The sequence below is a fragment of the Nocardioides sp. GCM10028917 genome, assembly GCF_042666175.1.
Classification (GTDB): Bacteria; Actinomycetota; Actinomycetes; order Propionibacteriales; family Nocardioidaceae; genus Nocardioides.
Window position 1 is genome coordinate 111,178 of record NZ_JBHTFL010000006.1, and the last position, 57,671, is coordinate 168,848.

Consider the following 57,671-nt stretch of genomic DNA (forward strand, 5'->3'; position numbering starts at 1 on the left):
GGTCAAGGGCGGCAAGCCGTTCAAGGTCGTCACCGAGCTGGTTCCCGGCGGCACCCGCGCGCAGCACTGCGGCGGCCGTGACATCGGCATCGAGAACTTCACGCTCGGCACCAACACGGTGAAGTCGTACGTCCACACGCTCCCCAACAGCTCCTACCGCGGCTTCCTCGGCCGCCACCTGCGCAACGACCGCTGGCACACGTACGCCGTCGAGGTCGCCAAGGACCACGTCTCCTGGTTCGTCGACGCCCACGTCATCCACACCGAGCGCCGCACCGAGGCGCTCGACCCCGTGCCGCGGCAGCTGAAGTTCGAGCTGCGCGCGAAGAAGGGCACGACGATGGACCCGGCCCGGATGCAGATGGACTGGATGCGCTACTGGTCGATGCGCGCCCCCAACGAGAAGTCCATCAAGGCTCCCCAGCTCGAGCTCAGCACGTTCAACGGCGCCTGCTGACCGGCCCCACCCGGAGCAACCACACGAGGCAACCCACGCGCGGCGGCCGTGGCCGGGGCGACACGCCCGGCCCGGGCGCCGTTCGTCTCCCGAGGCCCACAGTGGCTAGCGTCGACTGCTCGTTCGCGCGCTTCCCTCCCGCGGGCCTCGAACCCTCGGGCGCAGCGGACGTGACGAGGAGCGACCCCGTGCCCCCACACCCCCGACCAGCCGAACCGTTCCGCCGGCTCGCGCGGTGCGCCGCGGGCCTCGTGCTCGCCGCGACCACGCTGACGAGCCTGGCCACCCCCGCCCACGCCGACCACGAGCGGCTCCCGTCCGGCCGCACGCTGGTGTCGTACGTCGTCGAGCCGGGAGACACCGTCTCGGGTCTCGCGGTGGAGCTCCACGCGTGGACGGCCGAGATCGTCTCGCACAACCATCTCGGCAGGAACGGCGCGCTGCAGGTCGGCCAGCGGATCGAGATCCCGGTCGTCGGCAAGGTCGGCGGCAGCACGCAGACGGCCATGTGGCAGCACCCGGACGGGGACCGCGAGAAGGTCCGCCGCGTGGTCGCCGGCGCTGCGCGCAACCACGGCGTCGACCCGCAGCTCGCGCTCGCCGTGTCGTGGCAGGAGTCCGGGTGGCAGATGGGCCTCGTCTCGCACGCCGACGCCGTCGGTGCCATGCAGGTGCTGCCCTCGACGGGACGCTGGATGGAGCACTACGCAGGGCGTCCGCTCGAGCTGGAGAAGCTCGGCGACAACGCCACGGCCGGCGTGCTGCTGCTCAAGGTGCTCTCGCGCCACACCCACCGTCGTACGCACAAGATCGGCGCGTACTACCAGGGCCTCGGCGCGGTGCGGCGGCACGGCTTGTACGACGAGACCCGGACGTACGTCGCCAACGTCGAGGCGATCAAGCGCCGGCTCGAGGCCGGTCGGCCACCGTCCTGAGGCCTGCATGCCGCTCTCGGTCCCGGCCGCGCCCGCGTCGGGCGCCACGCCGGAGCCGCGCCTGAGCGTGGGCGCAGGCGCTGCTTCCGTACGATGGGCGGGCCGGATCCTTCCCCGTCACGCCTCCGGTCCGGCATGGAGGTCGATCAGTGGAGCCACTCGAGCACGCCCGCGCAACCGCGCCCGGCGCCGCTGGCGACCCCCTGGTCGGACGGCTGCTGGACGGCCGCTACCGCATCCTCGCCCGGGTGGCTCGCGGTGGCATGGCCAGTGTCTACGAAGCCACCGACACCCGGCTCGACCGCACCGTTGCGGTCAAGGTGATGCACCCCGGCCTCGGCGACGACCAGGAGTTCGCCCAGCGCTTCGTGCGTGAGGCGCGCGCCGCCGCCCGCCTCAACCACCCTCACGTCGTGGGGGTCTACGACCAGGGCGACGACACCTCCGACGGCACCGACACGATCTTCCTGGTGATGGAGTACGTCCCGGGCCACACCCTCCGCGACGTCCTGCGCAAGGAGGCGCCGATGCCGCCCGCGCGGGCGCTGGCCCTGCTCGAGCCGGTCGTCTCCGCGCTCGCCGCCGCGCACCGGGCCGGGCTCGTCCACCGCGACGTGAAGCCGGAGAACGTCCTCATCGCCGACGAGGCGCACGGTGGCACCGTCAAGGTCGCCGACTTCGGCCTCGCGAAGGCGGTCAGCGCCGACACCCAGCACACCGCGACCGGGGGCGTGCTCATCGGCACCGTCTCCTACCTCGCACCGGAGCTGGTCATCGACGGCCGCTCCGACGCCCGGGCCGACGTCTACGCGGTGGGCGTGGTGCTCTACGAGCTGCTGACCGGCAGGAAGCCCCACGAGGGCGAGTCGCCGATCCAGGTGGCCTACCGCCACGTCCACCACGACGTGCCGATGCCGTCGCTGGTCGAGCCCGGCATCCCCGACTACGTCGACGCCTTGGTGGCGCGCGCGACCTCCCGCGACCGCGACCAGCGCCCGGCCGACGCCACCGTGCTGCTGCACCACCTCCACCGGGTCGAGCAGGCGCTGCGGGAGGGCCTGCACTCCGACCCGGAGCTGGCCACCGACCTGCTCCCCCGGCGCGCGGTCGAGGCGGTCGACGGGTCACCCTCCGCCGACGACACCACCCCCGAGCCCTTCGACGCCGGCGCGCTCGCGCTGCTGACCGCGGTCGACCCGCGCGACTCGGGCCTCGTGGACGACGGCACCCCCGACCGCACGACGGCCCTCGAGCGGCACCCCGCTCCTCCGGTCGGACCGGCCGGGACCGACGAGCCGGCCGGTGGCCCTGTCACCGAGCCGATGCGCACCGCGACCCCTCCCACGGGAGCCGCGACCACCACCCTCCCGGCCGCGCGGACCACCGCGCGACCGGCCCCCGGTCGTGCCCCGACCCGGGTCGCACCGGTCGAGACGACCGCGCGCCGCAGGTCGAGGAAGGGCCCGCTGCTCCTCCTGCTGTCGCTGCTGCTGGTCGGTGGCGTCGCTGCCGGTGCGTGGTGGTTCGGCTGGGAGCGGTACACCACCACCCCCGGCGTGCTGGGCCTCGACGAGGCCGCCGCCACCGTCGAGCTGGAGGACGCCGGCCTCCGGGCCGAGGCGGGCGAGCCGGCGTACAGCGAGAACGTCACCGCCGGGCTGGTCATCGCCACCGACCCGGGACCGGGCGGCAAGGCGCTGGACGGTGGCACCGTGACCCTGACCCTGTCGCTGGGCCCGGAGCGCTACGACGTGCCCGACCTCGCCGGGCAGACCGAGGACCAGGCCCAGGACGCGCTCGCCGCGACCAACCTCTCCTTCGGCGCGAGCAAGGGGCGCTGGAGCGAGACGGTGCCCGAGGGACAGGTCATCCGGACGTCACCGAAGGCCGGCACCACCCTCAAGCCCGGCGCCGACGTGGACCTCGTGCTCAGCCGCGGCCGCAAGCCGATCGAGGTGAAGGACTGGACGGGCAGGTCGTTCGACGACGCCTCGGCCGCCCTCGAGAAGCGCGGGCTGCAGGTCAGCGTCGCCGGCGAGGAGTACAGCGACACCGTCGCGGAGGGCGACGTCATCTCGCAGGACCCGCCTACTGCCAGCCTCTACCGCGGCGACACGGTGTCGTTCGTGGTCTCCCTCGGCCCCGAGCTGGTCGAGGTGCCGCGGGTGCAGGCCATGGGCGTCGAGGCCGCGACCGAGCTGCTCGAGGGCCTCGGCTTCGAGGTCGAGACCAAGGAGTCGGACACCTACCTCGGGCTCGGCTTCGTCGCCAGCTCCGACCCCGGGTCCGGCGAGGAGGTCCCGAAGGGCTCCACGATCACGCTGTTCCTCGTCTGACCACCTAGATTTCGTCCGTGCACGCCGAGCAGACCCGTCGTACGTCCCTGCTCGCGGCGGCCGCCCTGCTCGCCCTGGCCGCGTGCTGGGGCTCGACGTTCTTCCTGATCAAGGACCTCCTCGTCCGGGTCCCGACGCTCGACTTCCTGGCGCTGCGGTTCGCGATCGCCTCGCTCGCCCTGCTGGTGGTCGCGCCGAAGGCGCTCAGCCGGCTCTCCCCCGTCGTCCGCCGCCACGCGGCGGTCCTCGGCCTGCTCTACGGCGTCGCCCAGATCCTCCAGACCGCCGGCCTGGCGCACACCCCCGCGAGCATCAGCGGGTTCGTCACGGGCCTGTACGTCGTGTGCACCCCGCTGCTGGCCGCCGCGATCCTCGGCACCCGGATCCCGCCGATCACCTGGGCGGCCGTCGTGCTCGCGACCGTCGGGCTCGGTGTGCTCGCGCTCAACGGGCTCAGCATCGGCTACGGCGAGCTGATCACCCTGGCGTCGGCGGTGCTCTACGCGCTGCACATCGTCGGGCTCGGCGCGTGGTCGACCGCCCAGGACGCCGTCGGCATGACGATCCTCCAGGTCATGGTGATCGCGGTGGTCTGCACGGCCGCGACGGCCCACGACGGGATCGTGCTGCCCGACCGGGCCGCCGACTGGTGGTCGGTGCTCTACATGGCGGTGGTGGTCGGCGCGCTCGGCCTGCTTGGCCAGACGTGGGCGCAGGCACACCTCCCGCCGACGCGCAGCGCCATCATCATGAGCATGGAGCCGGTGTTCGCCGCGTTCTTCGCGGTCTGGCTCGGCGGCGAGGACCTCACGACCCGGCTGCTGCTGGGCGGGTCGATGGTCCTGCTCGCGATGCTGACCGTCGAGCTCGCCCCGCGCCGGGTGGTGGAGGGCGAGGTCCCGCACATCGCCGTGTAGGACCCCGTCCCACGGGTGGGACCCCGCATGGGTCCGTCCCCCTATCGTGGGGCCCGTGGACACGTGCGTGGCGTGCGGCGCCGAGCTGGGGGTGGGGCGGTTCTGCCTCAACTGTGGGCACCGCATCGGTGCGCCCGCTCCGGTCCGCCTCGACCCGGCACCGGCCGCGTCGCCGACGGTGACCGCGACTGCTCCTGCTCCTGCTCCTGCTCGCGAGCGTCCGGCTCCGGCCGACGAGGTGCCGCCGGCGTCATCCGGCTCCACCGCCGCACCCGCTGACGACTCCCCTGGCTACTCCCCTGGCTACTCCACTGACGACTCCGCCGACTCGACCGTCGACGACGGCCCCGGGCCGTGCACGGACAGCCCCCCGGCCGCCGTCGTCCCGCCCGTCCAGGCGGCCGACCCCACGCCGGTCCCACCGACCAGCCCGCCCGGCGTCGTACCTGACGAGGCGGATCCGCCCTCACTGCGTCCGACGTGGGACCCTCACGAGGACCTGCTGCCCTACGAGGAGGTCGACGACGTCGAGGGCGACCTCCCGGTGCACGGCCTGGCGTGGCTCGGGTGGGTCCTGGGCGCCGCGCTGCTGGTGGGGCTGGCCTTCCTGCTCCTGCAGGTCTTCGACACGGACGGCGACGAGGTCGCCACCGATCCCGCCGACGGCGCGACGGGCACCTCGCAGGCGCCGGACCCCGACGCCGGGCAGGGCGACGGCAGCACGGAGCCGACGGACGACGGCGAGGCACCGGCCGGTGTCGGGAAGGCGCTCGACCTGGCCCGCGGCGCGACGTTCGAGGTGCCCGCCACGGCGCCGCCGACCACCGACTTCGACGGCAACCTGGTGGCCTACGAGGCGAGCCAGATGGGGGACGGCAACCCGGCCACGGCGTGGCGCACGGCCGGCGACGCGACCGGCGAGACCATCACGGTCACGCTGACCGAGCCCGGCGTCGTCACCCGGGTCGGACTGATCAACGGCTATGCCAAGCAGGTCGCCGGCGTCGACTGGTACCCCAACAACCGGCGCATCGTCGCCGTCACCTGGGGCTTCGACGACGGCTCGTCGATCGAGCAGACCTTCGCCGAGCAACCGGCCGTGCAGCGCCTCAAGGTCCCGCCGGTGGAGACCGCGACGGTCACCATCACGATCACCGGCGTGACGCCGCCCGGCGCCGGCAGCCTCGGTCGCGACTACACCGCGATCAGCGAGGTGAGCGTCACCGGGCGGCGAGCCGGCTGAGCACCACGGCCGCACGCTCGGCGTCCGGGCGAGAGACGTCGAGGTGGGTCACCAGGCGTACGGTGCGAGGTCCCACGGCGGCGATGCGCACGCCCTCGGCCGCAGCACGCTCGACGAACGACGCGGCGTCCTGGCGCTCGACGACGACGATGTTGGTGTCGATGCCCTCCGGGTCGAGCCCCAGCGCCTCGCCGAGCAGCCGGGCGTTGGCGTGGTCGTCGGCCAGCCGCTCGACGTGGTGGTCGAGGGCGTACGCACCAGCCGCCGCGAGCACGCCGACCTGACGCATCCCGCCGCCCATCCGCTTGCGCCGCACCCGGGCCTCGGCGATCGCGTCCGCCGAGCCGACCATCAGCGACCCGATCGGCGCGCCGAGGCCCTTGGACAGGCACACCGCGAGCACGTCGGTGACGCGGCCGTAGTCCGCCAGCGGCGTCCCGGTGGCGACGTGCGCGTTCCACAGCCGCGCGCCGTCGAGGTGGACCTTGGTCTGCTGGGACTCGGCCCACGCCCGCAGCGCCCGCAGGTCCTCGATCGGCAGCACCGCCCCGCCCGCGAAGTTGTGGGTGTTCTCCACCGACACCGCGGCCGTGCGCACGAAGAACGGACCCATGTCAGGGGCGTGCATCGCCTCGATCGCCGGCAGGTCCACCTGGCCGCGCGCCTTCGTCCAGGTGCGCATCGTGAGACCGGTGATGGCACCGTGGGCGCCGAGCTCGGCGCGGGCGATGTGGGCCGACGACTCGCACAGCACCTCCTCGCCGGGCGCCACCACGCTCGCCACCGCGAGCACGTTGGCCATCGAGCCGGTCGGGGTGAACAGCGCGGACTCGTGACCGAACATCCCCGCGACCCGCTCCTCCAACGCCGCGACCGTGGGGTCCTCGCCGTAGACGTCGTCGCCCACCTCCGCGCGGGCCATCGCCTCGCGCATCGCGTCGGTCGGGCGGGTCAGGGTGTCGGAGCGCAGGTCGATCACGGCGCCATCCCATCACGGCCGTCCGCGCGCTCCGTCCAGCGGTGCGTGAGACACGTTCTGACGCCGCAGAACCTGCGTCACGCACCGCTCGTACGCCGACAGCCCGGCCGCCGGTGCGTGAGACACGTTCTGCGGGCGCAAGACCTGCGTCACGCACCGCCCGTACGACGCGGGCGAGAGGCGAAGAGGGCGCTCAGGCCTTGCGCAGCATCTCCGCCACGAGGAAGGAGAGCTCGAGGGACTGGACCCGGTTGAGGCGGGGGTCGCAGACCGACTCGTAGCGGTGGGCCAGGCCCACCTCGTCGATCTCCTCGCCGCCGCCGACGCACTCGGTGACGTCGTCGCCGGTGAGCTCGACGTGGACGCCACCGGGCCAGGTGCCGAGGCTGCGGTGCACGTCGAAGAAGCCCTGCACCTCGTCGATGACGTCGTCGAACCGGCGGGTCTTGTAGCCCGAGGACGCCTCGAAGGTGTTGCCGTGCATCGGGTCGCAGACCCACGCGACGTTGAGGCCCTCGGCGGTGACCTTCTCCACGAGGGCGGGCAGCCCGTCACGGATCTTGCCGGCGCCGAAGCGGGTGATGAAGGTGAGCCGGCCCGGCGTGTTGTCGGGGTTGAGGCGCGCGGCGTAGGCGAGCGCGTCGTCCGGCGTCGTGGTGGGGCCGAGCTTGATGCCGATCGGGTTCTTGATCTTCGACAGCAGCTCGATGTGGGGGCCGTCGAGCTGGCGCGTGCGCTCACCGATCCACACGAAGTGCGCGGACACGTTGTAGGGCTGGTCGGTGCGCGAGTCGATGCGGGTCAGCGCCTGCTCGTACTCCAGCAGCAGCGCCTCGTGGCTGGAGTGGAAGTCGACGCGGTGGAACTCGTCCGGGTCGGCGCCGATCGCCTTCATGAAGGTGAGCGCGCGCTCGATCTCGTCGGCCACCGCCTCGTAGCGCTGCCCGAACGGCGACGTCTGCACGAAGTCGGTGTTCCAGGTGTGGACCTGGCGGAGGTCGGCGTAGCCACCGGTGACGAACGCGCGGACCAGGTTGAGCGTGGCGGCCGAGGAGTTGTAGACGTCCACGAGCCGCTGCGGGTCCGGGATGCGCGCCTCGGGCGTGAAGTCGTAGCCGTTGACCGCGTCGCCGCGGTAGGCCGGGAGAGTCACGCCATCGCGGGTCTCGAGATCACTGCTGCGCGGCTTGGCGTACTGGCCGGCGAGGCGGCCCAGCTTCACGACGGGGACCGAGGCGGCGTACGTCAGGACGACCGCCATCTGCAGCAGCACGCGCAGCTTGTTGCGGACGTTGTCGGCGGTGACGCCGGCGAAGGTCTCGGCGCAGTCGCCGCCTTGGAGCAGGAAGGCCTCGCCGCGCGTCACCGCGGCGATCTTGGCGGTCAGGTCGTCGCACTCACCCGCGAAGACGAGCGGCGGCACGGTCCGCAGTCGGGCCACGGCAGCGTCGACGGCCCCGGGGTCGGGATAGGTCGGCTGCTGCTTCGGCCCGAGGGCGTGGAGCTGCTCGAGGGTGGGGATCGCGGTCACTCGACAAGGGTACGGCGCGCGCGCCGCCTCGCCCGAACCGTGACCGACCCCTGAACGCGTGACGCCGCGCACGCCGGGCGGGGGTCCTCAGCCGCGCGGTGCGAGCACGCCCGCGGCGTCGTCGACGCGCATTCCTCCCGAACGGGTGCGGCTGGCGACGAGGGTGCCGGTGACGACGGACGCGTCGGGGTAGCTGATGTGACCGGGCGCGCCCTGGCGCGACGTGGTCCACAGCCGGTCGCCGAACCCGATCTCCCCGCGGAACTGGTGGTTCTCCAGCACCAACCTGTCCGCGGTCGCCTGACCCACGACGTACGACGCCTCGCCGCGGTAGAACAGCGACCCGTGCGACACCTCGAGGATGCCGTCGCGCGTGCGGACGGTCTGGTCGTGGACCTCACCGCTGAGGTACACGTCGACACCGCCGTCGACCATCGTGCGCCAGAGCTCGGACGCACGGCCCTTCTCGTAGACCAGGTGGGTCGAGTTGCGGACCCGCACCGCGCCCGGCATCGGGGTGTGGCCCTGGACCATCACCCACGGCACGTCGTCCTTGCGGGCGCTGCGCAGCACGCCGCGCAGCCAGCGCAGCTGCGCCTCGTCGACGGAGATGTGGACGTTGCCCCCACGGCGCTCGAAGACGTCGAGCGTCACGAGGAGGACGTCGGGATCGAGCCGCACCGCGTAGGCCGTGCGCCTCGCCGGCCCCCGCTGCGGGCGGTCGGCGAACCGAGGTCGGCCGTCGCTGCCGGACAGCGCGTGGTCGGCGAAGATGCGCTTGAACTGGGGGATGTGACGTCGCTTGAAGTCGACCCACGCGTCGCGTCGCCCGACCCGCCACGGGTCGTCGCCCATCTCGTGGTCCCCGACGGCCGGGTACGTCGTCAGGTCGCGGTCGGCGAACCTCTCGAGCCAGGCCGGGTAGTAGACGTCGGCGGCTCGGCGCCAGGCCCGCAGGCGCTGGGCCTGCGTCCGCACGGGACCGAACACACCCGTCCTCGAGTCGTCGCGGCCCCAGCGGCCCTCGACGAGGTCGCCGGGGACGAGCACGTCACGCGTGTCGTGGGAGGCCATCTCGTCGATCACCCGGTCGAGAGCGGACTCGTAGGACGCGTTCGTCGAGTTGGCGATCTCTCCCGTGGCCTTGACGACGTGGGTGCGACGGCCGTCGGCCGTGAGGTCTGCGACGTCCTGGTTGAGGAAGTCAGGGGCCGAGACGAACCGGTAGGCCCCGGCGAGCTGGGGCGCGGGCGGCACCGAAGGCCGCTCGCGCGGGCCGCGCGCGGTAGCCGGCGCGAGCAGGTCGCCGGTCGGCTCGAACGGCGACACGACGCTCGTGGGCGCGGGATCGTCCACGGCCGGCGCCGCGCTCGCGGGAGGCGCGGGCGGCGTGCCCGTCGAGCACCCGAGCGCACCTGCCACCAGCACGGCCAGCACCGGGGCCACACGTCGTCGAGTCACTCGGCCAACCGTAGACGGCGGGCCCGTCGGTGACACGCAGCACCCGCTGGTCAGCGTGCGTCGTCCTCCATGTGCTCGATGTCGCGGAAGCCGGTCTTCTTGGCACGCACGCCCCGGTTGGTCAGCCACGTCAGCACCCAGAGCACCAGGCCGACGGCCATCATCAGGCCGGCGATCCGGTACTGCTCGTTGTCCGCGCGCGCCCACGGACCCGCCAGGAAGGCGCAGGTCAGCGCGCCGATCACCGGGAGGATCGTCGGCGCCCGGAAGTGGTCGTGCTCGACGGGCTGCTTGCGCAGCACGAGGAGCGCGATGTTGACGACGGTGAACACGCACAGGAGGAGGAGCGCGGTGGTGCCGCCGAGCAGGGTGATCTGGGCGAGCCCGTCCTCCGACGCGCTGGCCCGGACGACGTAGATGATCAGGCCGAAGGACAGCAACGTCGTGAAGATGATCGCCACCCACGGCGTACGCCGGGTGGCGTGCACCTTTCCGAGCGAGCGGGGCAGCACGTCCTGGTTGGCCATCCCGTAGAGCAGGCGGCTGGCCATCAGCATGTTGATGAGCGCCGAGTTGGCGACTGCGAACATGCCGATGAAGGGGAAGATCTTGTCGAAGGGCAGGTCGGGTGCGCCGGCGGCCACGACCTGGTTGAGAGCCGGCCCGAGGTCGGCGTTGGTGAGGTCACCGACCGGGACGAGCGCCACCGCCGTGATGGAGACCAGCAGGTAGATCACCCCGGTGATGCCGAGGCCGGTCAGCATCATCTTCGGGAAGTCGCGGATCGGGTCCTGACACTCCTCGGCCATGTTGACCGAGTCCTCGAAGCCGACCATCGCGAAGAACGCCAGTGACGTCGCGGCCGTGATGGCAAGGAACGTGCTCTTGTCGCTGGGGCTCTCGAAGACCATGACCCGCGAGAAGTCGGCGTTGCCCTGGGTGACTGCGTACATGCCGATGAAGATGATGAGCAGGAGACCGGACAGCTCGACGAGGGTGAGCACGACGTTGGCCTTGACGCTCTCCCCGACACCGCGGAAGTTGACCGCTGCCACGAGGGCCATGAATCCCAGGGCGAGCAGCATGATGCCGATGCCCCCGGCCGGGAGGTCGAGCGAGAACCCGGCGTTGACGAAGCCGGCGAAGGCGTTGGAGGCGGTCGAGGCCGAGGTGATGCCGGAGCTCATGACGGCGAAGGCGACCAGGAACGTGACGAAGTGGATGCCGAACGCCTTGTGGGTGTAGAGCGCGGCCCCGGCGGCCTGGGGGTACTTGGTGACCAGCTCGAGGTAGGAGAACGCCGTGATGGTCGCGACGGCGAACGCCGCCAGGAACGGTGCCCATGCTGCGCCCCCGACCTCGCCGGCGACGCTGCCGGTCAGGGCGTACACACCCGTGCCCAGGATGTCGCCCACGATGAACAGCAGCAGGAGCCTGGGGCCGATGACCCGCTTCAGCTCGGTGTGCTGCGGACCGTTGACGTCGTGCTGCCTGGCTTCCGTCGCGCTCATGGTGACTCCCCTCATCGGCCCGTGCAGCGCACGGCGTCCTCTCAACAATGGACTCGGCGCCGGGGCGTGGCAACCACCACCGCACCCTGACGACGCGTGTCGTGCGGGGTCACCGGTCGGCCCGTCGGGCACTCCGGGGGCCGGAGGGACGCCCTTCCGGCCTTAGAACGTTCCAACTACCCTGCTCCCCATGCCGAAGCGTGTTGCGATCCTGACAGCGGGCGGATACGCCCCGTGCCTCTCGTCCGCGGTGGGCGCCCTCATCGAGACGTACGACGCCATCGACCCCGACATCGAGCTGATCGCCTACCGGCACGGCTACCACGGTCTGCTGACCGGCAACAGCATCACCATCGGGCCCGAGGAGCGTGCCGGCGCCGCGTTGCTCCACCGCTACGGCGGCAGCCCGATCGGCAACAGCCGGGTCAAGCTGACCAACGACGACGACTGCCGCCGTCGAGGCCTGATCGGCCGGGGTGACACCGCGCTCGAGGTCGCCGCGGCGGGTCTGCAGGCCGACCGGGTGGACATCCTGCACACCATCGGTGGCGACGACACCAACACGGCGGCGGCCGACCTGGCGGCCTACCTCGCGACCCAGGGCTCCCAGCTCACGGTCGTCGGGCTCCCCAAGACCATCGACAACGACATCGTGCCGATCCGGCAGAGCCTCGGCGCGCTGACCGCGGCCGAGCAGGCCTCCCGGTTCGCCCGGAACGTGCTCGCCGAGCACGGCTCCAACCCTCGGATGCTCATCGTCCACGAGGTGATGGGGCGGGCCAGCGGCTGGCTGACCGCCGCGGCCGCGCGCGACTACATGGTGTGGCACGCCGAGCAGGAGTGGCTTCCCGGCATCGGCCTCGACGGGCGGAGGTGGGCGATCCACGCGGTGTACGTGCCCGAGCTGGCGATCGACCTCGCCGCGGAGGCGGACCGCCTGCGCGAGGTCATGGACGAGATCGGCTGCGTCAACATCTTCCTGGCCGAGGGGGCCGGCGTCGACGACATCGTGTCCCACCTCGAGGCGTTGGGCGAGACCGTGCAACGCGACCCGTTCGGGCACGTCCAGATCGACACCATCAACCCCGGCCGCTACTTCGCCGACCGGTTCTCCGAGGCGATCGGCGCCGAGAAGAAGATGGTGCAGAAGTCCGGCTACTTCTCGCGGTCGGCGCCTGCCAACGCCACCGACCTCGCCCTCATCCGCGAGATGGCCGAGCTCGCCGTCGCGTGCGCCCTCGACGGCACACCGGGCGTGATCGGCCACGACGAGGACCGCGACGGCGAGCTGCGCGCGATCGAGTTCGAGCGGATCGCCGGGCACAAGCCGTTCGACGCCCAGCAGGCGTGGTTCACCGACCTGCTCGCCGACATCGGTCAGGCCTGACCCGGCCGCTGCCACCGGTGGCGGCACATCGCAGTCCCCAGCTCTTCGCACTGCAACCTGCCGCCACTCTCAGGCGGGATCGGCCGCCGCCTCCTCCTGGGCGCGGTTGGTCACGCGCCGGCCCGCCGCCGGCAGGACCTGCGGCAGCCGCTGGAGGTACGCCGCGCTGGCGAGCGCGACCAACGCCAGGACCCACCACAGCGTGGTCTGGCCGTGGGCAAGCAGCCAGGTGAACGCCACCGGCGTCACCGCTCCCCCAAGACCCCAGCTGAGCTGGAAGAGGCCGAGGTAGCGGCCCCGGAGGTGGTCGGGCGCGGCCTCGGCCGCGGTCGCGCTGAAGACCGGGCCGCCCGTGAGCTCGCCGCCGGTGTAGATCGCCGCTCCGACCAGCATCACCACGATCGCCAGCCAGACCGGGAGCCAGCCGGCGACGACGAACAGGGCGTAGGCGGCGACGAAGGTCAGCTGCGCCAGGCCCATCATGCGTGCGCGCACGCGCCCGGTCATGCGGCGGACGACGAGGCCCTGGCCGAGACCCACCAGCGCCGTGTTGAGCGTGAAGATCGCCCCCACCACCCACCCCGGCAGGTCGATCGTCTCGGCGACGTAGACCGGCAGAGCGAAGTTGAGCACCATCATCCCGGCCACGAAGCCGAGCTGCCCGAGCACGAGCCGCAGGTAGGCGGTGTCGCGCAGCACCACTCCCCAACCCTCGGCGGGGGCGTCCGCGGGATGCACCACGCGGTGGTCGGGCACGTCGAGCAGCAGCACGAAGGCGATCACGAAGGTGACCGCGTTGACCACCACCACCGACTGGTAGGCGACGTCGGTGCCCACCTGCAGCGCGAGGCCGGCGAGCACCCCACCGATCGAGTAGCCGAGGTTGCGCACGGCCTGGAGGAAGCCGAACCACATCTCCCGCTCCCCCGGGGCCGAGATCGCGGTGACGACGTTGCCGAAGGAGCCCCAGAAGGCCTGGCGGCCGAGGTTGAGCAGCGCCGTCCACAGCGCGACGGCGAGCAGCGAGTCGGCCCACAGGTAGGCCACCATGCCGGCCGCCTGGACGAGGTTGCCGATCAGCATCATCTTCCTCGGCCCGAACCGGTCGACGAGGCTGCCGATGACGAACGCACCGGGCATCGTCAGCACGGCGGACAGCGACAGCGCGGACCCGACCTGCACCAGGGACAGGTCGGTCATCGCGAGGAAGTAGAGCAGCGTGATCGGCATGAACAGCCCGCTGCCGACGGTGTCGGCGACGATCGCCGCGACGAAGCGGCGGTGCTCCCCCACGCGGGGGAATCCGAGACGGCTCAGCACGGGCTCACCCTAGATCGGAGGTCCGACGCCTCGCCCCGCGACCTGCCTCCTCCACAGCGGCAGCTCGTACCTCACTGCCACTATGTTCGGCACATGACCTTCTCGATCGTGGCCCGGTCCGACGACGGTGAGTCGTGGGGCGTCGCCGTGGCCTCCAAGTTCCTGGCCGTCGGGTCCGCCGTGCCGGCCGCGGCGGCCGGGGTCGGCGCCATCGCCACGCAGGCCGACGCCAACCTCGCGTTCAAGTACCTCGGGCTGGCGCACCTCGACGACGGCGCGACCGCGCAGGTCGCCCTCGACCGGCTGGTCGAGGACGACGAGGGACGCGAGCACCGGCAGGTGGGCGTCGTCGACTCCGACGGCAACGCCGCGACGTGGACCGGCTCGGAGTGCTTCGCCTGGGCCGGCGGCACAACCGGGCGCAGCGGCGAGCGCGGCGGGTACGCGATCCAGGGCAACATCCTCACCGGTCCCGAGGTGGTGGAGGCGATGGAGCGGGCCTGGATCGCGGCCGAGGCGCAGCCCGTCGAGCGACGCCTGCTCGCGGCGTTGGCCGCCGGCGACGACGCGGGAGGCGACAGCCGCGGCCGCCAGTCGGCGGCACTGCTCGTCGTGCGCGACGGGGCCGGCTACGGCGGGCACGACGACGTCGCCGTCGACCTGCGCGTCGACGACCACGCCGACCCGGTCACCGAGCTCGCCCGGCTCGTCGACCTCAACGAGCTCTACCTGACGGCGTCGACCCCCGACGAGCAGGTGCCGGTCGACGACGCGCTGATGATCGAGCTCGAGTCGCTGGCCAAGGCCGAGGGCAAGGACAGCTTCCACATGTGGGTCGGCTCGGAGAACTACGAGATGCGCGTCGACTCCGGCGCGCGGCCGGCGTGGATCGACCGGCGCATCCTCGAGATCATCCGCGGCTCCGGTGGCGGCTCGCGGTGAGCATCCTCGCGATCGACGCCGGCACCACCGGCGTGACGGCCGTCGTCGTCACCCCCGACGGCCGCATCCAGGCCAAGGGCTACCAGGAGTTCCCTCAGCACTTCCCGCAGCCCGGGTGGGTCGAGCACTCCGCCGAGGAGATCTGGCAGGCCACCCTGGAGGCGACGCGCGAGGTCCTGACCAAGGTCGACCAGTCCGCGCTGACGGCGGTCGGAATCACCAACCAGCGCGAGACCGTCGTGCTGTGGGACCGCGAGACGCTCGGCTCGCCCCGCCGCGCCATCGTGTGGCAGGACCGTCGTACGGCCGACATCTGCGACCGGATGCGCGCCGACGGCGACGAGGACCGCGTCGCCGAGCTCACCGGGCTGCGCCTCGACCCCTACTTCTCGGGCACCAAGCTGACGTGGCTGGCCGAGAACGAGCCGCACACGTGGGCGCTGGTGGAGTCGGGGCGGTACGCCGTCGGCACGGTGGACTCGTACCTCATCGCCCGGATGACGCGCGGCACCTGGCACGTCACCGACGTCTCCAACGCCTGCCGCACCCTGCTGCTCGACCTCGAGTCGGGCGAGTGGTCCGACGAGCTGTGCGAGCTCTTCGGCGTGCCCCGCGACGCCCTCCCCGACCTGGTCCCCAACTGGGGTGAGATCGCGCCGACCGACCCGACGGTCTTCCTCGGGCTCTCCCTGCCGATCGCGGGCGTCGCGGGCGACCAGCAGTCCGCGCTCTTCGGGCAGACGTGCTTCGAGGAGGGCGAGTCCAAGTGCACCTACGGCACGGGCTCGTTCATCCTCACCAACACGGGCAGCCGGGTGGTGCGCAGCGACGCCGGCCTGTTGTCGACGGCCGCGTGGCGCTCCCCCGACGGCCAGCTCACGTACGCCCTCGAGGGCGCCATCTTCGTGACCGGAGCGGCGGTGCAGTGGCTGCGCGACGGGCTGCAGATCGTCGGGAACGCCGCGGAGACGGCGGCGATCGCCGCGACCGTCGACGACACCGACGGCGTGGTCTTCGTCCCCGCGCTGACGGGGCTCGGCGCGCCCCACTGGGACCCCCACGCCCGCGGCACCATCCTCGGCATCACCCGCGGCACCACCCGCGCCCACCTCGTGCGCGCCACGCTCGAGGGGATCGCCTTCGAGGTCCGCGACGTGCTCGAGACGCTGCCGGAGCTCACCACGCTCCGCGTCGACGGCGGGGCGGCGGAGAACGACTTCCTCTGCCAGCTCCAGGCCGACCAGGTCGGTCGCGCGGTGGAGCGCCCGGAGATCGTCGAGACGACGGCGCTCGGCGCCGCGTTCCTCGCCGGGCTGGGCACGGGCGTGTGGGGGTCGACGGACGACCTGCGGGACACCTGGGCGCTCGACCGGCGCTTCGAGCCCGGTGGCGACCGCGCGGCGCTCGACGCGTCGTACGCCCGCTGGACCGACGCGGTGGAGCGGTCGAAGGGCTGGGCGGGCTGATCGCCGCTGGTCGAAGAGGGCGCCCCGGCGCCTGTCACGAGACCGACCGCTACAGCCTGTCGCGCGCCTCGCGTGCCGCGTCGACCTCCGACTGAGCCTCGTCGACGGCCTCCTCGGCCTCGGCCTGGGCGGCCTCGGCCTCGGCGAGCTCATCATCGACCTCCTCGAGCGTGTCCTCGAGGGCCGCGATCCGGCTGCGGAGCTCGTCGATCTCGGACTGGACCTGCAGGGTCCGCGCCTGCAGCTTCTCCACCGCCCGGCGCGCGGCCCGGTGCTCCTTCTCGTGGTCCTTGAGTGCGGCACGGGCGTCAGCGAGGCGCTCGTCGGCGGCCGCCCGGGCCTTCACGTCGGCGTCGGGATCGGGTACGACGTGGAGCTGGGGCCGCTGGGTCGGGTCGGGCCCCGGGGCAGGCCGGGCCTTCGCGCTGAACCCGAGCGCCTCGGGCACCGCCACGGCGCCGCTGAGGTCGAGGTCGCCGAGCCCCGTCGCGGACAACGACGTCACCAGCAACCCACTGCGCACGGCACGCGCGGCGTCCGGCTCCAGCATGGCCGCGGTGAGGGTCGCCTCCACCTGCTCGGCGACGGACTCGGTCGTCCGGACCCCCTCCTCGCGCGCCATCCGCCGCGCGGCAGTGGTCACCGTCGCGGTCAGCTGGCGGCGCTGCTTGGTGAACTCCCGCAGCTGGGTGGCATCGAGGTTCTCCTGCGCCTCCCGCAGGGCCTCACCCACGGCCAGCACCTGATCCACCTGGTCGGGGTCGCGTCGCACCAGCAGGTTGACCACCCACGCAGCGGCGGAGGCCTTGCGCAGCCCCTTGATCGAGGCGGCGAGGGCCTTGTCTGCCTTGTGCTCCTTGACCAGCGCGTCGCGGGCAGGCGTGAAGTCCGCGAGGGGCAGGGCGTAGAGGTCGTCGGCGATCTCCAGCAGCGGGTCGGCGTCCGGCATGCCCCGATCCTAGGGAGCGGTGTACTCGACCTCCGTCGGGTGCGGCGTCCAGGGGCACTCCTGGGTGTCACCGCTCGGGGTCCAGCCCATCGCCTCGTAGAGCCGGCGCGCCCGCTCGTTGGCCTCCAGCACCCACAGCCGTCGCGCTCCCGCCGCCTCGGCCCGGAGGAACGCCTCGCGCCCCAGGCCGGCGCTCCAGTGGTCGGGGCGGACGGCCAGGTGGCGCAGCGTGGCGCCGTCGTGGGCGGCGAGGACCACCATCCCCTGATCGTCCTCGACGACCTCGACCGTCACGTCCGGGTCGTCGAGGAGCAGCGCCCACCGCGCCAGCACGTCGTCGTCGGGGTAGGGCAGCTCGCCGAACACGTGCGCGAGCCCGGTCTGGCTCGCGATGCGCTCCAGGTCGCGCAGCGCGACGGCGTCCTCCGCCGTCGCACGACGCCAGGTCCTCGTCCCTCGGTCGCTCATCGGCGGTCGGCCTCGACGGTCCTGTCCACGTCCACGTCCACACCGCCGCCGTCCGTCCTGCGCGTCACCCCGGTCTCCACGACCCAACCCTAGGCGTGTCGGTGCGGAGGGACGTACCCCATATCGGGGTTGAGCCGCCGGACCCCGGGGTGTTCAGGTGAGGGCCGGCGTTCCGTTCGGGACGACGTCGTTGTGGGGGCCATGGGGGTGTGGTCGGAATGCGTCGACTCTCAGCAGCACTGGCGGCCGCGTGCCTGCCACTCGTCGCCGGAGCACCGGCCGGGGCCGACGTCCCGGCGCCGCTGCCGGCCCGCGTCAACGTCGTGCAGGCCGTGCCCGGGGCGACCGTCGACGTGACCGTCGACGGTCGCCGGGTCGCCGGCGGCGCCGGCGTCGGGGAGGTGCTCGGGCCGTTCGAGCTCCGGCCCGGCAGCCACGTGATCGCGTTCCGCGGCAAGGGCGTCAAGGTGGAGTCGACCCTCGACGTCGGGGCCGGCGACACCAGCGACGTCGTGCTGCACCTGCCCGCGGACGTCGGGGGCGACCCGCTCGTCCACTCGTACGCCGCCCCCGCCGGACCGATCGGTCCCGGCAAGGCACGTGTCCTGCTCGCCCACACGGCGACCGTCGCTCCCGCCGACGTCGCGGTCGACGGCGAGACGGTGTTCACCAACATCGCCAACGGCGAGTTCGCCGACGCCGACGTGCCGGAGGGCTCGATCAGGGTGGCGCTGCTGCCGTCGGGCGCGGACGGCGCGGACCCGATCCTCGGCCCGCTCGACGTGGCCCTGGAGGCCCGCACCCTGTCGATGATCTACGCCTACGGCAACCCGCGCGACGGCTCGATGAACGTCATCGCCCACACCGTCGACCTGGCGGCCGACGGCAGCGTCCGACCCTCGCGCATCGAGACCGGGTCGGCGGGGCTGGTCGAGGGCCGGGTGACCACCTTCACCGGCACGACGGCTGCCGGGGACCGCGACCTCCTCCCGGCGGTCGGAGCCCTTGGTGCGGCGCTGCTCGTGGCGCTGGGCGCCTCCGGCGCGGGCCTGCGGTGGCGCCGCTCGCGCCCCGTACCGCCGCCGTCCGGATGAGCGTCCGCACCCGTACGCTCATGATCTTTGCCTGCCTCGTCGTCGCGACCGGCTGTGCCGGCAGCGCCGGCTCCACCCGTCCGGACACTCGGCCGCCGTCCTCGTCCTCCGGGTCCGCGCCGTCCCCCACGGCCTCCTCGTCCTCCGCCGAGCCGGTGGCCCCGGCCCAGCGCGCGGATTCGGTCATCGCGCCGGGGCGGCCGGTCCGGGCGACGCTGCCGAGCGGGCGCGTCGTACCCGTGTCGGGAGCCGGCACCACCGGCGACGGGGTGCTGGACGTGCCCGACGACGTGGACGTCGCGGGGTGGTGGCGCGGTGGCTCGCGCATCGGTGACCCGTTCGGGTCGATCCTCGTCGCCGCCCACGTCGACTCCGACTCCGAGGGCCTGGGACCGTTCGCCGAGCTGCTCACGGTCCGTGAGGGTGCGCGGATCGGCCTCGAGGCCCACGGCCTGCGTCAGGACTTCGAGGTGCGGTCACGCCGGCTGGTGCCGCAGGGCAGCCTCGTCGACGACGCCTGGATCTACGACGCCGCGGGCGACCTGCGGCTGACCCTGGTCACCTGCGCGCCGCCGTACGACGCCTCCCGCGGCGGCTACCAGAACCTGGCCGTGGTCACGGCCCTGCCCACTGGTCCCCCGGAGGAGACGTGAGCCCGAAGAAGCCGTACCAGAAGCGGCTCCCGAGCGTCCTCCCCCCGGCCCCACGCCGTGCTCCGGCGCAGGAGGCCGTCCGGCCCCGCCCCGCTCCCCCGCGCGCACGCCGTTCTACGCCCGCGGCTCCGCCGGTGACCCCGCCGGTGGCCCCGCCGCCCGTCCCCGCACCTGACGCGGCACCTGCCTCGACCACGACGACTCCGGCCGCGGGGCGATCCCCGGATATCCGGGGAACCTCCCGCTTGTCGGCCGAAGCTTCAGCCGACAAGCGGGAACTTCGGACGACAAGTCCCGCAGAGCAGGACGCGGTCGTCGCACCACCAGTCGCCGCACCAGTCGCACCACCAGTCGCCCCACCGGCCGCGCCGCCCGCCGAGCCGGCGGCGATGCCCGGCCCTCCGCCGACGGGTCCGGGCCGCGGCCCCCGGCAGTCCCGCAGGACGCTCGCGCTGGTGGCGGCCGCGCTGGTGGGGGTGCTCGCGGGCGGGGCCGTCGCGTGGCAGGTCGTCGGACCCGATGAGCCGTCAGGCTCTCCGGCCGCGTCGGTGCCGGTCGACGGCTGGCCGATCGCCGGGGAGTCGCGCGCGGTGACCGAGGTCCTGCCCGGCGGGAACCTGGAGGTGACGCACTGGATCCACGCGGAGGACCCGATCGACGAGCTGCGCCTGACCCTGCCGCAGCTCGACGGCGCGGAGGTCTCGGCGACGGACGTGGAGGTGACCGGTGACGGTCGCGCGGCGTCCGGCCCCGCGACGGTCGCGCGGAGCGGCGCGACGTACGCCTTCACGGACGCGACCCGGATCCAGGTGCGCTACCTGATGTCAGGTGCCGTGGAGCTCAGCTCGTCCGCCGACGGCCGCGGGCTGGCCACCACGACGTCGCTCGACGTCACCGCGACGCAGGCGCGCGACGTCCGGGTCGTGCGGTCGCAGGAGGTGCTGTCGCTCGCGTGCGCCGAGCCGGACGAGCAGCCCGTCCCGTGCGGCAAGTCGGAAGGGGACGACCAGTGGCGGGTGGAGCTCGCCGGCACCGGTGCCGGGAGCCGCGTGCTCGCCGTCGTGACCGTCCCGTCCTGACCGAGCCGCTCAGGCGTTGTCGTCGAGGCCTTGCTCGATGGCCCAGCGGGTCAGCTGCACGCGGTTGTTCATCTGCAGCTTGCGCAGGGTGTTCTGGACGTGGTTCTGCACGGTGCGGTGCGACAGGACCAGGCGCGCGGCGATCTGCTTGTAGCTCATGCCGGTCGCGACCATCTTCAGGATCTCGGTCTCGCGCTCGGTGAGCTGGTCGCGCGGGTCGTCGGCCGGGCCGTCCGCGATGCGCCGGAACTCCCCCAGCACGAGACCGGCGAGGCCGGGCGTGAAGACGGTGTCGCCGTCGGCGACCCGCGTCACGGCGTCGATGAGCTCGGCGCTCGAGGCCGACTTCACCAGGTAGCCCGTCGCGCCGGCCTTGATCGCCTCCAGCACGTCGTCCTGCTCGCCGCTGGCCGACAGGATCAGCACCCGGGCCGTCGGGTCGTGCTCCAGCATCATGCTGGTGACCTGCACCCCGGTGTGGTCGGGCAGCTGGAGGTCCAGCACGACTACCTGCGGCGCCGCCGCAGGGAACCGCGCCATCGCCTCACGCCCGTTGGCGGCCACCGCCACGACCTCGTGCCCGGCCGCCTGCAGGTCGCGCTCGACCGCGTCGCGCCACATCGGGTGGTCGTCGACCACCATCACCCTCACCATGCGTCCCCCTCCGGTTGGACCGCAGCGTAGACCGCTCACCCACCTGGTGCGACGTAACGACCCCGCCGGTGGACGAGTGGTTCGAGATCCTCGCCGACCACCACCTCGTCCAGCGTGCAGGTCACCAGCCGGGACCAGCCCACCTCGACCTCGGTCTCGACGCTCACCAGGGCCCAGGTGGCGGCAGTCGCGAGCAGCGGGCCGTGCGTGCTCTGGTTCCACGCGGTCATCCGCCACGGTCCGCCGGGCGCCGGGCTGATCCCCGCGAAGGCGTCCGCCAGGTCGCGGTCCGTCCACGACAGCAGCTGTACGACGCCCCTGCCGGTCCCGAGCAGAAGCTCGGTGAGGTCGGCGTCGGGGTCGAGCAGCGCGAGCACCCGTCCGGGCTCGCCGCCCGACACCAACCACGACGAGACCGTCAGGCCCGCCCGTTCCGCATCGTCCCCCGCCGTCCAGAGGGAGACCGTCCCACCGAGGCGCCCGCGCAGGCGTCGTACGGGGTCGTCGGGGGTCGGGAACGGGTGGCCGGCGTGGATGGTCACGCGGTCACGCTAGCGGGACCGTCAGCTCCCACTCGGTGCCCCACTCGCCGCTCTGGAGGGTGGCGGTGCCGCCGAGGCCCTCGATGCGGCCGCGGATCGAGGAGGCGACGCCGAGTCGCCCCTCGGCCGCTGCCTCGTCCACCCGGCCCGGCGCCATGCCGGGACCGTCGTCGCGGACGGAGACGGTGATCGCGCCTGGTGTGGCCTCGGCCAGGATCCACGCGACGGCGTCGGGCCCCACGTGGGCGAGCACGTTGTCGAGGCACGCCTTGACCGCGGCGACGGTCTCGCTGCCGACGTGCTCGTCGACGAGGACGGCGCCGCCCGGCGTCGCGACCTCGACCCGCACCGGGTGCGCGGTGGCCATCGCCTCGAGAGCGCCGGCGAGGTCGACGCGGCCGCCGGATTTGGCCGGCACGGTGTCCTGCTGTCGGATCAGGGAGCGCAGTCCGCGCTCCTGCTCGCCCGCCAGCCGGCCGAGCTCGGCCCACTGCCCGCCGGAAGCGGCGCCCTGGCGCTGCACCATCGTCAGCACCTGCAGCACGCCGTCGTGGACGGCGCGGGCGAGTCGGGTCCGTTCCTCCGCCGCCGCGGCCGCGTGCTCAGCGGCATCCCGCTCCCCCGCCATCCGCTGCAGCGACTCGCACATGTAGCCGACGATCGGTCCACCGATCAGCACCAGGAAGACGTTGCCGTAGTTGCCCTGGTCGACCACCTCACGGGGCAGGAGGTCGGCGAGCGACAGCGCGACCGCGGCGACGAGACCGCCCTTCCAGTGCCAGTGGATGGCCCACGCCAGCAGCGCGCCCATCACCCAGAAGCCGGGCAGCGTCGCGTTGAAGCTCTCCGACTTCAGCCAGGGGGTGACGCCGATCGCGGCCACGGCGATCAGCAGGTCGGCGACGAGGAGCGCAGGAGTACGGGTGGAGCGCCGGCCGTAGAGCCAGATGGCGACCGCGGTCCACACCACCAGGGCCAGCACCACCGCCAGCGCGAGGGTCGGGTTGGAGAAGCTGTCGCGCCGGTAGGCGTTGAGGGCGACCATGTTGATGGTGACGACGACCCGCACGAGCGCGAGCGCGGAGTAGAGCCGGTCCTCGACGGCGAGGGCGGAGTCAGCCCGCGGGTGCTCCTGCCGCGGGTACGGGTCGGCGTTCAGGACGCCTTCTGCTCAGGCCCGCCCTCGGCCTGCTCGCGCGCCGCCTTGTCCCGCTCGGCCTTCTCCCGCTCGGCCTTCTCGCGCTCGGCCTGCCTGGCCTTCTCCTTGTCGAGCTCCTTCGCCTTGCTGGCGTAGAGGTCGACGTACTCCTGCCCGGAGAGCCGCATGATCTCGTACATGATCTCGTCGGTGATCGAGCGCAGGATGTAGCGGTCGTTCTCCATGCCGGCGTAGCGGGAGAAGTCGAGGGGCTTGCCGAAGCGCACGACCGGGCGCGTCCACGTGCCGTAGACCTTGCCGGTCGGGGCCACGACGTCGGTGCCGACCACCGCGCACGGGATGACCGGGGCGCCGCTCTCGAGCGCGAGCCTGGCCACGCCGGTCTTGCCGCGGTAGAGCTTGCCGTCGTGGGACCGGGTGCCCTCAGGGTAGATCCCGAACAGGTCGCCCTCGGCGAGGATCTTCATCGCCGACTTCATGGCGCCCTCCGCGGCGTTCGCGCCCGACCGGTCGATCGGCACCTGCCCCGCGCCGGTGAAGAACTTCTTCTGGAACCAGCCCTTGATGCCCGGAGTGGTGAAGTACTCGGCCTTGGCGACGAAGGTGACCCGCCGGGTGAGCGTGAGCGGCATGAACAACCAGTCGGCGTAGGACAGGTGGTTGCTGGCGAGGATCGCCGGACCCTCCTCCGGCACGTGGTCGGTGCCGAAGGCCTTGGGCCGGAAGACGAGTCGCAGCACGGGCCCGAGGGCGATCCACTTCAGGAACCAATAGAGCACGGTCCGACACTATCCCTGCTGCTGGGCGGTGACCCGCTCGATGAACTCGGCGGACTCGGCGAAGATCCGCGGGGCGTCGTTGTCGAGGCACGCGACGTGGTAGCTGTCCTCCAGCACCCGCTCCTCGAAGTCCTTCGAGGACAGGCCGGCGTTGATCGCCTTGGAGGACGACAGGTCCGCGACGTGGTCCTCCTTGGAGCGGAAGTAGAGGACCGGGATCGTGATCCGCGGCAGGTCCCGCCGGAGCTCGACCCAGCCGGCCGACATCGAGTACGCCGCCTTGAGCGGGATGACGGGATAGGCGATCTCGTCCATCCCGGGCTTCTTGATGTCGTTCCTGATGCCGGGGAAGGCCGGCACGAAGCGCTTGAGCACAGGCAGCAGGACGGCGTCCTTGCGCATGGTGTCGAGCGCCACGTTGACGACCACCACGCCGGCCAGCTCCTCGCCGCGGTCGGCCGCGAGCCGCAGCGACAGGGCGCCGCCCATCGAGAGCCCGACCGCCACGACGGTGTCGTTCTCGGCGGCGAGCTTGTCGAAGGCGCCCTCGACCGTCGCCACCCAGTCCGACCAGGTGACCTTGTTCATGTGCTGCCAGCGCGTGCCGTGGCCCGGCAGCAACGGCATCTCGACGGCGTACCCGCGCGCTGCCAGGTCCTCGGCCCACGGCCGCATGGATGCGGGGCTACCGGTGAAGCCGTGCACGAGGAGCACGCCGACGCGCCGACCGTTGGTCAGCGCCGGCTTCGCGGGGGTGGACATCGGCGCGACCAGCGTGGGGTCGAGGGGTGCGGCCTGAGCGCCGCGGAAGGGGATCCTCACGGGCACAGTGTGCACCAGCCGGGCAGCCGCGAGGCCCTCGCGCGTCGTGTCGCCGGCTGGTCGAGGTACGAGCGCAGGGAGCGTGGAAACCACGCCCCCGCTACCGTAGATCTCGTGAGTCGCCCGGAGGACGAGAGCCGCACCGAGCTCGCGTGGCGCGAGATCGTCGAGAACTACGGCGAGCGCGCTGTCCTGGACGACCCGACGGCGCCCTCGGACGAGGCGACGGCCGCGCCCGAGGGACCATCCCCGGCTGCTCCCGCGAGCCCTGCGAGTCCCCCCGCCGCCGACCTGCCGGAGCACCTGCGCGACGACGACGAGGTGGAGCTGCGCGAGCAGGCCATCGCGAAGTCCGAGCGCTTCCGGCCACCGCCGGCGCCCCCGTTTCCCGTCCCGCGCACCTGGCAGCGCGGGCTGGCCTGGGCCGGCGTCTTCGTCGCTCCGCTGATCGCCCTCGTGATCGGTCTGCTGTCGATCTACGTCCACCCGCTGGTCGGCTGGGTGCTCGTCGGGTGGTTCGTCGGCGGGTTCGCCTACCTCGTCCTCGAGATGCCGAAGTCGCCCCGCGACCCCTGGGACGACGGCTCACGCATCTGAGCCGCGCGCCCGACCTCGCTCAGGCGTAGGGTCTGTCGGGTGGGGGCACGGGAGACGGTCGAGGTCACGGGGCACCTGATGGACAGCGGCATCCTGTCGCGCGTCCTCGACGACATCCGCGAGTACGGCGGCGACTTCGTCATCGAGGAGTTCGACGTCGGCCACGAGGCCCACGACCCGAGCAGCGCCCGGATCACCGTCGAGGCCCCGGACGACGAGTCGCTCCAGCGCCTGCTCATGCGCCTGCAGACGCGGGGGGTCAACCAGCTCTCCCACCCCGATGCCGCGGTCGCGACCTCTGACCAGGACGGCGTGCTGCCGGACGGCTTCTACGCCACCACCAACCTCGAGACGCGCGTGCGCCTCGGTGGTCGGTGGTACGACGTGCAGAACCCCGAGATGGACTGTGGACTGGTCGTCGAGGAGTCAACCGTCGATGACCGACACGTGCGGACGGTCCCGATGTCCGACGTCGCTCGAGGCATGCGGATCGTGGTGGGTGCAGCCGGTATCCAGGTGACCGTGCCCAGCGCCGACCCGGCCGAGGCGATCAGCACGTTCGGCACGGACCACGGACTGGAGCGCCCGCAGGCGGTGCTGGTGCGCCAGGTGGCCGACGGGATGCGGCAGGCGCGGGCCGACGGCAAGCGATTGCTGTGGGTGGCAGGACCCGGCGTCGTCCACGCGGGCGGCGTACCAGCCATGGTGGCCCTCGTGCGGGCCGGCTGGGTCGACGTCCTCTTCGCCGGCAACGCGGTGGCCGCCCTCGACATCGAGACCGCGCTCTACGGGCCCAGCCCCGACAGCAGCTCCCCGCCCGGACACGAGCACGGACACGAGCACCGGGTCCGGGCGGTCAACACCATCCGCAAGGCGGGCTCCATCGAACGCGCGGTGCGCAAGGGCGTGCTGGCGAGCGGCATGATGCACGCGCTCGTCACCGAGGGGAGACGCTTCGTCCTCGTCGGGTCCGTCCGCGACGACGGCCCGCTCCCCGAGGTCCACACCGACACCGTCGAGGGCCAGCGCGCCATGCGCGACGAGATCCGGGGCATCGGCTACTGCCTGATGATGGCGACCCAGCTCTACGCCGTCGCGACCGGCAGCCTCCTGCCGGCGTCGGTGCCGCTGGTGTGCGTCGACATCGACCCCGCCGTGGTCACCCGCCTCGCCGACCGCGGCACGGGTCAGGGGCGCGGCATCGTGACCGACGTGGGGCTCTTCCTGGAGCAGCTCGCGCTCGAGCTGGTGGCCGACTACCGCCGCGGCTGACGACACGACGCCGCCGTCCGGGGTCCCGTCACCCGACCAGCAGCGCGCCGCCGATCATGCCTGCCTGTGGGCCCAGCTCGGCCGCGAGCAGGTCCGGGACCCGACGATGTGCTGCGCCCACCAGCGTGCGACGCAACGCGTCCCGGGCCGGCTCGAGGAGTCGGTCCCCCGCGGCCGACACACCACCGCCGATGACCACCACCTCGGGGTCGAGGGCTGCGACGAGGTTCGCGACGCCGACGCCGAGCCAGTCGCCGACGGACGCGAAGGACCGGCGCGCGACGAGGTCTCCCTCTTCAGCGGCACTGGTGACCATGGGTCCGGTGACCCGGTCCGGGTTGCCGTCCGTCATGTCCGCGAGGACCGACGGCTGCTCGACCATCAGGGCGCGGGCATTGCGGACGAGCGCGTTGCCGGAGGAGTACTGCTCCCAGCAGCCCCGCCGGCCGCACTCGCAGGGCTGGCCGTCCGGCACGACCTGCATGTGCCCGAACTCCCCCGCCATCCCGTTGGCGCCGCGCACCACCCGTCCCTCGAGCAGCACCGAACCCCCGATGCCGGTGCCCATGGTGACCATCAGCGCCGAGGCAGCGCCCCTGGCCGCGCCGTAGCGGGCCTCTGCGCGCGCGGCGCAGTTGGCGTCGTTGTCGAGGCCGACCGGGCAGCCGAGCCGGTCCTCGAGCAGGTCCTTGAGCGGCTCGCCCTGCCAGGGCAGGTGGGGTGCGAACATGACGCGATCGCCCGCCGAGTCGACGAAGCCGGCCGCGGCGACCCCGACGCCCGCGAGGGGCGCACTGCCAGCAGCGTCGAGGACCGCCTCGACCAGCGCGTCCTCGACGCGGCTGGTCACGACCCGTCGTCCGGGCGTCGTACGACGTGCCGTCCGCACGACCCGCCCCGCGTCGTCGACCACTCCCGCCAGCACCTTGGTGCCGCCGATGTCGACCCCGACCACCACGCCCTCGTTCACGCGGGACATCTTGGCGCACCGCACGATGCATGGCCCGATCGGACAGGTGCCTTAGTCACTTCGAGCCATCTTGCGTCACGGACGGCCACGAGTGTCGTCAAACCAGCGACACCCGAGACCGACACCTCCTACGGTGACGGACGGACACCTCGGGGAAAGGGGATCTCATGCGCTGGCGCATCGACAAGAACACGCGTACCGACAGGGGTGCGTCGGCGGTCGAGTTCGCGCTCGTGGTGATCCCGCTCCTCATGATCATCGCGGGCATCGTGAACTTCGGCCTGGTCTTCTCCCAGCAGCTGGCGCTGGACAACTCAGTTCGAGCGGGAGCCCGCGCTGCTGTCGTGGACACCGGTAAGGACGCGGTCACGGTGACGACGGACCAGTGGAACTCAACAGTCATCGCCAAGTCCCAGACGTCGGGCTTCGCCGTGTCCTATCCCAGCGGAGCCGGTTCGACTTGCGATGGCAGCGACTTCGGAGAGAATCTGGTTGTCCGCGGCACGGTGAAGGCCTCCTTCCTGATCCCGTGGCCGCTGCCGGGGTCCCTGGTGCCGAAGTCAGTGGACCTCAAGAGTCAGGCGGAGTTCCAGTGCGAGTACCAGTGACCCCGGTGCGCGATGATGAGCGTGGCGCAATCGCAGTCCTCGTCGCACTCCTTGCGGTCTTCCTGATCGGCCTTTCGGCCTTCACCGTCGACCTCGGCGCGGCCTATGTGAGCGACCGGAACCTCCAGAAGGCCGCTGACGCCGGTGCGTTGGCCGGCGCCCAGACCCTGACGGAGTACAAGGGCACCTGCGACAACATCCGTTCCAACTCGGCTGCCGTGAACGCCGCGCACCTGGCTGCCATCGCGGTTGCCAAGAAGAACTACCCGGATGTCAGCTGGACCGAAGACACGACAGCGTGGAAGGTCTCGTGCGACCCCCAGCTCAAGGTCGTGAACGTCACGTTCGGCAACTCTGGTACGACTGACGCTCAGTTCACCGGCGTGTTCGGCGGCCAGGACAAGGTCACCACGAATCGACAGGCGCAGGCGACTGTCGATGTCGCGCCTACTGCAAAGGAGAACGTGCGGCCGCTAGCGTTGTGCTCAGCAGCGTTTGCCTCCGCTCCCACCAACGGCGACTTCGTGCAGATCTACTACCCCGGAGGCGGATTCAGCCCGCCGCCCCAGTGTCCGACGGCTGGCGCCGCTGGCAACTGGTGGACGCTCGACTGCCCGAACCAACCCACGGGATCGACGAAGGAGCTCGAGGACCAGATTCGGGACGGTTGTCGAGACGCGGTGACCGTGGTCCCGGGCCAGGGTGATGCGACCACGCCGGGTGAACTGACGATCACCCTCGAGGCAGCCTGTGACACTGGACCTTCCGGCGACGGGGCATGCATGGGCGGTGACCCCGGCGGCATCGACAGCGGCCAGATCGCCAGCGCATGGAAGGACCTGGTCATGACAGAGGCAGAAAGCCTGTTCCCCGTCTTCTGCGTGGAGCCCCAGTGCAGCGCTTCCACGGTGGAGGGGTCCGGAACCAACGCGACCTTCCCGGTCTACAAGATGGTCGCGGCAGTCATCTGTGGATATCGATTCAGCAAGAACGAGAAATACTTCTCCACGACAGGCGCGTGTGCGGGCAACACCTTTACTGGCGTCGGCGACCCTGACAACAACCAGACGAACTACATCGTCATCAAGTACATCAACTCGCGGACGTCCGGGTCCTACGGGGAGTCAGACTGCGCGCTCGGCGCCGAGTGCGACGGCGGCATGCGACGGACTCGACTCACTGGCTGACCTCATAGGTCACGGCGGTCGGGCCAGTCGTCGTCCAGGTCGATGTGTTCCACGCTGGTGCGATCCTCGTGCGCCGATCGGTGGCCGGGCATCGTCGTCATGAACGCAGCAGCAGCTTCCGCCAACGAGACCACGGCAGAACTCAGGTGCGCCGTCACCTCCGGGCTGGCCTGGCGCACGGCACTGATCGTGCGGCACAGGGGGCACACCGTGCACTCCGCGGCGCCGGTGGCGAGGTGGTCGTTGAGCTCGTGGGCGGAGGCAGCGGCCTGCGACGCGAGTCCGGACAGTCCGTCGCCGGCCTCGACCCCGTGCTCGCGCGCCCAGCCGGACAGCGCACCGAGGAGCTTGGCCGCCTCCTCGCCGAGTGAGCCGACCTCGTCACGCTCGGCGTCAGTCACGAGACCTCCTCGGGCAGCTCGGCGGCTGCAGTAAACCGGACCTGCAGCTGTCCGTCGCGCACGCGCGCACCGGCCACGCGGTGCCGCGCGAGACCTGTCGGCAGCGTCACGAGACGACGGTAGGACGCGACCGAGACGATCAGCTCGTCGCCCTTGCGCACGAGGCCGACGTCGTCCTGGGCCGCCAGGGGCAGGGGAAGGGACAGCACGAGCCCGGCCGACGTGGTGCTGACGGACATCGCGGGCACGGACGCGCCGGGCGCGATCGGGTCCACGTCGTCGTACACCGATGCCGCGAGGTCGAGCAGCTCGTCGCGCCCCACCGGCTCGACCGCCCGGTAGACCGACGTGTGGAGCTCGAGCCCGGCGAACGAGTCGGCGGCATCCTCGAGGTGACGCGCCTGCGCAGCGACCCAGCTGCGCCGCCATGCGTCGGCACCCCCTTCGGGGAAGACGCGGTTCACGATCGCCGTGTCGACGCGGTAGCCGAAGAGCGTCAGGAACGTGTAGGCCCGCCTCGCCTCGGCCAGCACCACTGACTCGGGGGTCAGCACCAGACGGACCGACGTCTCCGGTCCGGCCAGCACGGCGCGGACGTCGTCGAGGTCGGCGTGGAGCCGCTCGATGGCGTCGAACACCGAGTCCTCAGGCATCGGCACGCCCGCCGCCCGGGTCAGGACGGGCTTGAGCGCCTTGACGACGCGTCGCTCGACCGGGAGGACCCGGGTCATGTACCACCCGAGCGCCTCGGGCAGCGCAAGGAGGCGCAGGGTCTCGGCGGTCGGCGCGCAGTCGACGACCAGCACGTCCCACTCCCCCGACCGCGCCTGGGCGCGCACCTCGAGAAGGGCGAGCACCTCCTCCGCGCCGGGGATGACCGTCAGCTCCTCGGCGGCGACGGGGTCGACCCCGGCCACGTCGAGCACGCTCAGGAGGTAGCCCTGGATGTCCGCCCACGACCGCTCGAACCGTTGCTGCGCGTCGACGTGCTGCACCCACAGGTTCGTGGCGGCCTCGGACGGCTCCGACGTGGCAGGCACGTCCAGTGCGTCGGCCAGCGAATGGGCGGCGTCGGTCGAGAGCACGAGCGTCCTGTGGCCGGCTGCCGCGCTGGCGCACGCCGTGGCCGCGGCGAGGGTCGACTTGCCCACGCCGCCCTTGCCGGTGAACAGCAGGATCCGCATCGCCCGACCGCGGTCAGAGCGACTCGACGCGCTTCTTGAGGCCCTTCAGCGCGGCGTCGATGAGGATCTTCTCGCCCTTGCGCTTGAGCATCCCGATCAACGGGATGCTCACGTCGAGCGCGAGTCGGTAGGTGACCTCGGTGCTGCCGTCGCCCCGGTCGACCAGGGTGTAGGCACCGTCGAGGGCCCGGAGCATGTTGCCCTCGACGAGGGTCCACGTGACCTCGCGGTCGCCGTCCCAGTCGTAGGCGAGGGTGTACTCGTCCTTGATCGGCGAGACGTCGAGAGCGAAGTAGACCTGGTCGGCGCGGTCACCGGTCCCCGGCTCGACGACCTCCGCCTTCTGCACGCCCTTGGCCCACTCGGGATAGGACTCGAAGTCGGCGATGACGGCCATCACGTCGGCCGGAGGAGCGTCGACGACGATCGATGAAGAGGTCTGTTCGGCCATGGCCGGAGCCTAGTCCACGGGTGCGGCAGCCCCGGGCCGGTGGCACCGGGCGTTCTCGGGGCGGCTGCCCGGGCGATAGCCTGCGGACCGCAGTCCACCACGCTCCAGGAGGTTCCACCGTGCGGGAGTTCTCGACGCCGCTCGCCATCACCATCCCGTCGACCGGGAACCTCACCGACGACGTGGTCACCAACGGACGCGACTTCGCCGACACCGTGGTGTTCAGCCGGCGCACCGGCGACGAGTGGTCCGACGTCACCGCCGCCGAGTTCCTCGACGAGGTGCAGGCCGTCGCCAAGGGGCTGGTCGCCGCGGGCGTCGAGCTCGGTGACCGCGTCGCCATCCTCTCCAAGACCCGCTACGAGTGGACGCTGCTCGACTACGCCATCTGGTTCGCCGGCGCCGTCACCGTGCCGATCTACGAGACGTCCTCCGCCGAGCAGATCGGCTGGATCCTCCAGGACTCGGGTGCGCGCGCCATCGTGGCGGAGGGCCCCGACCACCTCGCCCGGGTCCGCGAGGCCCGGCGGTCCGGCGACCTCACCGAGCTGCAGCACGTGTGGTCGCTCCAGGACAACGCGGTCGACGTGCTCGGCCGCCTCGGGTCCGACATCTCCGACGACGTGCTCGAGCAGCGTCGTACGACGGCGACGCCTCAGGACGTCGCCACACTGATCTACACCAGCGGCACGACCGGCAAGCCCAAGGGCTGCATGCTCACGCACGGCAACTTCATGTTCGAGCTCGGGGTCGCGGTCGACGAGCTGGCCGACCTCTTCGACACCGAGGACGCCTCGACCCTCCTCTTCCTTCCGCTCGCTCACGTCTTCGCACGCATCATCCAGGTCGGTTGCGTCAAGAGCAGGGCCAAGATGGGCCACAGCGCAGACATCAAGAACCTGGTGACCGACCTCGGCGAGTTCAGGCCGACGTTCATCCTGGCCGTGCCGCGCGTGTTCGAGAAGGTCTTCAACAGCGCCTCCCAGCGGGCCACCGCCGACGGGCGCGGCCGGATCTTCGACCGCGCAGCAGACGTCGCGATCGCCTGGTCGCGGGCGTCGGACGGCAAGCGGGTGCCGGTGCGCCTCCGAGCGCAGCACGCGCTCTTCGACCGGCTGGTCTACGGCAAGCTGCGCCAGGGGCTCGGCGGGAGCTGCGCGTACGCCATCTCCGGCGGCGCGCCACTGGGCGACCGGCTCGGCCACTTCTACCGCGGCATCGGCCTCACCGTGCTCGAGGGCTACGGCCTGACCGAGACGACGGCCGCCCTGTCCGCCAACCTCCCCGACGCCACGAAGATCGGGACGGTCGGTCGTCCGCTGCCCGGCACGAGCGTGCGCGTTGCCGACGACGGGGAGCTGCTCTTCCGCGGCGGTCAGGTCTTCGCGGGCTACTGGCGCCGCGAGGACGCGACGTCCGAGGCGATCGACCGCGACGGCTGGTTCCACACCGGCGACGTCGGCGAGGTCGACGACGAGGGATTCGTCCGCATCACCGGCCGCAAGAAGGAGATCCTCGTGACGGCGGGCGGCAAGAACGTCGCGCCGGCCGTCCTGGAGGACCGGCTCCGGGCCCACGCCCTCGTCGACCAGTGCCTCGTCGTCGGCGACGGACAGCCGTTCATCGGCGCGCTCGTCACGATCGACCGGGAGACGTTCCCGGCCTGGGCCGACCAGCACGGCAAGTCGGCCGACGTCGACGCCCTCATCGACGACCCCGACCTGGTCGCCGCGGTCCAGGAGGCCGTCGACGACGCCAACAAGGCCGTGTCGAAGGCGGAGTCCATCCGCAAGTTCACGATCCTGCCGGGCGAGTGGACCGAGGAGGGCGGCCAGCTCACCCCGAGCCTGAAGCTGAAGCGGCGCGTCGTGATGCGCGAGTCGCGCGAGGAGATCGAGGCGCTCTACCTCGGCTGAATGACCTCGTCGGGTCGGCCCTCCTCCGCACCTCGGGCTAGACCTCGACTAGGCCGCGGTAGTCACAACGGACTACCTCGGTGCCATGTTCGGGTGGTTTGCTCGGTTTAGCCCACGGCCCTGCTGGGACGCCCCTAGATTCATCGCGCTGGGATGGCTCCGGGGCCGGTTCTGTGCGACACCCCCCGAGTCTCCTGCGCGCCCGGGACCCCGCCGTGGGGCTCCCACGACCTGCGAAGGACCGCACCATGGCTCGTCGATCCGTACTTCTTCTCGTTGCCGTTCTCATCGCGCTCGCCGGCACGGCCATGATCGTGCTCTACGTTCAGGGCATCGACGCGCGTGCCACCAAGGACCAGGAGCTCGTCGAGGTTCTGGTGGCCACCGAGACCATCGACTCGGGTGAGTCTGTGAGCGATGCCCAGGAGGCCGGCAAGATCGAGAAGACCGAGGTGCGACGCGCGGACCTGGTCGAGGGTGGGTTGTCATCCACCTCCTCGATCTCCGACCTCGTCGCCATCGGGACGATCTTCCCGGGCGAACAGCTGATCCCCAAGAAGTTCGGCAGCCTGGGCGACACCCAGGGCGGCCTGGTGATCCCGGACGACAAGATGGCAGTGTCGGTCGAGCTCACCGACTTCGAACGCGTCGCGGGTTTCGTCAACCCAGGGAACGAAGTGGCTGTGTTCGGCACCGCGCTCGATCCGGTCGCGCTGCTGCCGGACAACAAGGAGCAGAAGCTCGGCAGCATCACGCGCATCGTCCTCACCCGGGTCCCGGTCCTCGGCGTCGGGACGACGAGCGTCAGCTCTCGCACCACCGAGGGCGAGGACGGAGCCACCACCGAAGAGGTCGCGCGCACCATCCTCACCCTCGCGGTGACCCAGGACGAAGCGGAGAAGCTGTTCCAGGCCGACCGCACCTCGGAGCTCAACTTCGCGCTCCTGACCGAGGACACCAAGATCTCCGACCAGCCCGGTGCGCGGCTCGGCGACGTCTTCCCCGAGATCTTCCGGGGCCAGCCGTGACCGCCGTCCTCGAGCCCGACGGGGCACAACGATCCATCCTGCAGGCCATGCTGCACGGGTCCCAGGCGTTCGCGGACCTCGAGGGCCTCGAGCAGCACATCCGCACGGCGGAGGCCGAGTTCGCCGTCGTGATCGGACCCTCGGTTCCCGGCGAGTCCGCCGCCGAGATGGCGCAGTGGGCCCGGGTGCACCGACCGGACCTGGGCGTGATCCTCCTCCGTCACGAGGTCGACAGCAACACGCTCGCGCTCGCCCTCCGAAGCGGCATGCGGGAGGTGGTGGCCGCGCGCGACCTGGCTGGAATCACCACCGCCGTGCAGCGTGCGCGCAGCGTCGCCAACGCCATCGGCCAGACCATGCTCGACGAGGTCCAGGCCGCGGCACAGACGGCACGCGCCGAGGTGGCCGCGGAGGTGGCCAAGGCCGCGGCAGACGCCCAGGCCGAGGCAGATGCCCCTCGCGGCAAGATCGTGACCGTCTTCTCCACCAAGGGAGGCGTCGGTAAGAGCCTGGTCGCGACCAACCTCGGCGTCGCACTGGCGAGCAGCGGCCGCAGCACGTGCCTGGTGGACCTCGACATCAACAGCGGCGACGTGGCGATCATGCTGCAGCTGACTCCGCAGCGCACGATCAACGACCTCGTCGGCTTCAACGGCGTGATCGAGGCGGAAGGCATCGGGTCGATCCTGACGCACCACTCGGACAACCTGTCCGTCGTCGCCGCGCCGGTGCGGCTGGACTCCCCCGACCAGGCGTCCGTGGACGACATCGGCAAGCTCCTCGACGCGCTCCGGCGGATGGTGGACTTCGTCGTCGTCGACACGTCCGGCGTCTTCGACGACCACGCACTGTGTGCCCTGGACCGCTCGGACCTGATCGTGCTGGTGGGCACGCTCGACATTCCCTCGCTTAAGGCGCTCAAGCTCGCGACGAGCACGCTCGAGATGCTCAACTTCCCGAAGTCGACCTGGAAGTTCGTCCTCAACCGTGCCGACGGCAAGGTCGGCCTGACGACCGAGGAGTACGAGAAGACCCTCGACCTCGAGGCCGACTGCTCGCTCGTGTCGAGCCGCGAGGTCCTGGCCGCGGTCAACCGCGGCGAGGCGCTGGTCAGCGCCTACCCCGGACATCCCAACAGCAAGGCCCTCGTGTCGTTCTCGAAGAGCGTGGCGACCATCGCCGGCAAGTCCGCCGGAGTGGACGAGGGCAACCCGTCGAGCCGGAAGTCGAGCGGCTCCCGGCTCCGCCTGAGGAGGGGCTGACGTGAGCCTGACAGACCGACTGGCCGCTGCACGCGGTCGCACCACCGAGACCATCGAGGCACCGCTCCCCGGTGCCGCGGGCGGGTCGAGCAACGTCCCCGTGCCGTCCGTGAGCGCGCCGAAGCGCAAGAACGCCCCGTCGAAGACCGACCCCTTCCAGGACCTCAAGCGCGTCGTGCACCAGAGGCTCGTCGAGTCGCTCGGGCCCAAGCTCTACGACGCTCACATGACGCACTCGGAGCTCGAGCAGCAGGTGCGCCTCGCCCTGCAGACGGCCATCGCCGACGCCGACATCCCGATGTCGTCGGCCGACCGCACCCGGGTGTCACAGGAGATCGCGGACGACATCCTCGGCTACGGGCCGATCGAGCCGTTGCTCCGCGACCCGAGCCTGTCCGAGGTCATGGTGAACACCTACCAGGACATCTTCGTGGAGCGCAACGGCAAGCTGGTCAAGGTCGACACGGCGTTCACGGACGAGGCGCACCTGCGGCGCACCATCGACAAGATCGTGAGCAAGATCGGGCGCCGGGTCGACGAGACCAGCCCGATGTGTGACGCCCGCCTGCCCGACGGAAGCCGCGTCAACGCGATCATCCCTCCCCTCGCGCTGGACGGCTCGAAGCTCACGATCCGCAAGTTCTCCGAGGACCCGTACACGGTCGACGACCTGATCAACTTCGGCACCCTCACCCCCGCCTCGGCAGGTCTCCTCGAAGGGTGCGTCCGGGGGCGGCTCAACATCCTCGTGTCGGGGGGCACCGGCTCCGGCAAGACGACGACCCTCAACGTCCTCTCCGCCTTCATCCCCGAGGACGAGCGCATCGTCACCATCGAGGACGCCGCCGAGCTCCGGCTCGGCCAGGACCACGTGCTCAGGCTCGAGTCCCGCCCGGCGAACATCGAAGGCAAGGGAGCGGTCACCATCCGCGACCTCGTGAAGAACTCCCTGCGCATGCGGCCCGACCGCGTGGTCGTCGGTGAGATCCGTGACGCCGCGGCCCTCGACATGCTGCAGGCGATGAACACCGGCCACGACGGCTCCATCTCGACCTTGCACGCCAACACTCCGCGCGACGCGCTCGCCCGCCTGGAGACCATGGTGCTGATGGCGGGCATGGACCTGCCCGTCCGGGCCATCCGTGAGCAGGTCGCGAGTGCCGTGGACCTGATCATCCAGCAGACCCGTCTCAAGGACGGCACCCGCCGCATCACCGCAATCACGGAGATCGTGGGCATGGAGGGCGACATCATCACGACGCAGGACGTCTTCCTCTTCGACTACGCCGCCGGACTGGACGAGAACGGGAAGTTCAAGGGCGGTCTGAAGTCGATGGGGCTACGACCACGCTTCCTGGAGCGCCTCACCGACCACGGCGTGCACGTGGATCCCGCCATCTTCGCCACCGGGGGAACGCTGCGATGAGGCGGACGTACGCTGCCCGAGCGGCGGCGGCCCTGGGCGCCGCCGGGATCCTGACCCTCGCGGTCGCGCTTCCGGCCAACGCGGCCGACGAGATCAGCATCGACCACGTCGAGACGGTCGACGGCGAGGTGTCGCTGGTCCTCGCAGTCGACGGCGTCCCGGCTGGAGCCACCGCCGACCCAGCCTCGGTCGAGGTCGACGTCGATGGGCGCACCGTCGACTCCACGGCCAAGGTCATCTCCGCCGGCGACGTCGAACGCACCACCGTCCTGGTCCTCGACGCGAGCAACAGCATGCTCCAGGGCGACAAGTTCACCTCGGCGACCGCCGCCGTGGACGCCTTCCTGTCCTCGGCCCCCGCGGACGTGCGGATCGGGCTCGTGCCCTTCGCCGGAGACATCGGTGACGTCATCGAGCCCACGACGGACCACGACGCCGTACGCGCCGCCCTGGCCGACATCACCCTGCGCAAGGGCACCGCCGTCTACGACGCGATGGCCGAAGGGCTGGAGCAGGTTGGAACCGAAGGGTCACGGTCACTTCTCGTCCTGTCGGACGGCGGCGACACGAGCAGCTCGACCACCCTGGACGTCGTGGCGAAGGACGCCACCGACGACGGCGTCGTCGTCGACGTGGTCTCCCTGGCCAACCCCGGGAACGCCGAGACGATGTCGGCCCTCGCCGAGGGCACCGGCGGGCAGGTGATCCCCGCCGAGCAGAGCGCACTCCAGGACGTCTTCTCGGCCCAGGCCGACGCGCTGGCCCAGCAGCTGGTCGTGACCTTCGAGCGGCCGCAGGACGCCGCCGAGGAGGTCAACCTCACTGTGAGCGTCAACGCGGGCGGAACCACGTACTCGGACGCGGCCTTCATCCCCATCGGAACGGTCGCAGCCGGCCCCGACATCGTCACCTCGGGCAAGTCCCTCGTGGGCACGCCGGGCATGCTGCTCGGAGCCGTCGCCCTGGCCCTCGGCTTTGCGGGGGTCCTGGCCACGGCCCTGTCGGGGCCCAACAAGTCGTCGGCGCAACGGCGCCTCGACGCCTACCTCGGTGAGGGCAAGCCCGGCAAGCGGAAGTCGGACACCACTGCCGACCTCAAAGGATCCGCCGTGGCCTTGGCCGACAAGGTCGTCACCGCCGACCTCGAGACGCGAGTCTCACAGCGTCTGGCAGGTGCCGGCTCGGCCCTGACCGCCTCCGAGTGGCTGCTGCTCCATGCAGGGATGGCCGTCGGCTCGGCTCTCGTCTGCTTCGTCCTCGGCGGCGCTGGGCTTGCTGTCCTGGGCTTCGTCCTCGGCGTCGTCGTACCGTGGATCTACCTCAAGTTCCGTCACTCACGACGTCTGAGCCGGTTCAACGGTCAGTTGGCTGAGACGCTCGGCCTGATGGCGGGCGGCCTCCAAGCGGGACTCTCCCTCCCGCAGGCCGTCGACAGTGTGGTCCGCGAGGGCATCGAGCCGATGGCAAGCGAGCTCAGGCGAGCCCTCATCGAGCAGCGCCTCGGTGTCGACATCACCGACGCGCTCGAGGGCGTTGGCCAGCGGATGGACAGCGAGGACTTCGACTGGATCGTCATGGCCATCCGTATTCAGCGCGAGGTGGGCGGCAACTTGGCGGAGATCCTCCACACTGTTGCTGACACCTTGCGTGAGCGCGAGTACCTCAGGCGACAAGTCAAAGCCTTGTCGGCAGAGGGCCGACTCTCGGGCTACATCTTGACCGGACTACCCCCACTGATCGGCTTGTACATGCTGTACGCCAACCCCGAGTACATCAGCGTCCTCTACACAACTTTGCCGGGCTTCGTCCTGCTCGGAATGGCCGCATTCATGCTGGCACTCGGCGCCTTTGCTATGGCAAAGCTGTCGAAGGTGGAGGTGTGACGTGAGCGAACCGATCCTTCTGGCTGGTGCCGTTTTAGTCGGCCTGTCCATGCTCCTGGCTCTCAGCGTCATCGGCGTGATCACGAGCGAGCGGCGCGGCGTGGCACGGTCGGTCGCCGCAATCCAAGCCCTCGATTCAGCCCCGAGCGTGCTCAAGGAGGAGATTGAGAGGCCCTTCGCTGAGCGCGTCATCGCCCCGCTCGGGGGACGCATGGTCGGCCTTGGTCGACGCCTGGTCCGGGCAGACACGGCCCGCAAGATTCAGTACCGGCTCAACATCGCCGGCAATCCGCCGGCATGGGACGTCAATCGGATCCTCGGCCTTAAGGTGCTGGGCGCCGGAGTGTTCACGGCCCTGGGTTTCGTCTACCTTGTCGGTCGCGGTTGGCCCCTCTACAAGTTGTTCCTCGTCACTGTGCTGGTGGGGCTCTTCGGCTACGTGCTTCCCAACATCCTGCTCTACAACGCCGGTCAGAAGCGCGAGAAGCTGATGCGCAACGCACTACCTGACGCGATGGACCTTCTCACCATCTCCGTCGAGGCCGGCTTGGGCTTCGACGCCGCCGTCAGCCGTGTCGCGAAGAACGGCGAGGGCCCGCTCAACCAAGAATTCGCTCGCCTGCTTCAGGAGATGCAGCTCGGGGTGGGCCGCGTGCAAGCGATGAGGGCAATGGCCGAACGTACGTCAATGTCCGAGCTGAGGTCGTTCTGCGGCGCCATGGTCCAGGCTGACAGCCTAGGCATCCCCATCGCGCGAGTGCTGCGCATCCAGAGCTCGGAGATGCGCACCAAGCGCAGGCAGCGGGCCGAGGAGAAGGCGCAACAAGTCCCGGTGCGCATCATGATCCCGCTCGTGCTGTTCATCCTGCCCTGCCTCTTCATCATCATCTTGGGTCCCGCGGGAATCCAGATCGCCGCGACCTTCGGCAGTTCCTGACAACGCGATGACCTCGACCGCTGCTCACGACGCAGGCGGGGTGCGGCCGGCTCTTCAGTCGTGGCGCACCACGACCGCCGTCCGAGTGTTCGCGCTCGCTCTGGCGACGGGGACCGTGCTCGGACAGAGCGTCTTCGTCGCGTCGGCTCCCATGCTGGTGGTGCTCGGCCTCGTCGCGGCCGTGAGCTCCCTCCTGGAGTGGGTCACCCGCGACCATCCCACCCACTGGCTCGCCGTGGGTGAGGCCGTGGCCGTGACAATGCTGCTCGTCTCGACCCAGACGACCGCTGAGCTCGGCGCCTACCTGACTGTGGCTCCCATTGCTGCGGGTGTGCGACACGGACTGGTCACCACGCTCAACGTCACCCTCGTGTCCGGCCTGGCAGCCGCGGCGTCGGTCGCTGCCAGTCCGCAGGGTGACATGCTCGCGCGACTGGGCGGAACGCTTCCTTGGCTCGTGATCGGCCTCGGGGTCGGGTCGCTGGCAAGCTGGCAGTCCCGCTCGACGCGGCATCAGGCGGCACGAGAGGCGCCGTACGCCGCGGCCCACCACCTGATGGCACGCATTCATCAGCTGGCGAGCTCGGGCAGCGTCGGTCTCGACAGCGCCTCGCTCGTGATCGAGCTCGACACCGCAATGCGCGAAGCAACCGGTGGAGCGAGGTCGACGGTCTTCATTGCTGAGCCTGACGACACCCTGCGCCCGCTCAATGGCGGGGACGACGTCGAGCGGCTGGCTCAGGAGATCAAGACCCCGGATGCCGAAAGGACGCCGGGAGCAGCCGTGGTGCCGCTCCGCGGGGCCCAACAGGTGCTCGGCTATTGCGTGATCGTCGGTGTACCTCGGTGGACGCCTGAGCTCGACGAGCGTGCCCGCGAGGTGGCAGACGAGTTCGCCGTGCGCTTGGATACGGCGGTGCTGTTCGACGAGGTCCGCACACTGGCGACGTCGGAGGAACGCAACCGCATCGCACGCGAGATGCACGACGGTGTGGCGCAGGAGATCGTCGGCCTGGGCTACATCGTGGACGAGATCGAGTCGATCAGCGATCACGGGCAGACCCGGGAGCTCGCCTCGGCGCTGCGAGCCGAGATCACCCGGCTCGTCTCGGAGATCCGGTTCTCCATCTTCGACCTACGCCACGAGGTTTCGGACGGTCGCCTCTCCAGCTCGCTGGCTGACTACGCGCGCGAGGTGGGGCACGCCACCGGCCTGCGGGTGCACCTCTCCCTAGCCGAGTCGGGTCCACCGCTTCCCGCGCGCACCGCCACCGAGGTGTTGCGTGTCGCGCAGGAGGCCATCGGCAACGTACGCAAGCACGCGCGGGCCGACAACCTCTGGGTGGTGCTCGACTCCGACGGGACCCGCCTCAAGCTTGAGGTCCGCGACGACGGCGTGGGCCAGGCCGAGCCACGTGAGAACCACTGGGGCCTCCAGACCATGCGCGAGCGCGCCACGACAGTCGGCGCCCACCTAGACATCACCACCCCACCTGACGGCGGAACCGTCGTCAGCCTGCGGTCACCGACGACCGCTCCCCGCGAAGGAGATCCTGCCCATGGGCACCACCGTGCTACTGGTTGACGACCACGAGCTCATCAGGCAAGGTCTGGCGCGCGCGTTCGAGCGTGACGAGGACATGACCGTGGTGGGACAGGCCGGCAGTCTGCAGGAGGGTGTCTCGGCCTGGGCGAGCCTCCAGCCCGACGTCGTGGTCACCGACCTGCAGTTCCCCGACGGACATGGGCTCGACGTCGTGCGCACGATCCGTGCGAGCAACGACACCACCGGCGTGGTGGTGCTGACCATGCACGCCGGCGACGACCACATCTTCGCCGCAATGGAGGCGGGGGCCTCCGCATTCGTCGGCAAGGACACCCGAGCTGCCGAGGTCGTCAGCGCGGCGAAGCACGCGGCCGTTGCGCCACGCACCTTCCTGTGCGCCGGTCTGAGCCAGGCCGTGATGCGCCGAGCCACGTCCCCCGCACCACCCAAGCTGTCAGGCCGCGAGGCTGAGGTTCTCGCCCTGCTCGCAGACGGCCTTGGCACTGGGGAGATCGCTTTATCCCTCTACATGAGCGAGTCGACGGCGAAGACCCACATCACGCACATCTACCAGAAGCTCGGTGCGGCCAACCGTGCGCAGGCACTCGTGACGGCCATGCGCATGGGCCTGCTCGACCACGCCGCGCCGCAGCGGTTTTGACGCATCGTCCGGCGCGGCCACGGTAAGCGACCGGCCTGTGCCTATTCATGCTCCATGTGAGTGGCTGCAGACGCGTTCGGGTGTTCGGCGAATAGTCACAAGGGACTACGGATCCGGGGCCGATCACCCGATTCGAAGGGCTCGGGATCTTGGCAGAGTTTTCCTCGACGGGTCCTGGTGGGCTCGGAATCCAGACTCATCACACTGATCTCAAAGGGGAAATACCATGCTCGAGAAGCTTCAGTTCGTAACGATCATGCTCGTCAACGACCTCAAGGCCAAGCGCGACGAGATCAACGAGCGCGGTGCAACCGCCGTCGAGTACGGCCTGATGGTCGCCCTCATCGCCGTCGTGATCATCGGGGCCGTCACCGCCCTCGGGACGGGCCTCAACGCCAAGTTCAACACTGTCAAGGACTCGGTCACCGGCGCCAACTGACGCTTGACGAAGCACGGGCCGGCGTCATCCTCTCGGATGACGCCGGCCCAGTCCCTATTTTGGAGGCAAGCGTCTGTGGACGCAGCAGGAGATCTGGTTGATGGTACGGCCGCCGCTCGGGAGAATGCTCCGGCTGATCGCTGGATCACTTCTCAAGCCGCCCGGGACCACGCCGGTGACGCTCCTGGCCCGAAGTCCCACGTGCTGCCGGAGCGAACGCGACGGTTACCATCCACCGTCGCCACTACAAGGGAGCCCTGGCAGCGACGAACTCACTGCGCATCGAGAGCGCAAGCGCGATCTGCACCTAGTCACAAGGAACTACGGATGCGAGCCGATCGCCCGATTCAAGAAGCCGCGGCATCTCGGCAGAGTAGTCCGCGACGGGTCCTCGTGGGCTCGGAAACCGAGACTCATCAGACACATGCCATAAGGGGAAACCAATGCTCGAGAAGCTCCAGTTCATGACCATCATGCTCGTCAACGACCTCAAGGCCAAGCGCGACGAGATCAACGAGCGCGGTGCAACCGCCGTCGAGTACGGCCTGATGGTCGCCCTCATCGCCGTCGTCATCATCGGGGCCGTCACCGCCCTCGGCACGGGCCTCAAGGGCAAGTTCGAAGAGATCACCACGGGCCTCAACTGAGTCAATGCCGAGACACGGGCCGGCGTCATCATCCTCGATGACGCCGGCCCGTGTCCTATTTACGGTGACGAGGGCATGCATGACCTGAGCTACGCTTATCTGGTTCACCGTCGATGATCGGCGCCAGTGCCGCGAAGAGCCCGCTCAAGGCGACCTGTGACCGGTCGGGGTGCAGTGCTTCGGGCCACGCCTCAGCGTGTCAGTTGATCCATGTGTGCCCGCCAGAGCGGGGTCAGTTCGCGTAACGACAGCCCAGCCCGGACCATAGCCTCCGCGACCGGTGCGCCGGAGCGAATCGCGTCGTGCACCGACACCAACCCTCGCTCCCCCAGTTGCTCTGCGATGAGCCTGCAGGCGAGCCAAGCAAGCTCGTAACTTGCTTGAAGGTCTCTGGCGCGGGTGCCGAAGTCGGCCGCACCTGGCAGCGTGTCCGGTATCCCTTCGCGCCGCACCAGCTCGATCGCGCGCCCGAGCGTCGTACTGTCCGGCAGATTCGTGTCTCGGAGGGCGACGTAGTCCGCGAAGCCCTCCAGGAGCCACGGCTCCACCGGCGTCCGTGTTGCCTCGGTCGCAATATGCACCAGCTCGTGGCTCATCACAACCTGGGCTCCGGCACGTGAGAGGCCAGTCGTGAGCTCCGGGTTCACAAAGACATGGACGGGTGCATCGTCGGAAGTTGAGGTCCCGGCAAACGCCGTCACTGCTGCAATGCCGGCGTACGTCCCGGGCTCAGCGCCCAGCGTCTCGTCGAGATCAGCCGCGTTCGCCGGCACCTCCACCACGACCGAGGAGATCCGGTCCGGCAGCACGCGTTCGACAACACCTATCCCCCGGACTACTCGTCGCCTCACTGCGTCGGCGTCCGCTTGTGGCCCGTCGACAAGGACTAGGACCCTCTTCGCCCGAGCGATGGCCAGCTCGCCGCGGAGCCACAGCGGCGCTCGTGCCCGAGCGGTGGCGCTGAACCCCACGATGCCGAGCGCATCGCCTGCCGGTGCGAAAGACACGGCGACATCGGCCTCTGATGGGCCCGGGTCGAGACTCCCGAGCTGCCAGGTGAGTTCCACGATCCCCGTCCAGGATCCGTCGGCCTCAACCATCCCCGCCTGGTCAACGAACCGAGCACTAAGACCCCGCAGGTCGAGCGCGTCAGCGTTGTGACCGATCCCCTCCATGAGATCGCGTGCAACGGGACTTTGAGGAGGTGCTAGCCCGGCCAGCACCGCGGCGTCACGTGAGCGGACACCGTCCACAAAGGACGCCAAGGCGGCGGCCGCCGCGGCCGGACTCGCTCGTGGGGCCTCGATCGTCTGCGGGTCGACATCGTGACGACCATCGCGCAGTAGGAAGACGAGCAGCGCCAGGACCACGAACAGCGAAAGGCCGACCGCCCACCGAAGTGGACGGCCGGCCTTCGTCTGCTGGTCAGCCAGGACGGACCGCGCCGACGAACGGCATGGAGTAGAGGCCGGAGACGGCGACCCCGGTGCCGGGGTTGGCGGCGTGGACGATCATGCCGTTGCCGATGTACATGCCGACGTGGCTGATCGGGCTGTAGTAGAAGACCAGGTCACCGGGCTGCAGGTCGCTGGCGGCGATGCGCGGGCCAGAGCTGAACTGGGCGCTGGACGAGTGCGGGAGCGACACGCCGGCCTGGGCCCAGGCGCGCATCGTCAGGCCGCTGCAGTCGAAGGCGTTCTCGCCCATCGCGCCGTAGACGTAGGCGTCGCCCACCTGCGCCATCGCGTACTGCACAGCCGCCGCTGCGCGGCCGGACGCGGGGACGGAGACAGTGCTGGGCGCGCGGGTCGTGGTGCCGCGCGAGGCGAGCACCCGCTCGCGCTCCTCGGCCTCGAGGTCGGCGAGCAGGTCCTTGGCCTCGGCGAGCTTGTCGTCGACCGTGTCCTTCTCGGCGCTCAGCTGCTCGGTGATCTCAGCGATCTCCTTGGTGCGGGACGCGGTGGCCTCGCGACGGATCTCGAGGGCCTCGAGCTCGGTGTCGTAGTCGGACAGCAGCGACGCCTGGAGGTCGTTGAACGACGACATCGTCGAGAGCGAGTCGAGGAACGCGCCGGGGTCGTCGGAGACGACGATCTGACCGACGGTCGAGATGCCCTCTCCCTCGAGCTGGCGCACGACAGCGTCGGAGACCTGGTCGCGGACGGCGTAGAGACGCTCGTCCTGGCGATCCTGGTCGGCCTTCAGCCCGTCGAGGTCGCTTCGCAGGTCGGCGAGGTCCAGCTTGGCGTCGTGGAGGCGCTCCTGCGCCGCCTCGGCCTCGTGGTAGAGGCGGTCGACGCGGACCTTGACGTCCTTGATGTCGGGGTCGGCCTGCGCGGGGGTAGCAGGCACAAAAGCGATGGCAGCGATCGCGGAGAGACCAAGAACGGTCGCGCCAACTCGCTTGCGGGTGTGAGCCACGAGCGGGGGAACTCCTCGGGGTGTCGTACGCCTACCAGGTGAGCTGACGGGTTCGGCACGACTGGCCTACTCCTGCTCCTCGTGCCGCTCGCGCAGCACGCCTCACAGGCGATTCACCCCAGGGGGAAGTGTGGTTCCCCGGCTCATGGACCACGGGTGGTGCGGGGGTGTGGTCCATGACTCGGCGCGACGTCCGCGCGGGCCTGGTGACCCACTGCCACGGACGTCAGCCCACACCCTAAACCGGTCGTGGGGTCCTCGCCAATCTTCGCCACGATCCGTCGGCGCTGATTTCCACCGCGCTCCATGATTGGGCGATCGCCTGCGTCGGATCCCGTCAGTCGGTACGTTTCCTGCACCCTTCAGACTCGCGGACCAGGACCTGTGAACCCATGAACCCCCAACGCCTGCTCGCCCCGGAGAGAACCGACCGGATGGTCGCTCCCCTTCGTTGGTTCGCCCGGACCTACGCGCTGGCAGTCGTTGCGCACCTTGTCGGAAACCCGGTGGGATGGCGCAGCGATGTCTACGGCGGGTCTCCAGCGCTGACCCTTGTCGGGGCGGCGCTGGGGGTGTCGGCTCTGATTCTCCTCGTCCGGCCGGACGCGAGGGTCCTGGGTGCAGCAGCTGCTCTGACACTCGTGTCACTGGGACTTGAGATGCCCGTGACGGGCAATCACTGGCTGCTCATGGGCTTTGTTGCGTTGGCGACGCTGGTGTCGCTGACACGCACCGATCCGTGGTCGTACCTCTCGGTCACCGGTCGCTGGATCCTGCTGGCCTTCTATTCGTTCGCCGCCTTCGCCAAGCTCAACAGTGGGTTCCTCGACCCCGATGTGTCCTGCGGCGTGTTCTACGCCAACCAGTCCTTGGACTCGTTCGGGCTGCCGACCTTCGACGGCGGACCACTTTCCGTGCTGGCCATCGCCGGCCCTGTGCTGACCGAGCTCTCGGTCCCCGTCCTGCTCGCGTTCAGCCGCACCCGCCGCGCGGGTGTGCTCCTGGCGCTGACGTTCCACTCCATCATCTCGCTGGACCTTGACCAGCACTTCTACGACTTCACGGCGACGCTCGTCGTGCTCTTGTGCCTCTTCCTGCCGGAGGACACGACCTCGGATCTCGAGGCGCGGGCGGTTCGACCGTCCCGAATCCGTGACGTGGTGCTCGCCCTCACTCCCTTCCTGATCCTGGCCTCCGTGCTCCCACCGATGGTCGCAACCGCGGTCATTCTCAAGCTTGTCTCGTTCATCGTGTGGGTGCCCGTCGCCACGTGGCTGGTCGTGCGCATCGCTCAGCACGGGCTCGGCCCGGCCCCGCTGTCGATGCGCCTGCCGGGCGTCGCCCCCGCTGTCATCGTGGCCCTTGTCGTCGCCAACGCGCTGTCGCCCTACCTCGAGGTGAAGAGCTCAACCGGCTTCAACATGTACGCCAACCTCGTCACAGTCAGCGGTGAGACCAACCACTTAGTCGTGCCGGGGACACTGCATCTGAGCCACGTCCAGGACGACATGCTCGAGGTCGTGAGCTCCGAGGTAGAGGCGCTCGACGTCTACGCGTCCGAGAATTACCTGGTCCCGGAAAGAAACCTTCTCGACTACCTCGCACGACACCCCGACGCCTCGGTGGTCGTGCGGGATGCCACGGGCGAGCGAACGCTCGATGGCAGCGACGGCGTACGCATGTCGCTCGTGTCAAGAAAGTTGCTTCCTTTCCGCGCCGTCGACGCACAGGACCCGCCGCGGTGCCAGTCGCAGTGGTTCCCCGCGCTCTGACTGGCCCCTCAGGCCGACTCGATCACCGGGCCGGAAACGGGCTCCACGAGCCGCAGCGGGGGGACCAGCCCTCCTGAGGCCAGCACATCGAGCGCAGCCATCTCGTCGTCGTCGATGGTCAGCTCGGGCGGTGGGCCGAGGAGCACCGTCACCACGCAGTCGTGGCAGTGCAGGCCGCGCACCACGCAGGTGTCGCAGTCGATCCGTGTCGTCATGTCCCGAACGGTGACAGGGCCCACCGACAACGCCTCCGCGGCCTGTCGCAACCCGCGTGTCGGACAAGTCGGCCACCCGCATTCGCCTCCAGCAACCGGGTGACCACCTCGGAGCCAGCGAAGTTGCGATGACGGGACAACTGGGCCTCGATCTCGGCGACGGCAGCGACCGATTCGCCCCAGCGCCATGATCGGGCTCGGGCAGTCACCAGACAACCCGCGATCTGCAACGAGGATGTCGCATCACTGTCGGGCGCGCCGCCGATCTACACGACGTGGTGGCGAGAGGTTGACGAGCAACTCACAGGTCGCCTTCGGTCATCACCATCGATCCGAAGTCTTGGCGAGCCTGTGCCAAGGTTTCCGGGTCTACTCGGGTCCCCCGTTCGCCAGGAGACGCAGGAAGGAACCATCGGGACGGCTGCGGATGAGCGACAAGGAAACGTCCGACTGCCACCTCCTCGACGCGCCAGCCACCGAGGTTGTTGGCAGCGTCGAGGTGGGCCTGCGTCAGAACCTGCTCCGCGCAGGCGTCGGGGACGCGCTGGTCGTCCAGCCGACGGCGGTGAGGGTAATAGGACTTCGGCAGCTTGACGTTTCTCCGCGCCAGCTCGAGAAACCATGACGGATGCGCGGGTCCGACGTCACCGGTGGTCGCACTGCGGTCCACTTGCGGCGCCCAGCCCGCCCAGGCCGAGCGGAGGCTGGCAAGGCGCTGCTCAAGCGGGGCGGAGGAGCGCTCCTCGAGCGTCAGGTGTCCGTAGGAGGAGAAGCGTGCCCTTCGCTCGGCAGCCGTTCCTTGACGGTGCACAGTGCAGAATCCCCTGCCGTCGCGTTCGCTGAGTCGAGCCAGGAGGGCTTCTGCCACTTGCGGTTCTTCGCCTCGCACCGGGACGAGGCGAGTGATCCACAACTCGCCGTCGACCCCGCGAGTCCACTCAAAGACCAGGTCCACGAGCTGCGGAACGATGTTCGGACGGGCATGCCAAATCGGGACAACCACCTGGTGCGCGTCGTGATTCCAACCGGCCAGGGCCAAGGTGACGGCGATCCAAGGTTCGGCGTGTGGGCGTTCATCGGGGCGGTCCGCCCACTTCTGGGGGAGGAGCACCCCCGACCACCCGTCCTTGGTGAGGGTGGCGGCCAGTATGACGAACCATCGGGCGATTGCATCGTGATTGATCAGGAGGCTTCCCTGCAGGCTGGACGCAGGGCCGCTAGGGCTGACGTGTGGATGCTCTGCGCCTACATCGAGTCCCGGGCTTTGCGCGGTCACGATCGCGTTGGTCAGCAGGATAGCTCGGCCCAATGCAGCAAGTGCGTCCGATTCGACTGGGTGCGTCGCTTGGCTAAGCACGAAGGGGCAAGTGTCCGCGTTAGCGGCGTTTGCCACCAGTTCCAAGACATCCACGTTTGTGGCCATCGCTCGACCCTTTCGAGAACTGATCTATACCGGGGGTGAACTCAGGAATCCGCACGCCCGAGCGTGCTTCGCTCACTATGCTTCAGCCATGGCTGGGGGGCGACGCTCCCGTCGGCATTGCATTCTCGGGGGAAGGCAACTGTCCGCGCAGGTGAATTTCCTGTGCTGCTAGGAACCGATGACGCTGAGCAGCGCCGGAACGGGAACGGCTCTCGCACCGTCCCGCGCCACGTCGCGTGCCACGGCCTGGTCGCCGGTCACCACGACGACCACCCGGCCGCGGGGCTCGGCCGCGACGAGCTGGCGGATCACGTCGTCCGCGATGACGCCCTCCGGGCTGAACACCACGCGGACTCCGCGCGGCGCCGGCATCGCCGTACGCACCGTGGACTCCGCTGCGTCGAACACCACGGTGGTCTCGGCGCCGGTCCGGGCCACGAGCGGTCCGAGCGCGGCGACCAGCCGGCTGCGCTGTGCCTCGAGGCTGGCGTTGGGCCAACGTTGCTTGGTGACGTTGTAGCCGTCGATCACGAGTCGGGCCCGGGGCAGCGCGAGCGTCTGCTCGAGCAGCGCTGGTGTGGCCGGTGCGCTGGAGGAGGGTGCCGCGTCGACGCCGGCCAGGGCGGCCTCGACGGCGTCCCCCGGGGCGCCGCTGACAGCGGGCAGCGCGAGCTCGCGACGCAGTCCCGTCGCGGCGTCCACGACCGCGTCGAGCAGGAGCCGCGCCCGGATGCTCGCGGCGTCCCGGTCGGACCGGGTCTCGCGCCGGCCGGCGGCGAGGGTTGCCTCAGCCTCGTCCAGCTGGGCGCGCAGCCGTCGCACGTCTGCCTCCGCGGTGCGGGTCGCTGCCTCAGCCGCGGTCACCGCCTCGTCCCGGGCGGCGTACGCCGCATCCCTCGCCTGCTCAGCGGCACGCAGCACACCGCGTGCCTCGCCCAGGCGCTGGCGCAGCACCTTGTGATCGGCCTTCGCCCGCTCGAGCTCCTCGCGGTGCTCGGCGCGCACGGCGCTGAGCTCGGCCTGCAGCGCCGCCACCTGCGCCGCCAGCCGGGCGTGCTCGGCGTGGGACTGCTCGTCGCGCTCCTCGTGCTCGCCGAGGGATCCGGCGACCTCGGCGACGACGGACTCCCAGCCCTCGTCCCGGGCCAGCCAGGCGCGCGCGGCGGTGTCGACCGGGTCGTCGGCGGAGGGCGGCACGACCGCGACCTGGACTGCCGCGTGCTCGCGGAACGAAGCATCCTCGAGCGCGGCCCAGATCGCACTCCCGCCGAGCCGGGCGCGGCGTGCCGGCGCGAAGCCGGCGACCTTGCGGAGGGACGGCGGCACCGGGGTGATCGACGGCAGGACTGCCGACACCAGTGCGACCACCCGCAGGCGCAGCCGCTCCGGGAGGGCCGCTGGGTCGGTCACATGCGTCCCGTCATCCGGCGGCCGGGTCGGCGGACGTGTCGGCAGAGGCGCGGTCCACGACCTCGATGGCGTCGTTGCGTCCGCACCAGCGGCAGGAGACCGACTCGACCGCCTCGGAGCGCACCGTCTCCTCCTCGACCTGGTGCTCCCCCGCGAGGTCGAAGTGCCAGTACTCCGTCGTACGACGGGTGCGGGTGACGTCGAAGCGTGTGAGGTTGCCGCAGCCGGCACAACGCCAACGCTCGCCGTTGCCGGGGACGTAGAGGGTGCTGGTCTGCTCGGGCACGGATGTCTCCTCGGGTCGTCGCCTCGCCCCCGGTGGGCAGGCGCGGTCAGCGTAGTCCGCGCGCCGCGGCGCCGATGTCGGATCCCACGTCTAGCGTCGTCGGACATGAGCACCACCGCCCACGGTCCGACGCGGGAGACGTCCCGCTGGGAGGCGCAGCGCAGCTTCGACGAGCTGGGGCGGCCGCTGCGAGGCCTGACCTTCTGCGTGGTCGACCTCGAGACCACGGGTGGTTCTGCTGCTGCCGGGTCGATGATCACGGAGATCGGCGCGGTGAAGGTCAGGGGCGGCGAGGTCCTGGGCGAGTTCCAGACGCTGGTCAACCCGCACACGGAGATCCCGGCGTTCATCGCGGTGCTCACCGGCATCAGCAACTCCATGGTCCACGACGCTCCACCGATCGAGGCGGCGTTGCCCGCGTTCCTGGACTTCGCGGCCGGGTGCGTCCTCGTCGCGCACAACGCACCGTTCGACGTCGGCTTCCTCCAGCACTTCGCGCGTCAGCAGGGACGCCCGTGGCCGAAGCTCGAGGTGCTCGACACGGCCAAGCTCGCCAGGCGCGTGATCACCCGCGACGACGCCCCCAACTGCAAGCTGTCGTCACTGGCCAAGGTGTTCAACTCGACCACGACGCCCAACCACCGCGCGCTCGCGGACGCCCGAGCCACGGTGGACGTCCTGCACGGTTTGATGGAGCGTCTCGGCGGTCTCGGCGTCCACACCCTCGAGGAGCTCCAGACGTTCTCGGCCCGGGTCAGCACCGCCCAGCGTCGCAAACGCCACCTCGCCGAGGGGCTGCCGCACTCCCCCGGCGTCTACCTCTTCCGCGACAACCGGGCGCGCGTCCTCTACGTCGGGACCTCCAAGGACCTCCGCACCCGCGTCCGCACCTACTTCACCTCCTCGGAGACCCGGACGCGAATCGGCGAGATGGTCGGGCTCGCCGAGTCCGTGACGGGCATCGAGTGCGCGACGCCGCTCGAGGCCGAGGTGCGAGAGCTGCGGTTGATTGCCGAGCACAAGCCGAAGTACAACCGCCGTTCCCGCTTTCCCGAGAAGGTCCACTTCCTCAAGCTCACCCGTGAGGCCTGGCCGCGCCTGTCCCTCGTGCGCAAGGTGCTCGACGACGACGCCGACTACCTCGGTCCGTTCTCCTCGAGGAAGACGGCCGAGAAGTGCCTGGCCGCCCTTCACGAGACCTTCCCCGTGCGGCAGTGCAGCGGACGGCTTCCTCTGACTCCGTCCCGGTCCGCCTGCGTCCTCGCCGAGATGGGACGGTGCCTCTCCCCGTGCGACGGCTCCACCGACGCCTCTGCCTACGCAGCCGTCGTCCGGCAGCTGCGAGACACGCTGCTGCGCAGCCCGCACGAGGTCGTCGAGGCGATCAACCAGCGCATGACCGCGCTGGCTGACCGGGAGCGCTTCGAGGAGGCCGGCATCCACCGCGACCGGCTGGCCACCTTCGTCCGTGCCGCCGCCCGCACCCAGCGGCTCACGGCTCTGACCCGCTGCCCGGAGATCGTCGCCGCCCGACGCGAGGACAGCGGTCGCTGGTCGGTGCACGTCGTGCGCCACGGACGCCTCGCCGCGGCCGGCGTGATCCCGCCCGGCGCCGACGCCCACCAGTACGTCCGCGAGCTCACCGCGAGCGCGGAGACCGTCAGCGGGGCGCCCGGTCCGGTGCCTGCCGCGACCGCCGAGGAGTCGGAGAAGATCCTGCGATGGCTGGAGTCACCCGGCGTGCGCCTCGTCGACGTCGACGGCGAGTGGGTCTGTCCGCTCGACGGCGCAGCACGACACCTCGCCATCTACGACGCGGCCAACCAGTCCCGACTCTCGCTGGTGCCGTTCGACGAGCAGCGGCTGCCGTCGCCGGTGCACCGGCCAGTCAGGTGACGGCTCAGTCGAGCCCGATGCTGAAGGCCGACTCGAGGTCGTGCCTGGAGTAGGTGCGGAAGGCGATGTGCGTCTCGGTCTCGGTGACGCCCTCGACCTTGTTGAGCCGGTCGGCGACGACCGAGGCGACGTCCTCGTGCTCGCGGACCCGCACCAGGGCGATGAGGTCGATCGTGCCCGTCACCGAGTAGACCTCGCTCACCCCGTCGAGGGAGGCAATCGCCTCGGCGACCTCGGGGATGCGCGCGACGTCGGCCTTCACGAAGACGATGGCGGTGATCATGGCCCCACCGTAGCGCTGGTGGGTCGGTCCGTGGCCCGCGACCGATCGGTCGGACTGGATAGTCATTTGTGACTACCCCAATGCTATTCGGTCCCGCGGCCGGCACAGGGCGACCTAGCGTGATGGGGTCTGAGCCATACACGAGGGGGACCTTCCGAGATGTCACACATCGCGCGCACGAGCGTCACGATTGCGCTCACCGCCCTGATTGGCGCCACGTTGGCTGCCACTCCCCCGGCAGGCGCCGCTCCCCCAAGCACCCCGACCGCGCCGAAGGTGGTGCAGCCGGACGTCACGACGGCGCAGTTGAGCTGGCAAGGAACCGACGACTCGACGCGGTTCGAGGTCATGGTGGACGACTCTGCGGACTTCGCCTCACCGGTCGCCCGCCAGACCACGACCAACACCACCTACGTACCTTCGGTCCAGCTCCCGGCAGGAACCCTGTACTGGCGTGTCCGCGCCTTCAACACGGCGAGCGAAAGCTCCGACTGGCTGTTCTCCGAGTTCAACCAAGGCCGTGTGGGGAAGCCGCAGCTCGAGGCGCCGGCCGATCAAGCTCAATTGGCGGCAAGGGAGACTCCCGTGCTCCGTTGGGCCGGCTCCCCTGGGGCGACTGACTACTCGGTCGAGGTTTCGAGGGAGAGCTCGTTCACTCCCTCGAACACGAAGATCTATACGACTCAGTCCATGTCAGTGGTCCCAGCGACCCGCCTCGAGCGGGGTGTCTGGTACTGGCGGGTGACGGCGTCACGAGCCAATGGATTGACGTCTGACCCTTCCGCAGCGCGCAGCTTTGAAGTGCTTGCCTGGGCCGGGCCGACGCTGGAGACGCCTTCGAACTCCACGGCCGTGCCTGTCGAAGACGTCGTCTTGACATGGAAGCCCGCCGATGGAGCCAAGAGCTACGAGATCGACATCTCGCGAGACAGGGACTTCCCAAGCGCCGGCCCTGGCATCAAGAACGGTCCGGACTGGGTCACCATGCCCAGGGACAAGACCGTCGCAACTTCCTACTCGCCGACGGTCACGCTCGACAATGCTGTCACTTGGTACTGGCGCGTCCGTTCCATCGACCGAGACGGCAACACCAGCGACTGGCAGGTCAACCCGTTCGTCTTCCGGCGCGCCTGGGGAGATGTCACGGACGCCGTTGACGCGCCGAAGGATCTTGCGGACATCCCGACCTTGGTCGAACCGGCCGCAGCGGGCGCCGAGGTGTTGACGAGTCCCTTCTCCTTCAGCTGGACCGCGGCGCAGCACGCAACTGACTACGAGATCAACGTCGGCACAGACTCCGCCTGGTCCCCCGGCTCGTTCAACCGGTGCCGGGTGCACGGCACGACCTATACGCCGTACCAGTTCCGGCTGGACGTGATCTTGGCAACAACGAGCCGGCTGACGGACGACAGGTGCGTGCCGTCGCCCGGCACTGTGAACTACTGGCGGGTGCGAGCCCTGGACCGTCCCTTCACTAAGACCGGCGTCCTTCCAGGCGTGCAGGGCGAGTTCTCGGCGACTCAGGCCTTCACGTGGCGACCCACGGCGATGACCAGCTTCACGCCGGTCGGCGGAGCCACTGTCCCCACCCCGACGGTGTCGTGGGAGGCGGTAACGGGTGCAGAGACCTACGAAGTGACGATCACGGGCTCGGGAAGCACGACCACGGCCACTACGTACTCCACCTCCTACACCCTGACGTCGCGCCCCGGCACCGTGACGAGCCCCTACACGTGGTCGGTTCGTGCGGTCGATGCCGCTGGCCAGCCGGTGTCCATGGTGCACACGGGCATGACGTTCAACCTCTCCGAGGCGGCCGGGCAATCAGGGTGGGAGAACCTCACCGCTGCCGCCCCCACCCTGCGAGCGCCCGATCTTCGCTGGGCGCCTATCGCCGGAGCGCACCACTACCGCGTCCAGGTCCGTCGGCCCGGAGAAGGCTGGATGCCTACCACCTCGAGCAGCCTGATCGGCAAGGACGTGGCCTTCCCGGCAATGACGGACACGTCCGACCGACTGTTCGCCGGCGGCACCTACCTCTGGCAGGTCGAGGCGTACGACAAGGACAACAAGTGGCTGGGCACCAGCCCCGAGTGGAGCTTCGCCATCGACGACCTGACCGAGGTGGTCGGACAGAAGGTCGCCCTCACGGCCGCATCCCTCAGCACAGTCAACATGTGCAGCCTCAAGCTGGACAGCAACGGTCAGACGGGGCCGCGGTGCAACCCGATGCCCGCCACGCCGACGCTGAGCTGGGACAGAGTCCCGGGCGCGTCGCTCTATCAGGTGTGGGTCAACACTGACGCCAGCTTCACGACGCTTATGGAGCCCGAGGCGTCGTTCCCGGCAACGTCCAACACGACGTACGTGCCGAACTTGAGCAGCCAGGTCTCCGCTTTCCCGGACAACGACGCGCAGTCGAACTCGGCGTACTACTGGGCCATCGTCCCGTGCAAGAGCGTGCGCTCGTGTGCCAGCAGCATCCGGGGCGAGCTCGGACACGCGACCAATGCCTTCGTCAAGAAGTCTCCCGCAGTCGCCCTACGATCACCCGCGGACCAAGCCACTGCAGTAACGAGTGACCTGACCTTTGCTTGGGACGACTACCTTGCGACCAACCGCGCCAGCGAGGCAATCTCAGGCGAGAAGTCCCACCAGGCCGCCATGCTCTATCGCATCCAGGTGTCGACAGACCAGGACTTCAACTCGATCTTGGAGAGCGTGGTGGTCGACCAGCCGACCTATACCTCCGCGGACTCGTTGTACCCCGATGGCCCGCTCTACTGGCGGGTGCGCGCCATCGACGGCGACAACAACGAGCTGACCTGGTCACCGACGTGGAAGGTCACCAAGAAGAACCCGCTTCCACCTCTCAGCCAGCCCGCACCCGGTGCAGTGGTCGGGCCGACCACCTCATTCTCCTGGTCCGACATGAGCGCGCTGTCGGGATTTGAGATTGAGGTCTACAAGAACGGCCAGGTGTCACCCACCAATCTCGTGTGCTCGGCGACGACGTACAACGCCGCGCGCTACCCCGGTTTGGCCTGCCCCAAGCCGTTGGCACCCACGACGAGTGCATCCGGAGACGAGTACCTCTGGCGCGTGCGTCGCGTCGACTCCGTCGGCTTGGCCAACCCTTGGACCACTACGAGCTCGTTCGACGTGTCGCCCAGCTCACTCACCATCACGGCACCCGGTGCCGGCCAGATGCAGGCCCCCAACCGGGCGGTCCTCTCGTGGTTGCAGGTTGCCGGCGCCAAGCAGTACCAGGTCGAGATGCGCAACGACACCGCTGGCCAGAATCTCACTCCGGTCACCACCATCGGCACCTCCTTCGCACCCTTCGGCGACCTCACGTCTGGGACCTACACCTGGAAGGTGACAGCCTTCGACGCCGTCGGTGGCGTCATCGCCACCAAGGCGAGCAGCTTCACTGTTGATGCAGCGCTGACCGCGACCACCTCCACTGCTATTGCCGCACCCGAGGGGAGCGCCGTCGGCCAGGTGCTGGTCGGCACCCCTCCCACGTGGAACCAGACAGGGGTGGAGAACACCTATCAGTGGCTCCGCAGCGGATCCCCCATCTACGGGGCCACGTCTTCGACGTACACGTTGACCGTCGCCGACTACACCAAGGCGATCTCGCTTCGCGTGACGGGCAAGAAGCCCGGCTACACCGATGGCGTGTCGATCAGCAACGAGATCGGCGCAACGGCGGGAGGAGCACTTCAGAACACGAGCCAGCCGGCGATCTCAGGGACCGCGTCACCCGGAAGCAGCCTCACGGTCTCCAACGGCACCTGGTCTCCCTCGGCGAGCAAGTACCGGTACCAGTGGTTGAGGACCGGCACGCCGATCCCGGGCGCGACCTCGATGAGCTATCTGCTCACTCCACAGGATGCCGGTAAGGACGTCTCGGTGACAGTATTCGCCGGTGTGACAGGTTTCGATGAGGGCGCCGCATCGGCACCTGCGGTCGCGGTCGCCAGACTGGCCTCGACAACTACCTCGACGCTGTCGGCCACCCGCATCAAGCGCGGCAAGACGGTCAAGGTTGGGGTCACGGTGAGCATCCCAGGCGTCCCCGCACCGTCCGGCACCCTCAAGATCCAGGACGGCGTCAAGACGCTCAAGACGTTCACCATGGACCCGTTTCGCAAGGGCGTGATGACGACCAAGCTCTCGACGAAGAAGCTCAAGGTCGGACGTCACAAGATCAAGGTCGTCTTCGTGGGCAACGCCTCGACGAACATGTCGAAGTCGAAGGTCATCAGACTCGTTGTCACGCGATGAGTCCCGGGTCACGGCGGGAGATAGTCTCCCGCCGTGACCTGGCTCACCGACCACTGGCTCGACGTCCTCGGGTGGGGCGGAAGTACCCTGCTCGTCTACTCTCTGTTGCAGGCGAGCGTCCTCCGCCTGCGGATTCTCAACGCGGTCGCGTGCGTGATCCTCATCGTCTTCAACGCCGCGCTGGAGGTCTGGCCGATGGTCGGCATGAACACCGTGCTGGTCGCGATCAACGCGTACTTCATCGTCAAGCTGCTGCGTGACCGTCACGACGAGAACGCCTTCAAGGTGCTCGAGGTCGGTCCCGCTGACGAGTACCTGCGCCACACCCTCCGCGTGCACGGGGCGGACATTTTGAAGTTCAATCCGACGTTCGTCCACGACCCCTCTGACGACCAGGACGCGTTCCTCGTGCAGAAGGGCGACGAGACCGTCGGCGTGGTGCTGCTTTGTCGGCAGGACGGGACGGCAGACGTGCTCCTCGACTACGTCACCCCCCGCTACCGCGACTTCTCCCCCGGCGAGTTCGTGTGGCGCCGGAGCAGCCTGCTCAGCGACCGAGGGATCCGGCGGGTC

The 57,671-nt window shown here is 70.2% G+C and carries 52 protein-coding genes and 1 riboswitch (2 of these 53 only partly in view); of the genes, 29 read left to right on the top strand and 23 right to left on the bottom strand.

Annotated features, from left to right (window positions below; translation table 11 throughout):
- The 5 genes from ACFQW6_RS08180 to ACFQW6_RS08200 all read left to right on the top strand — a co-directional run.
- Positions 1–457, top strand: partial view of a family 16 glycosylhydrolase gene (locus tag ACFQW6_RS08180; RefSeq protein ID WP_378543102.1) — the 3' portion only. The gene continues 344 nt to the left of window position 1, outside the view; 457 of the gene's 801 nt are visible here — the last part of the coding sequence; the start codon falls outside the window, past its left edge; the stop codon is at positions 455–457.
- A 188-nt stretch (positions 458–645) separates the two neighbouring features.
- Positions 646–1,392 carry a transglycosylase SLT domain-containing protein gene (locus tag ACFQW6_RS08185; protein WP_378543104.1) on the top strand — a complete coding sequence of 249 codons (747 nt, stop codon included), beginning with the start codon at positions 646–648 and terminating at the stop codon, positions 1,390–1,392.
- 149 nt (positions 1,393–1,541) lie between these two features.
- Positions 1,542–3,728, top strand: coding sequence for a PASTA domain-containing protein (locus tag ACFQW6_RS08190; RefSeq protein ID WP_378543106.1), 2,187 nt, complete (start codon positions 1,542–1,544; stop codon positions 3,726–3,728).
- Positions 3,729–3,745: 17 nt separating this feature from the next.
- Entirely contained in the window at positions 3,746–4,645 is a 900-nt protein-coding gene (locus tag ACFQW6_RS08195; protein ID WP_378543108.1) for a DMT family transporter, read from the top strand.
- A gap of 55 nt (positions 4,646–4,700) precedes the next feature.
- On the top strand, positions 4,701–5,888 hold the full coding sequence (locus ACFQW6_RS08200; protein ID WP_378543110.1) for a hypothetical protein: 1,188 nt from the start codon (positions 4,701–4,703) through the stop codon (positions 5,886–5,888).
- On the opposite strand, the gene ACFQW6_RS08205 is transcribed toward ACFQW6_RS08200, so the two are convergent.
- From ACFQW6_RS08205 to ACFQW6_RS08220, 4 genes are all read right to left on the bottom strand, one after another.
- Positions 5,866–6,867: a threonine aldolase family protein gene (locus tag ACFQW6_RS08205; protein WP_378543111.1), complete on the bottom strand. Its 1,002-nt coding sequence runs from the start codon at positions 6,865–6,867 to the stop codon at positions 5,866–5,868. The two genes, ACFQW6_RS08200 and ACFQW6_RS08205, sit on opposite strands and share 23 nt — an antisense overlap.
- 193 nt (positions 6,868–7,060) lie before the next feature.
- Positions 7,061–8,398: a class II 3-deoxy-7-phosphoheptulonate synthase gene (locus tag ACFQW6_RS08210; protein ID WP_378543113.1), complete on the bottom strand. Its 1,338-nt coding sequence runs from the start codon at positions 8,396–8,398 to the stop codon at positions 7,061–7,063.
- Positions 8,399–8,485: 87 nt separating this feature from the next.
- Entirely contained in the window at positions 8,486–9,859 is a 1,374-nt protein-coding gene (locus ACFQW6_RS08215; RefSeq protein ID WP_378543115.1) for a metallophosphoesterase family protein, read from the bottom strand.
- Positions 9,860–9,909: 50 nt separating this feature from the next.
- On the bottom strand, positions 9,910–11,370 hold the full coding sequence (locus ACFQW6_RS08220) for an APC family permease (RefSeq protein WP_378543117.1): 1,461 nt from the start codon (positions 11,368–11,370) through the stop codon (positions 9,910–9,912).
- 190 nt (positions 11,371–11,560) lie between these two features.
- Here ACFQW6_RS08220 and ACFQW6_RS08225 point away from each other — a divergent pair, with 190 nt between their 5' ends.
- Positions 11,561–12,757 carry a pyrophosphate--fructose-6-phosphate 1-phosphotransferase gene (locus ACFQW6_RS08225; protein WP_378543119.1) on the top strand — a complete coding sequence of 399 codons (1,197 nt, stop codon included), beginning with the start codon at positions 11,561–11,563 and terminating at the stop codon, positions 12,755–12,757.
- Positions 12,758–12,826: 69 nt separating this feature from the next.
- On the opposite strand, the gene ACFQW6_RS08230 is transcribed toward ACFQW6_RS08225, so the two are convergent.
- Positions 12,827–14,077, bottom strand: coding sequence for an MFS transporter (locus ACFQW6_RS08230; protein ID WP_378543121.1), 1,251 nt, complete (start codon positions 14,075–14,077; stop codon positions 12,827–12,829).
- A 93-nt stretch (positions 14,078–14,170) separates the two neighbouring features.
- Here ACFQW6_RS08230 and ACFQW6_RS08235 point away from each other — a divergent pair, with 93 nt between their 5' ends.
- Positions 14,171–15,019, top strand: a complete 849-nt coding sequence (locus ACFQW6_RS08235) for a DUF1028 domain-containing protein (RefSeq protein WP_378543123.1) — start codon at positions 14,171–14,173, stop codon at positions 15,017–15,019.
- Entirely contained in the window at positions 15,016–16,485 is a 1,470-nt protein-coding gene (gene glpK / locus ACFQW6_RS08240; protein WP_378543125.1) for a glycerol kinase GlpK, read from the top strand. The genes ACFQW6_RS08235 and glpK overlap by 4 nt, the downstream gene beginning before the upstream one ends.
- A 49-nt stretch (positions 16,486–16,534) precedes the next feature.
- On the opposite strand, the gene ACFQW6_RS08245 is transcribed toward glpK, so the two are convergent.
- Together ACFQW6_RS08245 and ACFQW6_RS08250 are read right to left on the bottom strand one after the other, a co-directional pair.
- Complete coding sequence (locus ACFQW6_RS08245) at positions 16,535–17,434, bottom strand: hypothetical protein (RefSeq protein ID WP_378543127.1); 900 nt, start codon at positions 17,432–17,434, stop codon at positions 16,535–16,537.
- A gap of 9 nt (positions 17,435–17,443) precedes the next feature.
- Positions 17,444–17,902, bottom strand: a complete 459-nt coding sequence (locus ACFQW6_RS08250) for a GNAT family N-acetyltransferase (protein ID WP_378543129.1) — start codon at positions 17,900–17,902, stop codon at positions 17,444–17,446.
- Positions 17,903–18,120: 218 nt separating this feature from the next.
- Between ACFQW6_RS08250 and ACFQW6_RS08255 the strand changes: the two genes are divergently transcribed.
- From ACFQW6_RS08255 to ACFQW6_RS08265, 3 genes are all read left to right on the top strand, one after another.
- On the top strand, positions 18,121–18,996 hold the full coding sequence (locus ACFQW6_RS08255; protein ID WP_378543131.1) for a DUF4397 domain-containing protein: 876 nt from the start codon (positions 18,121–18,123) through the stop codon (positions 18,994–18,996).
- Complete coding sequence (locus ACFQW6_RS08260; protein WP_378543133.1) at positions 18,993–19,649, top strand: class F sortase; 657 nt, start codon at positions 18,993–18,995, stop codon at positions 19,647–19,649. Before ACFQW6_RS08255 ends, ACFQW6_RS08260 begins: the two co-directional genes overlap by 4 nt.
- A gap of 389 nt (positions 19,650–20,038) precedes the next feature.
- Positions 20,039–20,728 (top strand): hypothetical protein, encoded by a 690-nt coding sequence (locus ACFQW6_RS08265; protein WP_378543135.1) that lies wholly within the window; start codon positions 20,039–20,041, stop codon positions 20,726–20,728.
- 9 nt (positions 20,729–20,737) lie between these two features.
- Here the strand turns inward: ACFQW6_RS08265 and ACFQW6_RS08270 are convergent, their stop codons facing one another.
- The 5 genes from ACFQW6_RS08270 to ACFQW6_RS08290 are packed head-to-tail and all read right to left on the bottom strand — an operon-like array spanning position 20,738 to position 24,684.
- On the bottom strand, positions 20,738–21,382 hold the full coding sequence (locus ACFQW6_RS08270) for a response regulator (protein WP_378543137.1): 645 nt from the start codon (positions 21,380–21,382) through the stop codon (positions 20,738–20,740).
- A gap of 35 nt (positions 21,383–21,417) precedes the next feature.
- Positions 21,418–21,924 carry a flavin reductase family protein gene (locus ACFQW6_RS08275; RefSeq protein ID WP_378543139.1) on the bottom strand — a complete coding sequence of 169 codons (507 nt, stop codon included), beginning with the start codon at positions 21,922–21,924 and terminating at the stop codon, positions 21,418–21,420.
- A gap of 4 nt (positions 21,925–21,928) precedes the next feature.
- On the bottom strand, positions 21,929–23,083 hold the full coding sequence (macS, locus tag ACFQW6_RS08280; protein WP_378543620.1) for a MacS family sensor histidine kinase: 1,155 nt from the start codon (positions 23,081–23,083) through the stop codon (positions 21,929–21,931).
- Positions 23,080–23,862 carry a 1-acyl-sn-glycerol-3-phosphate acyltransferase gene (locus tag ACFQW6_RS08285; protein ID WP_378543141.1) on the bottom strand — a complete coding sequence of 261 codons (783 nt, stop codon included), beginning with the start codon at positions 23,860–23,862 and terminating at the stop codon, positions 23,080–23,082. The genes macS and ACFQW6_RS08285 overlap by 4 nt, the downstream gene beginning before the upstream one ends.
- A gap of 9 nt (positions 23,863–23,871) precedes the next feature.
- On the bottom strand, positions 23,872–24,684 hold the full coding sequence (locus ACFQW6_RS08290) for an alpha/beta hydrolase (RefSeq protein ID WP_378543143.1): 813 nt from the start codon (positions 24,682–24,684) through the stop codon (positions 23,872–23,874).
- A gap of 114 nt (positions 24,685–24,798) precedes the next feature.
- Between ACFQW6_RS08290 and ACFQW6_RS08295 the strand changes: the two genes are divergently transcribed.
- Together ACFQW6_RS08295 and ACFQW6_RS08300 are read left to right on the top strand one after the other, a co-directional pair.
- Positions 24,799–25,281: a hypothetical protein gene (locus ACFQW6_RS08295; protein ID WP_378543145.1), complete on the top strand. Its 483-nt coding sequence runs from the start codon at positions 24,799–24,801 to the stop codon at positions 25,279–25,281.
- Between the two features lie 39 nt (positions 25,282–25,320).
- Positions 25,321–26,553, top strand: a complete 1,233-nt coding sequence (locus ACFQW6_RS08300) for a TIGR00300 family protein (protein ID WP_378543147.1) — start codon at positions 25,321–25,323, stop codon at positions 26,551–26,553.
- A gap of 28 nt (positions 26,554–26,581) precedes the next feature.
- Here the strand turns inward: ACFQW6_RS08300 and ACFQW6_RS08305 are convergent, their stop codons facing one another.
- Positions 26,582–27,523, bottom strand: coding sequence for an ROK family protein (locus ACFQW6_RS08305; protein WP_378543148.1), 942 nt, complete (start codon positions 27,521–27,523; stop codon positions 26,582–26,584).
- A gap of 167 nt (positions 27,524–27,690) precedes the next feature.
- On the opposite strand from ACFQW6_RS08305, the gene ACFQW6_RS08310 reads away from it, so the two are divergent.
- Both ACFQW6_RS08310 and ACFQW6_RS08315 read left to right on the top strand, forming a co-directional pair.
- Positions 27,691–28,131: a TadE/TadG family type IV pilus assembly protein gene (locus tag ACFQW6_RS08310; RefSeq protein WP_378543150.1), complete on the top strand. Its 441-nt coding sequence runs from the start codon at positions 27,691–27,693 to the stop codon at positions 28,129–28,131.
- Positions 28,128–29,318 carry a pilus assembly protein TadG-related protein gene (locus ACFQW6_RS08315; RefSeq protein WP_378543152.1) on the top strand — a complete coding sequence of 397 codons (1,191 nt, stop codon included), beginning with the start codon at positions 28,128–28,130 and terminating at the stop codon, positions 29,316–29,318. Before ACFQW6_RS08310 ends, ACFQW6_RS08315 begins: the two co-directional genes overlap by 4 nt.
- Before the next feature lie 2 nt (positions 29,319–29,320).
- Here the strand turns inward: ACFQW6_RS08315 and ACFQW6_RS08320 are convergent, their stop codons facing one another.
- From ACFQW6_RS08320 to ACFQW6_RS08330, 3 genes are read right to left on the bottom strand one after another with little or no spacing between them, the layout of a single operon-like run.
- Entirely contained in the window at positions 29,321–29,719 is a 399-nt protein-coding gene (locus tag ACFQW6_RS08320; protein WP_378543154.1) for a hypothetical protein, read from the bottom strand.
- Positions 29,716–30,903 (bottom strand): ArsA family ATPase, encoded by a 1,188-nt coding sequence (locus ACFQW6_RS08325; protein WP_378543156.1) that lies wholly within the window; start codon positions 30,901–30,903, stop codon positions 29,716–29,718. The genes ACFQW6_RS08320 and ACFQW6_RS08325 overlap by 4 nt, the downstream gene beginning before the upstream one ends.
- Positions 30,904–30,916: 13 nt before the next feature.
- A complete protein-coding gene (locus tag ACFQW6_RS08330; protein ID WP_378543158.1) occupies positions 30,917–31,354 on the bottom strand; it encodes an SRPBCC family protein in 438 nt (145 codons plus the stop codon).
- A 119-nt stretch (positions 31,355–31,473) separates the two neighbouring features.
- Between ACFQW6_RS08330 and ACFQW6_RS08335 the strand changes: the two genes are divergently transcribed.
- The 10 genes from ACFQW6_RS08335 (at position 31,474) to ACFQW6_RS08380 (ending at position 43,099) form a co-directional block, all read left to right on the top strand.
- Positions 31,474–33,270: an AMP-dependent synthetase/ligase gene (locus ACFQW6_RS08335; RefSeq protein ID WP_378543159.1), complete on the top strand. Its 1,797-nt coding sequence runs from the start codon at positions 31,474–31,476 to the stop codon at positions 33,268–33,270.
- A 248-nt stretch (positions 33,271–33,518) separates the two neighbouring features.
- Positions 33,519–34,298, top strand: coding sequence for a Flp pilus assembly protein CpaB (gene cpaB, locus ACFQW6_RS08340; protein WP_378543161.1), 780 nt, complete (start codon positions 33,519–33,521; stop codon positions 34,296–34,298).
- A complete protein-coding gene (locus tag ACFQW6_RS08345) occupies positions 34,295–35,560 on the top strand; it encodes a CpaE family protein (RefSeq protein ID WP_378543163.1) in 1,266 nt (421 codons plus the stop codon). The genes cpaB and ACFQW6_RS08345 overlap by 4 nt, the downstream gene beginning before the upstream one ends.
- A gap of 1 nt (position 35,561) precedes the next feature.
- Positions 35,562–36,986, top strand: coding sequence for a CpaF family protein (locus ACFQW6_RS08350; RefSeq protein ID WP_378543165.1), 1,425 nt, complete (start codon positions 35,562–35,564; stop codon positions 36,984–36,986).
- Positions 36,983–38,869, top strand: a complete 1,887-nt coding sequence (locus ACFQW6_RS08355) for a type II secretion system F family protein (protein WP_378543167.1) — start codon at positions 36,983–36,985, stop codon at positions 38,867–38,869. Before ACFQW6_RS08350 ends, ACFQW6_RS08355 begins: the two co-directional genes overlap by 4 nt.
- A gap of 1 nt (position 38,870) precedes the next feature.
- Complete coding sequence (locus tag ACFQW6_RS08360) at positions 38,871–39,806, top strand: type II secretion system F family protein (RefSeq protein WP_378543169.1); 936 nt, start codon at positions 38,871–38,873, stop codon at positions 39,804–39,806.
- A 7-nt stretch (positions 39,807–39,813) separates the two neighbouring features.
- Positions 39,814–41,391, top strand: a complete 1,578-nt coding sequence (locus ACFQW6_RS08365; protein WP_378543171.1) for a sensor histidine kinase — start codon at positions 39,814–39,816, stop codon at positions 41,389–41,391.
- Positions 41,366–42,013, top strand: a complete 648-nt coding sequence (locus ACFQW6_RS08370; protein ID WP_378543173.1) for a response regulator — start codon at positions 41,366–41,368, stop codon at positions 42,011–42,013. The genes ACFQW6_RS08365 and ACFQW6_RS08370 overlap by 26 nt, the downstream gene beginning before the upstream one ends.
- Positions 42,014–42,239: 226 nt before the next feature.
- Positions 42,240–42,452, top strand: a complete 213-nt coding sequence (locus ACFQW6_RS08375) for a Flp family type IVb pilin (protein ID WP_378543175.1) — start codon at positions 42,240–42,242, stop codon at positions 42,450–42,452.
- Positions 42,453–42,895: 443 nt separating this feature from the next.
- Complete coding sequence (locus ACFQW6_RS08380; protein ID WP_378543177.1) at positions 42,896–43,099, top strand: Flp family type IVb pilin; 204 nt, start codon at positions 42,896–42,898, stop codon at positions 43,097–43,099.
- Positions 43,100–43,290: 191 nt separating this feature from the next.
- Here the strand turns inward: ACFQW6_RS08380 and ACFQW6_RS08385 are convergent, their stop codons facing one another.
- Together ACFQW6_RS08385 and ACFQW6_RS08390 are read right to left on the bottom strand one after the other, a co-directional pair.
- A complete protein-coding gene (locus ACFQW6_RS08385; RefSeq protein ID WP_378543179.1) occupies positions 43,291–44,469 on the bottom strand; it encodes a hypothetical protein in 1,179 nt (392 codons plus the stop codon).
- Between the two features lie 55 nt (positions 44,470–44,524).
- Positions 44,525–45,451 (bottom strand): NlpC/P60 family protein, encoded by a 927-nt coding sequence (locus ACFQW6_RS08390; RefSeq protein WP_378543181.1) that lies wholly within the window; start codon positions 45,449–45,451, stop codon positions 44,525–44,527.
- 96 nt (positions 45,452–45,547) lie between these two features.
- A riboswitch (cyclic di-AMP (ydaO/yuaA leader) is annotated at positions 45,548–45,707 on the bottom strand.
- Between the two features lie 205 nt (positions 45,708–45,912).
- Here ACFQW6_RS08390 and ACFQW6_RS08395 point away from each other — a divergent pair.
- A complete protein-coding gene (locus tag ACFQW6_RS08395) occupies positions 45,913–47,292 on the top strand; it encodes a hypothetical protein (RefSeq protein WP_378543183.1) in 1,380 nt (459 codons plus the stop codon).
- Positions 47,293–47,300: 8 nt separating this feature from the next.
- Here the strand turns inward: ACFQW6_RS08395 and ACFQW6_RS08400 are convergent, their stop codons facing one another.
- From ACFQW6_RS08400 to ACFQW6_RS08415, 4 genes are all read right to left on the bottom strand, one after another.
- On the bottom strand, positions 47,301–47,507 hold the full coding sequence (locus ACFQW6_RS08400) for a hypothetical protein (RefSeq protein WP_268112511.1): 207 nt from the start codon (positions 47,505–47,507) through the stop codon (positions 47,301–47,303).
- 301 nt (positions 47,508–47,808) lie between these two features.
- Positions 47,809–48,930 carry a hypothetical protein gene (locus tag ACFQW6_RS08405; protein ID WP_378543185.1) on the bottom strand — a complete coding sequence of 374 codons (1,122 nt, stop codon included), beginning with the start codon at positions 48,928–48,930 and terminating at the stop codon, positions 47,809–47,811.
- A 168-nt stretch (positions 48,931–49,098) separates the two neighbouring features.
- Positions 49,099–50,340: an NYN domain-containing protein gene (locus ACFQW6_RS08410; RefSeq protein WP_378543187.1), complete on the bottom strand. Its 1,242-nt coding sequence runs from the start codon at positions 50,338–50,340 to the stop codon at positions 49,099–49,101.
- Positions 50,341–50,350: 10 nt separating this feature from the next.
- The gene (locus ACFQW6_RS08415; RefSeq protein WP_378543189.1) at positions 50,351–50,626 is read right to left on the bottom strand and encodes a hypothetical protein; all 276 of its coding nucleotides are present in this window, start codon (positions 50,624–50,626) and stop codon (positions 50,351–50,353) included.
- 105 nt (positions 50,627–50,731) lie between these two features.
- Between ACFQW6_RS08415 and ACFQW6_RS08420 the strand changes: the two genes are divergently transcribed.
- Positions 50,732–52,522: a DEDD exonuclease domain-containing protein gene (locus ACFQW6_RS08420; RefSeq protein ID WP_378543191.1), complete on the top strand. Its 1,791-nt coding sequence runs from the start codon at positions 50,732–50,734 to the stop codon at positions 52,520–52,522.
- A 4-nt stretch (positions 52,523–52,526) separates the two neighbouring features.
- On the opposite strand, the gene ACFQW6_RS08425 is transcribed toward ACFQW6_RS08420, so the two are convergent.
- Positions 52,527–52,805 (bottom strand): Lrp/AsnC family transcriptional regulator, encoded by a 279-nt coding sequence (locus tag ACFQW6_RS08425; protein ID WP_378543193.1) that lies wholly within the window; start codon positions 52,803–52,805, stop codon positions 52,527–52,529.
- A 159-nt stretch (positions 52,806–52,964) separates the two neighbouring features.
- Between ACFQW6_RS08425 and ACFQW6_RS08430 the strand changes: the two genes are divergently transcribed.
- Both ACFQW6_RS08430 and ACFQW6_RS08435 read left to right on the top strand, forming a co-directional pair.
- Positions 52,965–57,098, top strand: a complete 4,134-nt coding sequence (locus ACFQW6_RS08430; protein WP_378543195.1) for a hypothetical protein — start codon at positions 52,965–52,967, stop codon at positions 57,096–57,098.
- A 33-nt stretch (positions 57,099–57,131) separates the two neighbouring features.
- Positions 57,132–57,671, top strand: partial view of a hypothetical protein gene (locus ACFQW6_RS08435; protein WP_378543197.1) — the 5' portion only. Its footprint extends 84 nt past the window's final position; 540 of the gene's 624 nt are visible here — the first part of the coding sequence; its start codon is at positions 57,132–57,134; its stop codon lies off the right edge, out of view.

Coding starts and splice junctions, on each gene's coding strand:
- ACFQW6_RS08220 (WP_378543117.1), bottom strand. CDS start 11,370: ATGAGCGCGACGGAAGCCAGGCAGCACGACGTCAACGGTCCGCAGCAC.
- ACFQW6_RS08225 (WP_378543119.1), top strand. CDS start 11,561: ATGCCGAAGCGTGTTGCGATCCTGACAGCGGGCGGATACGCCCCGTGC.
- ACFQW6_RS08235 (WP_378543123.1), top strand. CDS start 14,171: ATGACCTTCTCGATCGTGGCCCGGTCCGACGACGGTGAGTCGTGGGGC.
- ACFQW6_RS08245 (WP_378543127.1), bottom strand. CDS start 17,434: ATGCCGGACGCCGACCCGCTGCTGGAGATCGCCGACGACCTCTACGCC.
- ACFQW6_RS08250 (WP_378543129.1), bottom strand. CDS start 17,902: ATGAGCGACCGAGGGACGAGGACCTGGCGTCGTGCGACGGCGGAGGAC.
- ACFQW6_RS08255 (WP_378543131.1), top strand. CDS start 18,121: ATGCGTCGACTCTCAGCAGCACTGGCGGCCGCGTGCCTGCCACTCGTC.
- ACFQW6_RS08260 (WP_378543133.1), top strand. CDS start 18,993: ATGAGCGTCCGCACCCGTACGCTCATGATCTTTGCCTGCCTCGTCGTC.
- ACFQW6_RS08265 (WP_378543135.1), top strand. CDS start 20,039: ATGCCCGGCCCTCCGCCGACGGGTCCGGGCCGCGGCCCCCGGCAGTCC.
- ACFQW6_RS08270 (WP_378543137.1), bottom strand. CDS start 21,382: ATGGTGAGGGTGATGGTGGTCGACGACCACCCGATGTGGCGCGACGCG.
- ACFQW6_RS08310 (WP_378543150.1), top strand. CDS start 27,691: ATGCGCTGGCGCATCGACAAGAACACGCGTACCGACAGGGGTGCGTCG.
- ACFQW6_RS08325 (WP_378543156.1), bottom strand. CDS start 30,903: ATGCGGATCCTGCTGTTCACCGGCAAGGGCGGCGTGGGCAAGTCGACC.
- ACFQW6_RS08330 (WP_378543158.1), bottom strand. CDS start 31,354: ATGGCCGAACAGACCTCTTCATCGATCGTCGTCGACGCTCCTCCGGCC.
- cpaB (WP_378543161.1), top strand. CDS start 33,519: ATGGCTCGTCGATCCGTACTTCTTCTCGTTGCCGTTCTCATCGCGCTC.
- ACFQW6_RS08355 (WP_378543167.1), top strand. CDS start 36,983: ATGAGGCGGACGTACGCTGCCCGAGCGGCGGCGGCCCTGGGCGCCGCC.
- ACFQW6_RS08365 (WP_378543171.1), top strand. CDS start 39,814: ATGACCTCGACCGCTGCTCACGACGCAGGCGGGGTGCGGCCGGCTCTT.
- ACFQW6_RS08370 (WP_378543173.1), top strand. CDS start 41,366: ATGGGCACCACCGTGCTACTGGTTGACGACCACGAGCTCATCAGGCAA.
- ACFQW6_RS08375 (WP_378543175.1), top strand. CDS start 42,240: ATGCTCGAGAAGCTTCAGTTCGTAACGATCATGCTCGTCAACGACCTC.
- ACFQW6_RS08380 (WP_378543177.1), top strand. CDS start 42,896: ATGCTCGAGAAGCTCCAGTTCATGACCATCATGCTCGTCAACGACCTC.
- ACFQW6_RS08395 (WP_378543183.1), top strand. CDS start 45,913: ATGAACCCCCAACGCCTGCTCGCCCCGGAGAGAACCGACCGGATGGTC.
- ACFQW6_RS08400 (WP_268112511.1), bottom strand. CDS start 47,507: ATGACGACACGGATCGACTGCGACACCTGCGTGGTGCGCGGCCTGCAC.
- ACFQW6_RS08405 (WP_378543185.1), bottom strand. CDS start 48,930: ATGGCCACAAACGTGGATGTCTTGGAACTGGTGGCAAACGCCGCTAAC.
- ACFQW6_RS08420 (WP_378543191.1), top strand. CDS start 50,732: ATGAGCACCACCGCCCACGGTCCGACGCGGGAGACGTCCCGCTGGGAG.
- ACFQW6_RS08425 (WP_378543193.1), bottom strand. CDS start 52,805: ATGATCACCGCCATCGTCTTCGTGAAGGCCGACGTCGCGCGCATCCCC.
- ACFQW6_RS08430 (WP_378543195.1), top strand. CDS start 52,965: ATGTCACACATCGCGCGCACGAGCGTCACGATTGCGCTCACCGCCCTG.